Source organism: Bacillus sp. SIMBA_154, from assembly GCF_046536015.1.
GTDB classification, from domain to species: domain Bacteria; phylum Bacillota; class Bacilli; order Bacillales; family Bacillaceae; genus Bacillus; species Bacillus pumilus_P.
In genome coordinates this window covers 346029-403699 of record NZ_JAWJBV010000002.1, presented here as the reverse complement: position 1 = coordinate 403699, position 57671 = coordinate 346029, and the positions used below count along the sequence as shown (strand labels likewise).

The window sequence follows — 57671 nt, the reverse complement described above, 5'->3', positions numbered from 1 at the left end:
TTTATATGTCCATCATGCGGGATATTACAGAAAAAAGGTTAATGGAAGAGAAGCTGTTAAAAAGTGAAGAACGCTTTAGAGAAATATTCGAAAATGCGATGGATGCTATCATCATATGGGCGGACGATGGAGAGATTGTGAGAGCCAATGAATCGGCCTGCCGTATTTTTGAATTACCAATGCATCAGCTGATTGGCAAGAAACTCACAGACTTTCTCGTCAAATCTGATAAGAGATATAGACCGACAAGAAGACGTTATATCAGGAATGATGAAATAAGGGAAGAACTCCTGTTCAGAATGGCAAATGGTCAATTTAAAGAGCTTGAGTTCACCTCGAAGCATGCGGTATTAGAAGGACAGCACTTAACCATTTTACGTAATGTCAGTGATAGAAAGCGAATGGAGCAGGAGCTTCGTGAAAGTGAGCTCAAATTCCGTAAAGTATTTAACGGGTCAATGGATGGCATTGTTCTTTTCGATAATCAATACCGGATTATTGATGTCAATCCTTCTGCAAGCGAACTGCTAGAACTGAAGGACGATCATTTAACTGAAATGAATCTCTTTCATATACTTGCCCCATATCAAATTGAAAATTTAGCACAGCCCGCTCAGGCGATGTCATTAGATGAGATGGACAATGAGGTTCCGTTTGTGCTGAGCCACCCAGATCAGCGCATACTGGAATTCTCCTTTAAACGCAATATTATTCATAACATGAATCTAGCGATCTTTAGAGATGTGACAGAGCGGAAGGAACTAGAAGAGCGGGTGAGAAAATCAGATACACTTCATGTGGTCGGAGAGCTTGCCGCTGGAATTGCACATGAAATTAGAAATCCGATGACGGCATTAAAAGGCTTCATTCAGCTGCTGAAAGGAAATATTGAAGGGGAGTATTCACTCTATTTCAATGTCATCACATCAGAGCTAAAAAGAATTGAATCCATTATTACAGAATTTTTGATTTTAGCGAAACCGCAAGCCATTGTGTATGAAGAAAAAAATGTGGTGCAAATTGTAAAAGACACGATGGATCTTCTGCACGCACAGGCGAATCTTGGCAATGTCCAAATGCACCTCAATGTCATGGATGAGATTCCGCTGATCTACTGTGAACAAAATCAATTAAAGCAAGTCTTCATTAACATTTTAAAAAATGCGATTGAAGTGATGCCGCGGAAAGGAAATGTATACGTGAGCATTCAGCGGAAGGGCGAGGAGCATATTGTCATTTCATTGCGTGATGAAGGCTGCGGAATGACAGAGGATAAGCTAAAGCGTCTTGGTGAACCATTTTATACAACGAAAGAACGAGGAACTGGACTTGGTTTAATGGTTAGTTATAAAATTATTGAAGAGCATCAAGGAACCATTGAGGTAGAGAGTGAGGAAGGAGTAGGGACAGTTTTCCACCTTACGCTGCCACTTAGGCAACAGAAACAAGAAGGAGAGCTTTAATATGTATTATACAGTCTATAGCGCACCAATCGGGGCATTATACATACTAGAAAAAGACGGTGTCATTATCGAAGTGGTGTTTGATGATGAACCGTTTTTGGCAAAAAAGCAGACAGCCGATCTTAAAAAAGCAGATACGCCGGTCTTGCGAGAAGCGAAAAAACAGCTTGATGAGTATTTCAAGGGAGATCGTAAAGTATTCGATCTTCCACTCAAGCAAGCTGGCTCTCCATTTCAAGAGCAAGTGTGGGAGGCACTTTCGGCTATTCCATACGGTGAATCAAAAAGCTATGCAGACATTGCAGAAGCGATTGGCAATCCAAAGGCCGTCAGAGCCATTGGACAAGCCAACCGGCGCAATGCCTTGCCTATTTTTATCCCGTGTCACCGGGTCATTGGAAAAGACCGGTCTCTCACGGGTTATGCAGGAACGAAGACAGATATGAAAGCGGTTCTGCTTGAATTAGAAGGCATCCCATTTGTTCAAAAATAAATCGATTGACCTGTTCCAAATGTTTAGCAAACGACATATCCTTTTATTAAGCTAAAAAAGTTGGTTGAGGGAAAAAGGAGGGCGCTAGGATGTTTTGGGGCAAAAAAGATAAAATGTATGCCGTCACGTCACTATGTGTCAAAATGAACGTTTTGACAGAGGAACAAAAAAAAGAAATTTTAGCCAAAACGATCGAAACAAAAAAGCGCGGTGCTCTTAAATGACAAGAACACGGCGCTTTTTTGTGATCAGAGTGAGATGCTTTCAGTGAAAAGTGCATCAATCTCCTCTGTGTAATTGGAAGTGATAATTCCTTTCTCTGTAATGATACCTGAAATGAGATGGTGGGGAGTGACATCAAAGGCGGGATTAAATACCTGAACATCGGGCGGTGCAATTTGTATGCCGTTTAATTCCTTAACTTCCAGCGGGTCGCGCTCTTCAATCGGAATATCTGCCCCATCGCGGGTCGATACATCAAAGGTCGAAAGTGGTGCTGTCACAAAAAACGGAATTTGAAAGTGTTTGGCCAGAATGGCAAGACCTAACGTTCCAATCTTATTCGCTGTATCTCCATTTCGAGCGATTCGATCAGCTCCAACAATGACAGCAGAAATTTGCTTTTCTTTCATCGTATGGGCTGCCATGTTATCTGTGATGAGCGTCACATCCACACCGCCCTGCATCAGCTCCCATGTCGTCAGTCGAGCGCCTTGAAGAACAGGGCGTGTTTCACAAGCATAAATGTGAAGATCAAGATTTTTCTTTTTGGCTAAATAAAAAGGAGCAAGCGCTGTTCCGTAACGGCTCGTTGCGATGGAGCCTGCATTACAAATGGTCATAATACGGTCACCTGATTTAAAGAGCTGGAGAGCATTTTGACCAATTTGCCTGCATGTTTCTTCATCTTCGATTTGAATTTGAATGGCTTCATGGACAAGATCTGTTTTGGCTGCATTCACCGAAGCAGCACGCTCAATGCGCTGAATCAGTCGGTCTAATGCCCAGGCAAGGTTCACAGCTGTTGGACGAGCACTGTTTAAATATTCTTTTAGTCGAGCGACTTCTTGTTGAAAGACATCAATTTCTTCTGTATCAATTCCTTGAGCACTCAGCGCCAGCCCAAAAGCTGCTGTAATGCCAATAGCAGGTGCTCCGCGCACTTTTAACGTCACAATCGCATCATACACATCTTCTTTAGTAAATAAATGCTCAAATACGGTTTCGGCCGGTAATTTTTGCTGATTCAAAATGTTAATATGGTTTTCTTCCCATTCGACGGAACGGGGAACTTCAAATTCTTTAGACAAAACCCGTCACTCCTTTACAGACTGCTGGAATAATGCGACGAGGTCAGACGCTGTTTCCACTGCATGATATTGTTTAATGAATGTTTTTCCGAGCGTAAGTGCTGCTTTTTTCTGCTGAATCCGTTTAGTTGATGATGGAATCGCATCCAGATCAGCCGCATGAGCAAGCCCAATTGTTCGGCGAACAAGCTCACAGCCGGCAAAGCCTGTCGCTTCTTTTAAAATACGGTCAAAGGTTGTTTCTAAAAAGCTGTCCGATACACTAAACGCTTCAATGCTGTCTTCTTTCCAAGCCTTTGTGAACACTTCTTTGAATGTGGCCCATACATTGACAACATGAGCAAAAAGGTGCTGCTGATCCTGTTCATTCTCATGAGATAAAGCATTCAAGAACAGATTGGCAATAAAGTGTCCGATATCAAATCCAAAGGGACCGTAAAAAGCGAATTCTGGATCAATGATCTTTGTTTCAGTCTCGCTTGCAAAAATACTTCCTGTATGAAGATCTCCATGAACCAGTGTTTCAGCTGAGGTTAAGAAAATGCGCTTTAGCTCTGCTGCTTTTGCTTGCACGGCAAGATCCGCCCACAGCGCTTCGGCATCTTCTCTTAATTCCTCTTCGAAGTCATTTGTTTCACTATTAAAGAAAGGGTCTGTGAAGACGAGCTTTTCTGTGATGTCACAAAGATCAGGGTTCGTAAACTGCTTCACGAATTGTTTTTTGATTTTAGGATTTGTGGCAAAGTCAGATGTGTAAAATAGTGTTTTGCCTAAAAATTCACCGACATGATCTGATAAGTGCGGATATTGTTTTCCGGCAATTAGCCCTTTTCTGACGATTTCTAAGTGTGATAGATCCTCCATTGCTGTCACAGCAAGAGCTGTATCAGAATAATAGACTGCTGGTACGAGGTGCGGCGCATATTCTGACTGCTTAATCAGTACAGCACTTTCAATTCTTGCACGGTCTAATGTAAGCGGCCAGCTCTCCCCAACCACCTTTGCATAAGGCAGTGCCTGCTTGATGATCAATCCTTTTTCACGTTTGTGATCAAAAATATGAAAGACGTAATTTAAATTCCCGTCACCGATTTCAGTACATGTCAAATGACTGCTTTCTTTGATCAAACCAAGTCTAATCGCCAGTGCAACTGCCGAGCTCTCTGTTAATTCTTCATATGATGCCGTAAGTGTAACCAATTGCTTCCCCTCCAAATCATATAAAAAAGCCTCTTTCTCCTGAGAGAAAGAGGCTTGATAGCGTGTATGCTCTAAGCCTCTCTTATCTCTCAGCACATACGTCTGATGGAATTAGCACCGTGCCCTATAAGACAATTGTCTTGGCGCTTTACTTGCTGCGCCCCACTTCACAGTGGTATTAACGGTCGGTTGCTGTTGGGGTCAAAAGGCCAAATCCCTCGCCCAACTCTCGATAAGAGAAATCAATATGTCATTGTTTTGTCTGCATGCATTTCTTAATTCAAGATATTATCAGAGCTGCTCTTCACATGTCAATCTTTTTTCAAAATTGCTTTACAATTCATAAAACAATCCATTACAGTGAGTGTATTGTCACGTAACTTGAATAGAAGGTGAAAAAAATGGAATTCCAGCAATCAGATGTGTTGAAACATTTACCGAAACAGTTTTTTGCGTCGCTTGTCCAAAAAGTGCAGAAAAAAGTGCAGGAAGGAGCTGATATCATAAATTTAGGCCAGGGAAATCCTGATCAGCCAACTCCTCCGCATATTGTAAAAGCCATGCAGGAAGCGGTAGCAAAGCCCGAAAATCATCAATACTCCTCTTTTCGCGGAACAGCAAAACTAAAAAAGGCCGCCGCAGCCTTTTATGAAAGAGAATATGGTGTCACGCTTGATCCGAAGACAGAAATCGCCATTTTATTTGGCGGGAAAGCGGGACTTGTTGAGCTGCCGCAATGCTTACTGAATCCGGGTGATACGCTGCTTGTCCCAGACCCTGGTTATCCTGATTACTGGTCAGGCGCTGTGCTTGCTGGAGCTCATATGGTCACCATGCCTCTTCTTGAACAAAATGATTTTTTACCTGACTACCATCTATTGCCTGAGGCTGATAAGAAACAGGCAAAATTGATGTACTTAAATTACCCAAACAATCCGACTGGTGCCACTGCAAGTCGTGCATTTTTTGAAGAAACCGTTACTTTTGCGAAAGATCACAAATTGTGTGTTGTCCATGATTTCGCATATGGCGGCATTGGATTCGATGGAGAAAAGCCGGTCAGCTTCCTGCAAATAGATGGAGCGAAAGAGACGGGTATTGAAATTTACACATTGTCCAAAACATATAATATGGCCGGCTGGAGAGTTGGTTTTGCAGCAGGAAATCCCTCTGTCATTGAAGCGATCGAGCTTTATCAGGATCATCTGTTTGTGTCACTGTTTAAAGCTACTCAAGATGCAGCAGCAGAAGCTCTTTTAAGCGATCAAACGTGCGTACAGGTGCAAAATGATCGTTATGAAAAAAGACGAAATACATGGATCGCTGCCTGCAAGGAGATTGGCTGGGACGTAAGTGCTCCAAAGGGATCATTTTTTGCTTGGTTAAAGGTGCCAGAAGGATTTACATCTGAATCCTTTTCTAACTTATTATTAGAGAAAGCGCATGTTGTCGTGGCGCCGGGGAATGGCTTTGGTGCTGGCGGTGAAGGCTACGTCAGAGTAGGGCTTTTAACAAGTGAGAAGCGGTTAAAAGAAGCCGCAGAGCGCATCGCTGCCTTGCAGCTATTTGAAAAAAGCCATTGACAACGTAAAAAAATGGTGGGATAATTCAGGCAATATTGAAGAAAATTGAATATTCTTATCAAGAGTAGGCAGAGGGACTAGCCCAATGAAGCCCGGCAACCGACTTCCATGAAGCACGGTGCTAATTCTTGCAGCAGGCGCTGAGAGATAAGATTCGGATGAATGAGACGAAACCTCTTTAAGGCGCTGCCCAAGCACTTAAAGAGGTTTTTTTATTGAACATATAGAGGACGCAATCGAAAGGGGATTCCTAGTGAGTGAATTACTGGCAACATACGTATTAACACACCGAGAGGATGAACAAATTGACCGTAAAGCGGAGCAGATCGCACTTGGTTTAACAGTTGGATCATGGACGGATTTGCCGCAGCTCAAAAAGGAGCAGCTTAAAAAACATAAAGGCCGAGTAGAGAAAGTGACAGAAAAGGTTGCATCAGCTGAAAATCGCCTGTATCAATCAGAGGTAACAATTGCTTATCCTGAGGCTAACTTTTCAGCAGACTTACCAGCCGTTTTAACAACGATATTTGGAAAGCTTTCACTAGATGGGAAAGTAAAGCTTGTCGATATAGAATTTTCGAATAGGTTTAAAAGAAAGCTGCCTGGACCGGTATTTGGAATAGAGGGGATACGAAAGAAATTAGATGTGTTTGATCGGCCGTTATTGATGAGTATTTTTAAAGGCGTGATCGGCCGTGATATGGCGGAATTAAAAGAGCAGCTCCGTTTACAGGCATTAGGCGGTGTTGACTTCATCAAAGATGATGAAATTTTATTTGAAAGTCCATTAGCCCCTTTTGAAGAACGAATCAAAGAAGGAAAAAAGATATTAAAAGAAACATATGAAGAGACAGGGCACCGAACGCTGTACGCCGTTAATTTAACTGGCAGAACCTTTGATCTTAAAGGTCGAGCAAGGAAGGCCGCTGAACTTGGAGCAGATGCGCTTCTATTCAACGTCTTTGCCTACGGACTTGATGTCATGCAAAGCTTAGCTGAGGACCCAGACATTCAATTGCCTATTATGGCACATCCAGCAGTGAGTGGCGCGTTTACATCATCTCCTGAATATGGGTTCTCACATTCGCTTCTTTTAGGTACATTAAATCGATATGCTGGCGCTGATTTGAGCCTTTTTCCATCTCCTTATGGATCGGTCGCACTTCCGAAAACAGATGCCCTTGGTATCTATGAAGCTTGCGTAAAAGAGGATACGGTTCAAAAAACGTTCCCTGTCCCATCAGCAGGCATTCACCCTGGTATGGTTCCAGTATTGATCAAAGATTTTGGATTCGATCATGTGATTAACGCAGGTGGAGGAATTCACGGACATCCGCGGGGAGCCATCGGCGGAGGGAAAGCATTTCGATCCATTATTGATGCGGTGATAAATGAAGAGCCCATCCAAGAAAAGGCATCATCTTGCCAAGACTTAAAAGCAGCACTTGATCTTTGGGGAAGGGTAGCAGAATAAATGAAAAAACCAATTGTATGTTGTGATTTTGATGGAACGATTACGAAAAATGATAATATTATTCGCATCATGAAGCAGTTTGCACCAAGTGAATGGACGAAGCTGAAGGATGGTGTCCTGTCAAAAGAGATCACGATTCAAGAAGGCGTCGGACAGATGTTTCAATTACTAACGAGTGATCAGAAGGAAGCCATTCAGTCGTTTATTTTAGAAGATACAGAGATTCGAGATGGATTCGAACAATTTGTTGATGATGTAAAAAAAGCAGACATTCCTTTCTATGTGTTAAGCGGCGGTATGGACTTTTTTGTCTATCCCATACTCGAAGGCATTGTAGATCCAGCCGATATTTATTGCAATCATGCGTCATTTAAAGAAGATCATATTCAGATTGAATGGCCGCATGACTGCGATTCAGAATGTCAAAATGGCTGTGGCTGCTGCAAGCCCTCGATCATTCGAGAGCTGACTCATGAAAATGACTTCATTATCATGATCGGAGATTCAGTGACCGATATTGAGGCAGCAAAACATGCGGATCTCACGTTTGCGCGTGACTATTTGCTGAATGAGTGTAAAGAGCTCGGGCTCGTACATAAGGAGTATGAAACATTTATCGATTTAAAAGCGCAATTTGTTCAAATAAAGGAAGTGAAGGAATGGCTGACGCAAAGAGTAAACGATGGCAGGAGCTAGCAGACGTCAAACGTGAATTGGCACAAAGAGACTGGTTTTACGGAACAAGCGGCAATTTATCTATTAAGGTGTCGGATGATCCAATCACATTTTTGGTGACGGCAAGCGGCAAAGATAAACGAAAAGAAACGGACGAAGATTTTGTTTTAGTGGATGCAGCAGGTCAGCCTGATGATCCAAATCAACCGCTCAGACCATCGGCCGAAACACTGCTTCACACATATGTGTATGAGCGGACGAAAGCAGGCTGCTGTCTCCATGTCCACACAATCGATAATAATGTCATTTCAGAGCTGTATGGGGATAAAGGAGAGGTTCGTTTTAAAGGCAACGAAATCATAAAAGCCCTTGGTTATTGGGAAGAGGATGCAGAAGCCATTCTTCCTATTATTGAAAACCCAGCCCATATTCCGCATCTTGCAGAACAATTTGCAGCGCACCTTACAGAAGAGACGGAATCAGGTGCTGTGCTCATTCGCAATCATGGCATCACTGTCTGGGGAAAAACAGCATTTGAAGCAAAACGAGTGTTAGAGGCTTATGAATTTTTATTTAGCTATCATTTAAAATTAACGCTTTATCAAAAGCAGCTTGTTAGATAAAAAGGAGGAAAAACACATGGCGACGATTTTTATTCATAATGAAGAGAACACATTACTTGAAAACGAACAAGAGGTAGCGGCATATTTAGAAAAACAAGGGGTCATTTATGAACATTGGGATATTGAAAAGCTGCCAAACCGGTTATCAGAAAAGTATGATTTAACAGATGAGGAAAAAGAAGAAATTTTGACCGTTTTCCAAAAGGAAATACAGAATATATCTGAACGAAGAGGGTACAAAGCGCAGGACGTGATTTCATTATCTGATGCGACACCAAATCTTGATGAGCTGCTCCAAAACTTTAAGCGTGAGCATCATCATACAGATGACGAAGTACGGTTTATTGTGAGTGGGCACGGAATCTTTGCCATTCAAGGCAAGGATGGCGTCTTTTTTGATGTGAGACTGAATCCAGGAGATTTAATTTCTGTGCCTCCGAATATCCGTCACTACTTTACACTGCAAGAGGATCGCCAAGTGGTCGCAGTTCGCATATTTGTCACAACTGAGGGCTGGGTGCCAATTTACGAAGAAGAAACGGTTTAATGAAAGGAGCTGATCCTTCCGCATAAGGCGGAAGATCAGCTTTTTTTTAGGAAAATAGACATGAAATGAGAAAGAAAATGGTTGATTTTGATCTTCTGCATAGGATAAAATTCTGTTTAATCAATGTGTCAGTCCTGCCCAAATTTGAAGTTTACCCCCAGATATGATTGAGTAAGAGGTCTTTAGGCTGTAAAAAATTAAATAAAATAAGCATATTTAATTTAATTTACAAATAAAGTATAATTTTGGTGTCGGATCATTTAGAACATAGACAGACGAATTCATTGCGGGAGCTGAGATCATGAATATTTATGTAAAGAAAGAACAATTGCTGATGTCCATTGATGAAAAGAGAAAACAAATGGTAGAAGTAGCTCAAGTGGAAGGGTACACAGGTGAGACGACAATTAAATATAGTCAAGAACTGGACAACCTGATGAATGAGTATCAGCATCTTCTTTTTCATGAAAAACAATCTGTTGCATCCCTTCATGATCTTGTGTCCCAAATGAGTCTCCTATCTGTGAACCGGCCCTCTTACTGACATGAAAAAACCGGTCTTGCATAAGCAAAACCGGCTGAACTCTTCAGCTATGCTGAGTGAGCGGAAGGAAGCATGATCATAACGGTTGTTCCTTTATTCACTTCGCTGTGAATATCAATTGTCCCGCCATACATCGAAATGATTCGTTTACACACGACAAGCCCAAGACCTGTGCCTTTTTCCTTCGACGTAATAAAGGGGAGGAAGATATGCTTTAGCATCTCTTCTGGTATGCCTTCACCCGTATCCTTCACTTTAATGATGACATGTTCTTTTTCAGCCTCAATCACAATCTTCAAATGACCGCCATTTGGCATCGCTTCTAAAGAGTTTTTCGCTACGTTTAATACGACTTGTTTAATGTGATCCTTCGTGCAATACACACCAACATCTTGAATCGTATTGATTTGCAAATCAACCTCGACATTATACAGGTTCGCCTCAGAGAAAACGATCGGCATGATCTCACTCACAATTTCTTTTACAGAATTATTCTGCCATTTTTCTGCAGTAGGTTTTCCTAACACAAGAAACTCACTGACTATTTGGTTAATCCGTTTAATTTCTTCCTCTATGACAGAAAAATAGAGCTGATCTTCTTCTGAATGATACTTCTTTTGCAAAAGCTGTATAAACCCGCTAATCCCTGTTAATGGATTGCGAATTTCGTGTGCTGTACTTGCCGCGAGTGTTCCAATTAATTCAATCTTTTGCGCCTCATTTTGATGACGCTCCTGCTGGGTTTGACGCCTTAAAATGATATATTGGACAAGTGTGAATAAAATATTTAATAAAATAAACGCACTGGATAGAGGAACCAGCGTAACGGACAGCACTTCACTAGTTGAAGCACGCTGCGGAAAAACCTCTAGCTTCCAGCTGTTTTCATCTAAATATGTAGATACGGTGCTGCCATTTTCTGATGCTGGCTGCGGCCCACTTGTAAACACAACATGTCCATTTTGATTCAGCATCTTAAAATGAAGATCTGGGTTCAATACATTCATGATATTTCTTAAATAGTCAATTTGAATGGCGGCGACTAAAACATTGGTGACTTCTTCGTTTTCATTCAAAACAGGGACACAAATGGAGAGAATCCGCTGTTTTGTAATTCTACTCACATAGTTATCTGTGATCACGGTCTGCTTGGTCACTTGAATGCGCTTAAAATAATCTCTGAATGAAAGGTTGATTTTTTCCTTTAACGGTGTGGTACTTGCTGTTACATTTCCTTTTTTGTCTAAAAGATACAGGCCTGAAAAACGAGGTTCTTGTTTATAGATTTTCTCTAGGATGTTTTGTACTTTTTTCGCCTCAAGCGGCTGGTCAAATCCCATGGCAAGGGAAGTTAATCTCGCTTCTGTTTCACTAATTAAATAATTCATTTGGTTTTTGTGAATATTTAACATAAGTGTAGCCGTTTGTTTGTTTTTTAAATCGATTTTTTCAGTTTCTTTTTCGTAGATAAAATAACTAATGATTAGGGTTGGAATCATCACCAAAATAAGGTACAGCCTGATCTTCTTCCAAAACCCTTTCAGTATACTCATCATTCATCGCTCCAACGTATTACCTAATAAACTTATTATAGCATTGAACCTATCTTTATTACGATGACTTGTATGATTTTTAAAAAATTAGGTGATTCGTTCTGGTCTCATTTTCATGCTAAAGATGGGTCAACATGTTGACATTTTACTTATTGTTTATTAATGTCACATTAGTGGGTTGCATTTCATAAAGGATGATAAAAAATGGAAAATCATAATGTTGAGAAATCTTTGAAATTATTTATTGTATTATCACGTGCTTATCGCTCAATCAATCATCACATGAACAAACATATTGTCAAGCACGGTCTGAATCCGACTGAATTTGCTGTACTAGAATTGCTGTATCATAAAGGTGATCAGCCGCTTCAGCAAATCGGTGATAAGATTTTACTCGCAAGCGGAAGCATCACGTATGTGGTCGATAAATTGGAGAAAAAAGAACTCCTCAGTCGTAAGGCTTGTGCAGAAGACCGCAGGGTGACATTTGCGCATATTACGGAACAAGGACGAGCTTTGCTTGATGACATCTTCCCAGATCATGCGAAAGAAATTCATGAGATGATCAGTGTGCTGAGTGAAGAAGAGAAGGATGCCTGCATCGATATGCTCAAACATGTGGGGCTGCGTGCAAAGCATTTATATGATCATAAAGAATAAACAAATAAAAAAGGAAGCCGCTGGTGGCTTCCTTTTTTATTTCGCTTTTCTCTCAATCGGTAAAATAAGTACTTCTACGCGTCTGTTTTTACTTCTGCCTTCCGCTGTATCGTTTGAGGCAATCGGTTTGAATTCACCGAAGCCTTTTGTGCTAAAGTTCTCTTGGTCTAGGTTGCTGTTCTCAAGTAGAATACTTAAAAAGTTTACAGCACGAATCGCGCTTAAATACCAGTTTGATTCAAATTCTGAATTTCTAATGGGGACATTATCTGTATGTCCGCTAATGACAATGTCACGAGCAGGGTTAATGACAAGCAGTTTTGAAATTTCTCTTGCTAACGGGACATCCTGCGGGCGGATAACCGCTCGGCCAGAATCAAAGAAGATGCTGTCTTCAATCGTAATGAGCAGACCTTCATCCGTAAGCTTTGTTTCGAGCTTGGAGCCAAGTTTTTTATTTGCAATGAATGAATCTACTTGTTTTTTGACCTTTGTCAGAACCGCTTGGTCTCGCGCTTTTGCTTTGGCTTCTTCATCATCATCTTCTGCTGATTTCTTAGTTTGATTGCTGTTTTCGGTTTCCTCAGTGCTTTGCATGCTGGATTGATCCATGACACCAGTGCCGCCAGTAAAAACAACATTAAAAGACTTGGCCATCTGTTCATATTTCGCAGCATCAATGGAACTAGATGCAAAGAGCACTATGAAGAGGGCGAGAAGAAGCGTAAGAAGATCGGCATAAGGGATGAGCCAAGATTCATCTACATGTTCATCGTCATCATGTTTTTTACGTTTCCTAGCCATTCTGTTTTTCTCCTTCTTCAATGACAAGATTTGCGCGTTCTTTCGCTGGTAAGTACATGAGCAGTTTTTGTTCAATGACTTTTGGAGATTGACCTTCAAGGACAGAAAGAATGCCTTCGATCATAATGAGACGAAGCTTTACTTCTTCCTTAGATTTACGCTTCAGCTTGTTCGCAAATGGATGCCATAACACATACCCGGTAAAAATCCCAAGCAGCGTGGCAACGAAGGCCGCACTGATTGCATGTCCAAGTGCTTCAATATCTCCCATGTTTGCAAGTGCGGCAATGAGTCCGACAACGGCGCCAAGTACACCAAGCGTCGGAGCGTATGTACCTGCTTGTGTAAAGATTAATGCGCCTGACTGATGTCTTTCAGACATGGCGTCAACTTCTTCTGTTAAGACGTCGCGAATAAATTCAGCACTTTGACCGTCAACCGCCATGCTTAAGCCGTTCTTTAGAAAATCATCATCGACTTCCTCAAGGCTAGCTTCTAATGCCAAAAGACCTTCACGACGAGCAATTTGAGCCCAGTTTGAAAAAAGAGGGATCATTTCTTGAATCGTTGGAAGCTTGTTATCTTTGAAAATTTTCCCGAACAATTTTGGTGTTTTCTTAATTTCACTAGATGGGAATGCGATGACAACAGCTGAAATCGTTCCAACAACAATAATCAATATAGCCGCCGGGTTGATAAGAGCGGTTAGACTCACACCTTTCAAAACCATACCGACACTCAGTGCAATAAATGCTAAAATAATACCAATTAACGATGTTTTGTCCATTATCTCACCAAATCCTTTAACTATCTTTTTCTATAGTTAATATCGGTGTGTTCTAGAAGGGTTTTAGTCAGAATATAAAATTAAGACAGTTTCTGTGAAGAAATTTTGAAGAAAGCGCTTTCCATTTGCCGTAAAAAAGAAACTCCCTTATAGATGTAGGGAGTTTCTTTTTTCATTTTGTGGTGTTTCATGTATAAGCAGCTCTTTTAATTTTTCTTCATATATGATTTTGATCAGATCGTAGTTCCAATTTATCATGTGATCCATGTGCTCCACCTCTTTTTCTTTTATCATAAAGGAAAAGAGGCGGGGGAGCGTCAGCGTTCAGTTGGAACTTAGCCACCAGCACATGATGGAGCTGCTCCTCCTTCTTAGGATGTACTTATCTTTTTTTCACAACGATTTCGTCGTGTTCAACATCGACTGTAAATCCAAAAAGGTGTTCTTCTTCAAGCAAAATCTCCGTCATTTGATCCTCGACGTGCTCTTGAATGGTTCTTCGTATTGGACGCGCACCAAATGCAGGATGATATCCGAGCTCCGCGATTTTTTCTTTCGCTTCGTTTGTGACGTGGACCGTTAAATTTTGCTCTTTTAACTGCTCTGACAGTTCATTGATCAGAAGATCAACAATTTTCACTAGATCGTCTTTGTCTAATGAGTCAAATTGAATGATGCTGTCAAAACGGTTCAAGAATTCTGGTTTGAAATAGATGCTGAGTGAATCAATCAGTGATTGTTCCTCAATTGCTTCTTCCTGATCAGACTGAAAGCCGACTTTAACCGTTTTATCTGTGCTGCCTGCGTTACTTGTCATAATGATGACCGTGTCTTTAAAGCTGACGGTTCTGCCTTGGCTGTCTGTTAACCGGCCATCTTCCATGATTTGAAGGAACATGTGCTGGACATCAGGATGTGCTTTTTCGATTTCATCCAGCAAAATGATGCTATATGGTTTTCTGCGAACCTTTTCAGTAAGCTGGCCAGCTTCATCATGTCCAACGTAACCAGGAGGAGAACCGATGATTTTGGACACGGAGTGTTTCTCCATATACTCACTCATATCTAAACGAATGATCGCATCTTTTGAGCCAAATAATTCTTCGGCTAACGTTTTAGACAATTCGGTTTTCCCCACACCTGTTGGCCCAACAAAAAGGAAGGAGCCAGTCGGTCTATGTTTCGATTTTAAGCCAGCTCTGCTTCTTTTCACGGCCTTCGCTACTTTTTCCACGGCATGTTCTTGACCGATCACTCGTGCTTTTAAGCGAACGTCAATTTCTTTCATTTTTGTTTGTTCGTCTGCTTGCAGTTTGCCAACAGGGATGCCTGTTTTTTGTTCCACAATGCCCTGAATATCCTCTGCTGTGACGACATGTTCTTTGTGATCTGTTTGGTTTTGGAGTCTTGCTTCAATCGCTTCTTCTTCATCTCGAAGCTTCGCTGCTTTTTCATATTGTTCTTCTTTTAAAGCAGCTTGTTTTTCAGCGGCGATTTGCGCAAGACGGTTTGTCAGTTCATCTTCACTTGCTACATCAAGAGAGAGGTTCGCTTTTGAACCAGCTTCGTCCATTAAATCAATGGCTTTATCCGGCAATTGACGCTCTTGAATATACCGTGAAGATAATTGAACGCACGCTTTAATGGCTTCATCAGAATAGGTGACACCATGATAGGCTTCATACTTATCTTGAATGCCTTTTAAGATGTCGATCGCTTCATTCTGTGTTGGCTCATCCACGATGACGGGCTGGAAGCGACGTTCAAGTGCGGCGTCTTTTTCAATTTGGCGATACTCTTTTAATGTGGTCGCACCTACTAGCTGCAGCTCGCCTCTTGCAAGGGCTGGTTTTAAGATGTTCCCAGCATCCATTGATCCTTCGGCAGACCCTGCGCCTACAAGAAGATGGATTTCATCTACAAATAAGATGATATTTTTACGACTTTGCAATTCTTTGATTAACTGCTTCATTCGTTCCTCAAATTGACCACGTACCCCTGTGTTCGCCACAAGTGAGGAAACATCTAATAAATAGATTTGTTTGTTCTTTAATTTATTTGGTACATCGCCACTCGCAATTTTTAATGCAAGTCCTTCGGCGATCGCTGTTTTACCAACACCTGGTTCACCAATCAGAACAGGGTTGTTTTTATTTCTTCTATTTAAAATCTCAATGACTCTTGCGACTTCTTCATCACGGCCAATGACTGGATCAATCAAACCAGCATTTGCGCCATCAGTTAAGTTCCGGCCAAGTTCATCGAGTAAGCCCTTTTGTTTAGGCTGCTCTCCGCTTGGGGCATGTCCTGTTGGCTCGGAGAAGAATGAACTTCCTCCGAACGATTGAGGTCCCATTTTCATTTTTGACTGCTCCATCAAAGAGCTGTAGCAGTCTTCACATAAAACCATTTGGCTGCGGGACGAATTCACTTGCATATTCAGGCGAATAGTTGCTTCATTTACTTGACAATGTTGACAACGCATTTGCCATGACCTCCTCAAATAAAGTTTGACTTTATTTGACCAATGAATGTTAAATAAAATGGTCTATTGTTTGACCATCTTTGACTATAGTATACTCTGACCTATTTTGACTTTCAACTGTTTTGCTCAAAGCCGGATGAAAAATCCTTTTTTGCATTTAATCATGGTTTGTCCTTCTTTTCAAGGAACTTGTCTCATAGGATAAAAAAGAGACAATCGAAAGTGATGGGTGCGGAGGGGTCACATGAAACGTTCAAATGAATCCGCTTTTCAGCTTGCCTTTGTATATGTAGGAACTGTAGTTGGAGCTGGGTTTGCGACAGGAAAAGAAATCGTAGAATTTTTTGTTCGTTTTGGCTGGATTGGGTTGCTGGGAATTCTGATTAGCGGAGCTATTTTCACTCTACTTGGCGCAAAATTGATGCTTATTTCTAAACGAATTGAAGCAGAGTCTTATCAAGATATGAATCGTTTTTTATTTGGAGCAGCTGCGAGTCGATATATTAATGTCGTCATGTTTTTTATTTTACTTGGTGTCACCTCAGTGATGCTTTCTGGCGCAGGGGCTATTTTTGAGGAGCAGCTTGGTATATCGAAGGAATATGGGATTTTTATGACGATCATTCTGAGCGTCATTGTGCTTTTTAAAGGATCAAAAGGATTATTTGGTGTCAACGTACTCGTTGTTCCGATGCTTATTTTCTTTTCATTGATCGTGTTTCTTGATTCATTTGTTTTTAGCAGCAGTGAAAGTTATGTTCTTGCGCTGCAAATGGGAGAGGGCGAATGGATGTTGTCTGCCGTTTCATATGGTGCCTTTAATTTAGCGCTGTCTCAAGCTGTGTTAGTGCCGGTCGCAAATGAAATGACATCAGAAGCTGTGATTAAAAAGGGAGCGGTCTTTGGGGGCATCATGCTCACACTTATTCTGCTTGCTTGCTTTTTATCTCTTTCTTCATTAGACATGCTGGAGGCGTATGATATTCCAATGGCCCAAGTGGTGTATCAAGTAGCAAACTCTATTCATCTCATTTATTTATTCGTGATCTTCGGTGAAGTCTTTACATCCGTCATAGGCAATTTATATGGGCTGGAAAGACAAGTGAGGGCATATATCCGAATGAAAAGCATCTATACGATATCTCTTATCCTCCTATGCTGTTATGTGATCAGTAAAATTGGATACGGTACACTGATTTCAACGGTTTACCCTATTTTCGGTTATGTCAGTATCTTTTTTATCCTCTTTCTTTGTCTGAAAAAAGTGCCTAAATCGTTTAATAGGTAAAGAAGGGATAGCCTGCATGAATAATATGTGGTACACTATCCTCTGTGAAAATTGAACAAAAATCCGTGAAAACGGGAGAGGTTCTAGCAAAACCCTCTATAAAAAACTAAGGACTTGCCGTATCCTTGGATGTGGCACTTTTTATTTTTTATGGCTAGGACACCTCATATACATGTGAAGGTGTCTTTTCTTTTGAGAAAATAGGGGGTTTCATGAGCCTTTCAGATGCAGCTAGTACGGTTGTACTCATCTGCAAAAGGAGGAGAACAGGAATTGAAAAATGAAAAAGCAGTCGTTGTTTTTAGCGGGGGACAGGACAGTACGACATGTTTATTATGGGCACTTCAACAATTTGAAGAGGTAGAAACCGTAACCTTTCATTATAATCAGCGCCATCAAGAAGAAATTGATGTAGCCAAAAGAATCGCTGACAAGTTAGGCGTGAAGAATCATCTATTAGATATGTCTCTTTTGAATCAGCTGGCACCAAATGCTTTAACAAGAGATGACATAGACATTGTGGAAAAAGAAGGAGAGCTGCCTTCCACGTTTGTTCCAGGGAGAAACTTAGTCTTCTTATCCTTTGCCTCTATTCTTGCGTATCAAATCGGAGCAAGACATATTATCACAGGTGTTTGTGAGACAGACTTTAGCGGCTACCCAGATTGCCGAGATGAGTTTGTGAAATCTTGCAACGTCACAGTGAATTTGGCGATGGAAAAACCATTTGTCATCCATACACCACTAATGTGGCTCAATAAAGCAGAAACATGGAAGCTTGCCGATGAGCTGGATGCGCTAGACTTTGTGAAAAATGAAACGCTCACTTGCTACAATGGCATCATTTCTGATGGCTGCGGGGAATGTCCCGCTTGTAAGCTTCGGAAAAACGGCTATGACACTTATATGAAAATGAAGGAGGCGAAATAAATGCTTTCTCAAATCTATCCACAAACGAATCACCCATTTTCATTTGAATTGAACAAAGATATGCATCTATCTGCAGCACATTTCATCCCAAGAGAAGATGCCGGTGCATGCAGCCGCATACATGGTCATACGTATACGATTAATATCACGATTGCAGGAGACAATCTGGATGAATCAGGTTTTCTTGTCAATTTCAGTACGCTGAAAAAGCTCATTCATGGGCAGTACGACCACACGCTGCTTAACGACCATGAAGAATTTTCATCAAACGATCCATACGCCATGCCAACCACTGAGGTTGTCGCAAAGACCGTACATGACAAAGTAGCGGCATACTTATCGACTTTAGCGAACAGACCGACATGTGTTCAGGTCTTTGTCAGGGAGACACCAACAAGCTATTGCATTTACCGGCCGAAACGAGTTGAGCTCAATGGCTAAAGCGATTCCTGTATTAGAAATCTTTGGTCCAACCATCCAAGGAGAAGGAATGGTCATTGGACAAAAAACAATGTTTGTCAGAACGGCTGGCTGTGACTACTCTTGCAGCTGGTGTGATTCATCATTTACATGGGATGGGTCAGCTAAGCAGGATATTCAGTGGCTTCAAGCAGAAGATATTGTGAAAGAGCTGAAAAGAATAGGTGGACAGGCTTTCTCTCATGTCACCATTTCAGGAGGGAATCCTGCGTTATTAAAACAAATGGAATCACTCATTGATTTGCTGCATGAAGAAGGGATCGATACAGCGCTTGAAACACAAGGAACGATGTATCAGGATTGGTTTTTAAAAATTGATGATTTAACCATTTCTCCAAAGCCGCCAAGCTCGAATATGAAAACAGATTTTACGAAACTGACACGTATTATAGATGAATTGAAAAATGGAAACAGATTGCAGCATGCAAGCCTAAAGGTCGTGATTTTTGATGATCGTGATTTAGCCTATGCGAAGGATGTTCATGCGAAATACCCAGAGCTTCCTTTTTACTTGCAGGTAGGAAATGATGACACGACGACAGCTGACGACGCTTCCTTATTGACGCATTTATTAAAGAAATATGAAGCGCTTATAGATCAAGTGGCGCAAGATCCAGACTTGAATCGAGTGAGAGTCTTGCCGCAGCTGCACACGTTATTGTGGGGAAATAAACGAGGCGTATAGAAAGGAAGAGACAAGATGACGACAAGAAAACCAGAAGAATTAGAAGGTGTCACTTTATTAGGAAACCAAGGGACCAATTATTTGTTTGAATATGCACCACAAGTGCTTGAAACGTTCCCAAATAAACATCCAAATAGAGACTATTTCGTAAAATTCAATTGCCCAGAGTTTACATCACTTTGTCCGCAAACAGGGCAGCCGGATTTTGCGACGATTTATATCAGCTATATTCCAAATGAAATCATGGTTGAGAGTAAATCGTTAAAATTATATTTGTTCAGCTTCCGTAACCATGGTGACTTCCATGAGGATTGTATGAATATCATCATGAACGATCTGATTGAATTGATGGACCCAAGGTATATTGAAGTATGGGGCAAATTCACACCAAGAGGCGGTATTTCGATTGACCCGTATACAAACTACGGAAAACCTGGAACTAAGTATGAAGAAATGGCATCGTATCGTATGATGAATCATGATATGTATCCAGAAACGATTGATAATCGCTAATAAATAGGAAAAGACATGCCGGATGACATGTCTTTTTTTATGGCGGAAATATAAGGCTCAAACCATAAAAAAAGAGAAGAGTCATGTCACTCTTCTCATACCAATAGGAATAGAACTTGCTAGGACGGCTGGGGGCTACCAGCTCGTAAAATCATTATACATGACAGAACGTATGTTTGTAAAGGCGAATCGTGCTTTTTTGCTTATCACGTTTGCTTTGAGATAAAATAGGGGCAATGAGTGGAAAACGGAGGCGTTTGTGTTGGAAAACAAAGAAGAGCAAACAGAGAAGCTGCTGATGGAGCTAAGAGAAGAGCTTCAGATGCTTGAACATCAAAACAAAGAACGATATAAATGGAGTGCGTCCACATTGCTTGGGGTGATTGCACTTTTAATTGATAAAGGCGTTATGACACCTGAGGAAGTAGAGATGTACAAAACCAAGGCAGAAATGCAAACCTTTCATACGCAAAAAGACTGACCTCCCTTCAAAAGGTGTCAGTCTTTTTCATATGTGATTGTCAAAAGAGAGCAAAGCTGTCTGACAGCTTTGCTTCGTATATATTTATGTAATGATAGTCTGAATTGAGGATTGCAAATTAATGTACGGAGTCTTTGATGATTTTATAGTTTTTATGATTAACGACTGTTAGTGAATCCAGTTCTAAATCTCTATAGTTGTCCATGATGGTGACATCCACAATGACAGAGTTTTCATTCACTTTTTCAACTACACCTGTTAAACCATTTCTAAATTCGATCACATTTCCAATTTTTGCAATCTTCAACCGATCCCTCTCCTTTAAAAACAGATTTCATTCCCTATTAAAAAGTATTTTGCAATATTTTCATACCAATGTAAAGGATAAAGACGTTTTTGTTTCGTTTTCGTTGTACGCTTTTCAAACGAATGGTATATTTAATATTTGATCATGGCAGAAAAGGAGCGGTTTTTTTGACTGAAGAACAAATCCTCACAATACTTGAATCATTACGGAATGGGACGGAGAAGCAAGTGACCATTCAAAAAGATGATTTTTTAACTTTTCGTTCTATTTTGGTAAAGCAAGATGATTTTAAATATTTTCGCGGAATGGCCAAACATCGTGGAGATGTTATTTTTGAATATCTTAAAGAAGCAAGAAGCTAAAGCTTTTTCTCACTAATGAGAGAAAGCTTTTTTATTTTGGCTCTTTTGTCATACTTCAAATCAGCCTGATACATATGAAAAGAAAATGTAATAACCCATAATCAGGAGCATAAGGATGATTATAGGCTAAAAAGGGGCTTTTTTAAGCGCTAACATTTCCAGTTCATGCGCATTTCAACTAGGACATGCCATTTAATGACGGAATTTGGACAGGCATGCAAATCTTTGTGCGTGAAAATAGAAGAAGCTCTTGTTAGAGTGGACAAGTATCTTACGGCCTACTTTGATTAAAGGAGGAATGAGGCGAATGATTAAAATTCATACAGCTCTTTTTGCCATCCTTATGCTGGTAGCAGCAATGAAGATGGACAATATACAAGAGCAGCAAGGCACATTAAGTCACGAACTTTCACAAGCACCTGTTAAGCATCAGCTTTCATATATAGATCAAGATGATCATCATAAGGTAATCCCAGCATTTTCAGAGGGGAAGCGTCAGCCGAAAGTCAAAATGCTAAGCACGTCAACAGAAGAAAAGGCTTCAAAACCGAAGCAAAAAAAACAAGTGAAGTCTGAAACGACGAAAGAGGCAAACTCCAAAAAACAAACGCGTTATTCTAATGAAGAAATGGACTTGCTTTCTCGATTGGTACATGCTGAAGCGAAAGGTGAATCTTACGCAGGGAAAAAAGCTGTAGCAAGCGTCGTCTTAAACAGGGTAGAGCATAGCTCTTTTCCTGACAGCGTCAGAGCGGTTATTTATCAGCGAAATGCCTTCCAGCCAGTATCGAATGGAAGCATCAATGATAAGGCAGATCAAGATTCCGTTAAGGCTGTGAAGCAGGTTGTGAAAGAACATGACAGAACGACAAAGGCCATTTATTTTTATAATCCAAAAACGGCGACAGATAACTGGATTCGTTCCCGTAAAATTGTAGAACGAATCGGCCGTCACGTATTTGCCGTCTAAAGAAAAGCAGCGATCAACAGGTCGCTTTTTTTTTGTCTTCAATTTTAAAAATATTTTCAGGACTTGTCTCATAGAATGTGAAAAGAATTTGCTTTTAGACAAGGGGAGGCTACATGAATCGATTTGTAAAAGGGGTCATTCTGCTATCTGTCGCAGCTTTCATTGCGGAGTGTATAGAGTTCTTAGTCAATATGATTTTAGCGAGAGAGCTTGGAGAACATGGGATGGGTCTCTACATGAGTATCCTTCCAATCATCATGCTTGTACTTGTGATCGCTAGCCTAGAGCTTCCAGTCTCCATTTCTAAATTCATTGCAGAGTCGCATGAGCGGCTTCACAAAAGTATGCTCCGCCATGCCTTTAAAATGACGCTTGTGGTGACATGTACAACCACGGGAGCAGCAGCGATTGTACTGCCTTTCATTCCTGTGTTTCAGTCGTATCATCCGCTCATGAAAGGCTTAGTGCTGTCTCTTATTCCGATTATTGCGTTTACCTCTATTGCACGCGGTTATTTTATGGGAAAGCAGCAAATGGGCAGAATCGCCCTAGCAAATATGCTGAAAAAAACGATCCAGCTCATCTGCTTGTTTTTATTTTTCCATTGGTATTCCTTTGATATTGAAACAGCGGTGCTCATCGCCATTGGGGTCATTGTTGCGAGTGATCTTGTCGTCTTTATTTATTTATACTCCCAATACGTCATGGCGAAAAATGCTGTGAATGTGAGGTCTGTTGAACTAAGAGGGAGTGACGTGAGAAAGCGCCTGTTGGCTGTTTCGATTCCAACAACTGGGATGCGCATCTTTCATGCCATCGCCAATGCCGTTGAACCTTTTTTAATCAAAGGAGCCCTCGTTGCAGCAGGTATCTCTGGAACACTAGCTGTTGATCATTATGGAATGCTTGCTGGTGTAGCCATGTCGATCGGTTTCTTCCCAGCGTTTATCGCCCATTCGATCATGATTGTGATGATTCCGAATGTATCTGAAGCCTATGCTTTAGGGCAGTATGATCTCGTGAAAAAACGTGTCAGGCAAGCGATTCTCATTACGTTTGGGTATGGGGTGCCGGCAGTGATGGTGATGTATTATTTCGCTTATCCGCTCACGCAGCTCTTTTTTGATTCACCACAAGCTGCCGTCTATCTGCAGCTGCTCTGGCCGTACTTTTTATGCCACCTGTTTGTGATGCCATTTCAAGCGTGTTTAATCGGTATGGGGCTGATTAAAGACGTGTTCCTACATAATATATGGGTGCATGTCGTCTCATTTTCTATGGTATATTTCCTCGGGTCAATTGAAAGCCTGAACATGATGGGCGTTATATTAGGAATGAACACGGGTATGCTGCTGCTGACTGCGCTGCATTATGCCACCATTTGTAAGGAGCTTGGCGTTTCGATGTTTCTTAGAATGAAAAAAGCTTGAATGTCATCTTTATCGAGAGGGCAAGCTATAAGAAAACTGGGAAGGAAGATCTTGATGAAACGTAAATATCTACCCGCCAGTCTTCTGATGATGACCCTTCTTCTATTTCTGATGAATACAGAGGCAGAAGCGAAAGAACCTGTTATGGCGCCGAGGATAGAGGTTCCTACATTAACTGGTGAAACGCAAATCGTTCCGCCGAAAGGAAAACGAACAATCCTGCATTTTTGGACAACATGGTGCCCTTCCTGCAAAATAGAGCTGCCAGCCTTTGAACAGATCGTGAAAGAAAATCAAAGTGATGTCGACATTCTGACCGTTAATTTACTAGGTGCTGAACAAAGTAAAAACGCTGTCGCCCAATTTGTGAAAGACAGAAAGTTTACATTCCCGATCGTTCTTGATGAGCACGGAGAAATGATGAAGAAATATCAAATCATCACGATCCCGACCACCTTTTTTATTAATGAAAAAGGAGAAGTGGTGAAAAATCATGTAGGTCCACTGACGAAAAAACAAATCAAAGAGTGGACGAATTCGTAAAACAAATGTTTTCTGTGAAGAACCAAAGGTCATTCCGTTGGTTCTTTTTTAGTGTTCAATTGCTTTTCATCTGAATAAACTGTGCTCAGAAGAGGAAGGAATGATCTGCATCAATAATGATAATTATTATCAAGAAGAAATTATAATAATTATTAATTGAAAATTGATCAGAACCTGTTATAATGAGTTACAGACCTATAAAAAGCTTGAAATACCAGAAATTATAGATGAAAAACGGAACGGGCAACGATTGGTGATGTGAAAATCATTATCAATTAGAGAGGAGAAAACAATCATGAATGAGAATACAGCACTTTATCAAACGACAAAACAAAAGGAATCGAAATGGTCCTTTCACAAATGGACACAGCACGGAGAATTAATGGCAGCAGGGATCTCGGGAATTCTCATCTTGATTGGGTGGGTTCTAAAGGATGAAAGCATGTGGAGTATCCCTCTTTTCATCCTTGCTTTTGTTATTGGAGGTTTTGCAAAGGCGAAAGAAGGGATCGAAGAAACCATTTCGTCTAAGACACTGAATGTAGAACTTTTAATGATTTTCGCAGCGATAGGCTCAGCTATTATTGGATATTGGGCAGAGGGTGCCATCTTAATTTTTATTTTTTCATTGAGCGGTGCGCTTGAAACGTATACGTCAAATAAAAGCAAGAAAGATTTAACAGCTTTAATGAGTATCGCACCAGATGAAGCGACTTTAATTGAAGACGATGGCACAACCATTCAAATCGCTGCTTCATCATTAACACCGGGCGACCGTATTATGATCAAAGCTGGCGAGCGTATTGCAGCAGATGGTGTGATCCTGAGCGGGAGAACAAGTGTGGACGAATCTGCACTCACTGGTGAATCGGTTCCTCAGGAAAAAGGGCAAGGGGAAGACGTGTTTGCAGGAACTGTGAACTTAAATGGTTCTTTAACAGTAGAAGTAACGAAATATAATGAAGAGACGCTTTTTCATAAAATTATTAAGCTTGTTGAATCCGCTCAAGAAAGTGTTTCGCCAAGCCAAGCATTCATTGAAAAATTTGAAGGTGCATATGTAAAAGGTGTGTTAATCACCGTCGCTATTTTAATGTTTCTGCCTCATTTTGTACTCGGCTGGAGCATGAGTGAAACCTTTTACCGGGCGATGGTGTTTATGGTGGTTGCTTCACCTTGTGCGCTTGTTGCATCCATTATGCCAGCCGCTCTTTCACTTATCTCAAACGGCGCAAGAAACGGGATGCTTGTAAAAGGAAGCGTCTTTTTAGAAAAATTAGGCACAAGCACCATGATCGCTTTTGATAAAACGGGGACGATTACAAGCGGGAAGCCAGCTGTAGAAAAGGTTGTGCTGGCTGAAGGACAAGAGAAAGCTGCTTTTTATCAGGCGCTTTATCAAATTGAAAGTCAATCAAACCACCCATTAGCAAAAGCGATCTCTGATATGGCAAAAGAGCACCAAGTAGAAAGATCAGCACACGTCACCATTGAAGAAACCTCGGGCTTTGGTGTAAAAGCACAATGGAATGGAGCAACGTGGCGCATAGGGAAGAAAGATTTTGCCGGCAAGGCTCCTATGGACCGAGAGATTGAAGAGACGGGTGATCTTCTTTCTGAAAAAGGATATACAGTGGTGTATGTTCAAAAGGATGAAGAAGTCGTTGGCTGCCTTGGCCTTAAGGATCAAATTAGACCTGAAGCTAAAAAAATGATTCAAGAGCTGAATGATTTAGGCATTCAAACGGTCATGCTCACAGGAGATCAACCAAAAACGGCTGAAGCCATTGCGCAGGAAGCTGGCATCCAAACAGTTGTCGCTGAGTGTCTTCCAGATGAAAAGGTACATGAGGTCAATCAACTTAAAAAACAAGGTAACTCGATCATCATGGTAGGAGACGGAATAAATGATGCACCGGCACTCGCCACAGCAGATGTTGGCGTTGCGATGGGCGGGGGCACTGACGTTGCCTTAGAAACAGCGGATCTCATTTTAATGAAGAACAATTTAAATAACCTAACAAAGATGATCCGCCTTTCAAGAAAGATGAATAGAATCATTAAGCAAAACATCATTTTCTCATTAACGGTGATTTGTCTGTTAATTTGTGCGAATTTCTTACAAGTGCTTGATTTGCCTTTTGGCGTCATCGGGCATGAAGGAAGTACGATTTTGGTCATTTTAAATGGACTGCGACTGCTTCGTGCATCTTAAGCAAATGATCATAGCGCACTTGGCTTCATGCCAGTGCGCTTTTGTGCGAAATACAGCAAAAACTGATACAATAGATCAGTAGTAAAACGTGTGAGGAGGATCACGATGAACCGAATGAAGAGCTTGTCTTCTTGGCTAAAGAAAAAAGACATTCAAGGTGCATTTATACATACAAAGGAAAATGTGTTTTATCTATCTGGATACTTCACAGAGCCGCACGAAAGAGTGATGGGGCTGTTTGTGTTTCAAGAGGCAGATCCATTTTTTATTTTGCCTAAGATGGAAGTGGAGCAGGCGAAGAATGCTGGATGGTCAGGCGATATCATTGGTTATGAAGACCATGAGAACCCATTTGATTTCATTCAGTCAGCAGTAGAAAAACGAGGTGTACGAGCGGCTCGACTTGCGATTGAAAAAGAGTCGATTCCGCTTCAAAGAGCAGAGCAGCTCCAAGCTGCCACTGGGGCGGAAACTTTCGTCAGGGCAGAAGAAGAGCTCAATCAGTTAAGACTGATTAAAGATGAATCTGAAATTGCTACAATGAAAAAAGCCGCTCAATTGGCAGATGAAGGGGTAAAAATTGGGGTGAACGCCTTAAAAGAAGGAATCACCGAAACTGAAGTGCTCGCTGTCATTGAATATGAGTTAAAGAAAAAAGGCATTCAAGGCATGTCCTTTTCGACGATGGTTCTCTTTGGCGAAAAATCAGGCGAGCCCCACGGAAATCCAGGGCAGGCAGCCTTAAAAAAAGGCGATTTTGTGTTATTTGACCTTGGTGTGATTGTCGATGGGTATTGTTCAGACATTACAAGAACATTCATCTATCAAGAAGCTTCTGACAAGCAAAAAGACATCTACCAAACCGTCTTGAACGCAGAAATGGCAGCACTTGAAATGAGCCAGCCAGGCGTGAGAATTGGGGACTTGGACTTAAAAGCACGAGGGCTGATCACAGAAGCGGGATATGGGGAGTACTTCCCGCACCGTCTTGGGCATGGTCTAGGGGTGTCTGTTCATGAGTTTCCTTCTATGAGCCAGGCAAATGACGACCTTCTCCAAGAAGGCATGGTCTATACGATCGAGCCAGGTATTTATGTCCCAGGAGTCGGCGGCGTGAGAATTGAAGATGATGTACTGATCACAGCAGATGGTCCAGTCACCTTAACCAATTATCCAAAAGAGCTGACGATCATCAAGTAATGAAAAAAATCACGATGAACGTCCATGCGTTGGAAGTATCATCGTGATTTTTTGTCACTCTTTTCGATCCTTGTCAACAAAAAAATCATCAATTGATTGAAACGGTTTGATTTTATGTTCTTTTCCTAAAGGATGTAGTGCAAAGCGAGCAGAAAACAAAACAGCCATACATAATATAATCCATATGATAATACCCATCTTGAATTCCCCTTTCCATCCAGTGATTTGTTCAGCTCACATACATCTTAAAGTATGAAACGCTTACCATATCAAGAGAAAGTAGGAGAAAAAATGTCAAATATAAGGGAGATTGCGAAAAAAGCGGGCGTATCTGTGACAACCGTATCACGTGTGATGAATGATCATCCTTATGTCAAAGAAGAAAAACGAGAGCGTGTGCTGCATGCGATGAAAGAGCTCAAATATACGAGAAACATTCAGGCTGTGCATTTAGCAAAGGGCTACTCTAATATGTTCGGAATCGTTCTTCCAACGATTGATCACTCCTATTTCAGCGGACTTGTCACAGGCATTGCCGAGAAAGCACAGGCACGCGGCCTGCACTTTGCCTTGTTTCAAACGGGGTATGATCCAATAAAGGAAAAAGAAGCTTTGATGAGCTTAAAGGAGCGGCGTGTGGACGGTTTAATCTTTTGCTCAAATGCGCTAAGTGATCGAGACATCTTAAAGTGGCAGGAATCCGGCCCCATTATTTTTTGTCATCCTACACCACATGATGACTGTTCAGCGGTGTCGATTGCACATGATCAAGCATTGAAAGAAGGGCTTCATCATTTAGCGGCATGCGGGCACGAGCGAATTGCGATCGTTCTTGCCAGAACAGAAGGAGCGAATAGCCAAACGCGCCTTCAAGCTTATCAAGATATGATGCAATCGCTTGGGCAGGACATTGATGAGGAATGGATCATTGAAGGGAAGTTAACACTTTTTGATGGGAAGCAATTATTTACAGAATGGCAGGGGATGAAAAATCGTCCCACAGCATTACTGATCACAAATGACGACGTGTCAGCAGGCTTTTTATTAGAAGCGCAGCGTCACCATATAAAAGTAGGGGAATCACCCGCCATACTCGGCTTTCAAAACGAACAATTGAGTGAGGCTTTAGGGATTTCCAGCATTGAAATTCCACTCAAACAAATGGGGCAGGAAGCATTTGACTTGTACGACCGGGCGTTAAAGGGAGAAGCACCAGAAAAACGAGTGCTGTCATTTCGCCTCATAGAGCGAACAACCACCGTTTTGAAAAACAATCGTTGACGCACGTTTCATCTGTTTTGTACGATAAGAGGGATTGAATAAGAAGGAGGTGGGGATGTTCATGGAATCCTTCACCGTTGATAAAGCGTTAAATAATAATGTCATCATCGCAAGACACCCTTCTTTGGGCGAAGTGGTTCTGATTGGAAAAGGGATCGGCTTCGGAAAAAAATCGGGTGATGTTCTCGATCAAGCGGCATTTGAAAAGATGTTTGTGTTAAAAAACACGAAGGAACAAACAGAATATAAACAGCTGCTTCATCACATTGATGAGAACATGATCGAGCTTGCCAATGACGTCATTTATCATATACGAGAAAAAATGGGACATCGCTTGAATGAGCATATTCATATTGCACTGACCGATCATATAGCCTTTAGTTTTAAGCGGGTGCAGCAAGGTTATGATATTACCAATCCTTTTATGCTTGAGACACAATCGCTGTACCCGAAAGAATACGAGGTCGCAAAGGAAGTCGTTGAACTGATTAACGAGCGGCCAGATATTGAAACAAAGCTGCCAGAAGGAGAGATTGGTTTTATTGCGCTCCATATTCATTCGGCTTTAACGAACCGGCCCTTATCTGAGGTGAACCGTCATTCGCAGCTCATCACGCAGATGGTCCAAGTCATAGAAGATTCCTTTCATATGAAAGTAGACAGAGAAAGTATTCATTATTTACGCTTATTGCGCCATATTACGTTTTCGATTGAGCGTATTAAACGGGAAGAATCATTAGAGGAACCAGAAAAGTTGCTTCATCTATTGAAAAATGAATATCCTTTATGCTACAATACTGCTTGGAAAATGATCAAAATTTTGCAGCATGCATTGAAAAAGCCTGTACATGATGCAGAAGCTGTCTACCTGACGCTTCACCTGTACAGATTGACTAATAAAATTTCATAGTTTCCTTGAAACGTGTAACTGATTCGATCAGGCATGAGTGACTTAAGGTAAATACAGGATAAGATCCTGTTATTTGCGCAACCTTATATCACCATGCCTTTTTTTTGTGTTTGAAAGTGAAATGTAAACGGTTAATTATGAAATGTACGTCAGGGAGCAACCCAAATGTATGTTGTAAGCGAAAACAAAAGGAGGTTCAACCAGTGTTTAAATCACTTTTTGGTGTGTTGCAAAAAATTGGACGAGCACTTATGCTTCCAGTTGCGATCCTTCCTGCTGCTGGTATTTTACTAGCACTTGGAAATGCGATGCAAAATCCGCAGCTGATTGATGTAGCTCAATTTTTAAGCAATGATACAATTCAGCTTGTTGCAAGTGTCATGGAAAATGCAGGGAACATCGTCTTCTCTAATCTTCCGCTCTTATTTGCTGTAGGGGTTGCGATCGGTCTTGCCAATGGAGACGGAGTGGCAGGAATTGCCGCGATCATCGGTTATCTTGTCATGAACGTTACGATGAGTGCCGTCTTAATGGCTAACGGATCGATTCCGTCAGATTCTATCAAATTGGCCCAGTTCTTTAAGGAAAGCCATCCAGCGTATATTAATATGCTCGGCATTCCGACCTTGTCTACCGGCGTTTTTGGCGGGATCATTGTCGGGGTATTAGCAGCTTATATGTATAATAAATTTTACAAAATTGAGCTCCCGCAATATCTCGGTTTCTTTGCTGGTAAACGATTTGTTCCAATCGTCACATCCATTTCAGCACTTATTTTAGGGCTTTTGATGCTAGTCATTTGGCCGCCAATCCAAGGTGCACTGAACTCGTTTTCAACAGGACTGCTTGCAGCGAATGAGCCGCTTGCTGCCTTTGTATTCGGTGTGATTGAACGCTCACTTATCCCGTTTGGTCTGCACCACATTTTCTACTCACCATTCTGGTATGAGTTCTTTAGCTATAAGAGCTTATCAGGAGAGCTTGTCCGTGGTGACCAGCGTATCTTCATGGCACAAATCAAAGATGGTGTTCAGCTGACAGCCGGAACATTCATGACAGGGAAATATCCGTTCATGATGTTTGGACTTCCAGCAGCAGCACTTGCGATTTACCATGAAGCAAAACCTAAGAATAAAAAGCTTGTAGCTGGAATTATGGGTTCAGCAGCACTGACTTCTTTCTTAACAGGGATTACAGAACCGCTTGAATTCTCATTCTTGTTCGTTGCACCATTATTATTTGCAATCCACTGTGTATTTGCTGGATTATCCTTTATGATAATGGATATTCTAAACGTGAAAATCGGTATGACCTTCTCAGGAGGGTTAATCGACTTCTTCTTATTCGGTATTTTGCCAAACAGAACGGCTTGGTGGCTTGTGATTCCAGTAGGTCTCGTGCTTGCTGTCATTTATTACTTCGGATTTAGATTCGCAATTCGTAAATTTAATCTGAAAACGCCAGGCCGCGAGGATGAAGCAGCAGATGGTGCAAGCGGGGCTAAGGCTGGAAAAGCCGATGACTTGCCGTATGAAATCCTTGAAGCAATGGGTGACCAAGAAAACATTAAACACCTAGATGCTTGTATTACGCGTTTGCGTGTCACAGTAAATGATCAGAAGAAAGTGGACAAAGACCGCTTGAAAAAGCTTGGCGCTTCAGGTGTCCTCGAAGTAGGGAACAACATCCAGGCAATCTTTGGACCGCGCTCTGATAATTTAAAAACACAAATGCAAGACATCATTGCAGGCCGCACGCCGCGTCCAGCTAAAGACCCTTCTGCAAAAGAAGAAGTCAGCCAGCAGGTCGAAGAAGTCATTGCAAAACCGCTTCAAAACGAGCAAGGGGAAGAAATCTTTGCTTCACCAATTACAGGGGAGCTTCATCCGATTACAGATGTACCAGATCAAGTATTCTCAGGGAAAATGATGGGTGACGGTTTCGCCATCTTGCCAAAAGATGGAACGGTGGTTTCACCGGTGAAAGGGAGAATTCTAAATGTTTTCCCAACGAAACACGCAATCGGCCTGCAATCTGATGGTGGACTTGAAATTTTGATCCACTTCGGTATTGATACGGTCAGCCTCAAAGGAGAAGGATTTGAAGCATTTGTACAAGAGGGAGATCAAGTAGAAATCGGTCAAAAACTCTTAGAGGTTGATATTGATAAAATTAAGTCAGAAGTACCATCTTTGATGACACCAATTGTATTTACAAACTTAGGTGAAGGACAATTTATTGACCTTCAAGAATCCGACGAGATCAAAGCTGGTCAAGAAAACATCATGAAAATTTCAAAATAATTTTCATAACTGCCGTTCTTGTTAGATGACAAGCTCGGCAGTATGATATAATATTGTGGATGTATTAATTGTATAAAAAGGAGATTGATAAAAATGGCTCAACAAACATTCAAAGTAACTGCAGATTCTGGAATTCACGCACGTCCTGCAACAGTTCTTGTACAAACTGCTAGTAAATATGATGCTGATATCAACTTAGAATATAATGGTAAAACAGTGAACCTTAAATCTATTATGGGTGTAATGTCTCTAGGAATTGCGAAAGGTGCTACAATCACAATCTCTGCTTCTGGTTCTGATGAAAATGATGCACTTGCTGCACTAAAAGACACAATGAAAAGTGAAGGCCTAGGCGAGTAATGCAACAACTGAAAGGAATCGGTGCTTCAGCAGGCGTTGCGATTGCAAAAGCATACCGTCTGGAAGAACCAGATTTAACAGTTCACCAAAAAGACATTAACGATCCAGAGACAGAAGTAAAACGTTTTGAAGAAGCAATTCATGTTTCAAAACAAGAACTTGAAGCAATTAAAGAACATGCGCTAAAAGAGCTTGGCCAAGACAAAGCAGATATCTTTTCTGCGCACCTTCTTGTGTTAAGTGATCCAGAGCTGCTAAACCCAGTAAAGGACAAAATCAAATCGGATAAAGTAAATGCTGAATTTGCTTTAAAAGAAACAGCGACCATGTTTGTCACGATGTTCGAAGCAATGGACAATGAATACATGAAGGAACGTGCAGCGGATATTCGCGACGTTACAAAACGTGTTACTGGACATTTGCTAGGCGTTGACATTCCAAACCCAAGTATGATTTCTGAAGAAGTCATTATCATTGCAGAAGATTTAACACCTTCTGATACTGCTCAGCTAAACAGACAATTCGTCAAAGGTTTTGCGACAGATATCGGTGGTCGTACTTCTCACTCAGCGATCATGGCAAGATCAATGGAGATTCCAGCCGTTGTTGGAACAAAAGAAGCAACAAAAACGGTCAAAAACGATGATCTCATCATTGTTGATGGTATTACTGGAGACGTCATCATTCAGCCTTCTGAAGATGAAGTGAAAGCGTATCAAAAAAAGCATGAAGACTTCTTAGCTCAAAAAGCGGAATGGGCGAAACTTGTTGACCAGCCAACGGTCACAAAAGACGGCGTTCACGTAGAGTTAGCTGCAAATATCGGAACACCTGAAGATGTAAAAGGTGTACTTGAAAATGGCGGCGAAGCGGTCGGATTGTACCGTACAGAATTTTTATACATGGGCAGAGATCAGCTTCCAACAGAAGAAGAACAGTTCAATGCTTATAAAACAGTGTTAGAGAAGATGGAAGGTAAAGCAGTTGTTGTCCGCACACTTGATATTGGTGGCGATAAAGAACTCCCTTACTTGCAGCTTCCAAAAGAAATGAACCCGTTCCTTGGCTTTAGAGCGATCCGCCTTTGCCTCGAAGAACAGGAGATTTTCAGAACACAACTACGCGCCTTACTTCGTGCAAGTACATATGGAAACTTGAAAATCATGTTCCCTATGATCGCGACGTTATCAGAATTTAGAGAAGCAAAAGCCATTTTACTTGAAGAAAAAGAAGCATTGGTTGCCGCTGGTACAGACGTATCCGATTCCATTGAAATCGGTATTATGGTGGAAATTCCATCAACAGCTGTCATCGCAGACCAATTTGCAAAAGAAGTGGATTTCTTTAGTATTGGAACAAATGATTTGATTCAATACACAATGGCTGCTGATCGAATGAACGAACGAGTGTCATATCTTTATCAGCCATACAATCCAGCCATTTTACGTCTGATTACGCTTGTGATTGAAGCAGCGCATAAAGAAGGTAAGTGGGTTGGCATGTGCGGTGAGATGGCAGGAGATGAAATCGCAATCCCGCTTCTACTTGGATTAGGATTAGATGAATTCTCAATGAGTGCAACATCCATTCTTCCAGCAAGAACGCAGCTAAGCAAGCTTTCTAAGGAAGAAGCTGCATCATTTAAAGAGCATATTTTATCACTTAGCACAACAGAAGAAGTAGTTGATTTCGTCAAGAAAACGTTTCAACATAACTAAGTGAATCAAACCAGACAGGTTCAACTGTCTGGTTTTTTTGTCGAATTTTATCATAATGGGTCATATCGAGCAGCGAGAAGGGCAACCTATAATTAAAAAATGGAGGTGACCAGATTGCCTTTTTCTGACTATAAGCCGGGTGATCAAGTATATGTGATTTATCGAAATCCACATGCAGCAAACGTAGCACAAATTAAAGAAGCGGAAATCGTTTCACATCCATACAACGAAGAGGAGCTTGCACTATTTTTACTGGAAACGTATCATCCATTAGCACCTGATGATGCCGTATTTTCAACATACGAAGAAGCAGAAGCCCTTTATCAAGATTTGTTTGAATAAGGGAGATTTTAGAAAGGATAAAAGCCATCCTGAGCGGTTAAAGTAACGGTATGAAACCTTAAAGGTAAGGATGTGCTAAATATGATCAAACCTTTCGTCCCCCAGCTTGTTTATATTGAACCTCGAGCGCTAGAGTACCCGTTAGGACAAGAGCTGAAGGAAAAGTTCGAGGGTATGGGAATTGAAATAAGAGAAACGACTTCACATAACCAGGTGAGAAATATCCCAGGGAAAAATGACTTGCAAAAGTATCGCAATGCGAAATCAACGCTTGTCATTGGTGTGCGGAAAACATTGAAGTTCGACTCGTCTAAACCATCTGCAGAGTATGCGATCCCATTTGCGACGGGATGTATGGGGCATTGTCATTATTGCTACCTGCAAACGACAATGGGAAGTAAGCCGTACATTCGCACGTACGTTAATGTAGAAGAAATATTAGATCAGGCTGAGCAGTACATGAACGAGCGTGCGCCGGACATCACAAGATTTGAAGCCTCTTGTACCTCTGACATCGTAGGGATTGACCATTTGACACATACACTGAAGCGAGCGATTGAATATTTTGGGCAAACCGATCTTGGCAAGCTTCGCTTCGTCACTAAATTTCATCATGTCGATCATCTATTAGATGCAAAGCACAACGGTCGAACAAGATTCCGCTTTAGTATCAACGCTGATTATGTCATTAAATATTTCGAACCCGGAACATCACCGCTCGATCAACGAATTGAAGCGGCTGTCAAAGTGGCAAAAGCAGGCTATCCTCTTGGCTTTATTATTGCCCCGATTTACATTCACGAAGGCTGGCAGGAAGGGTATAAAGTTCTTTTTGAAAAACTCGATGCCGCCCTTTCAGAAGATGTGAGACACGATATCACCTTTGAAATGATTCAGCACCGCTTTACAAAACCAGCGAAGCGTGTGATCCAAAAAAACTACCCGAAATCAAAATTAGAATTAGATGAAGAAAAAAGAAGATACAAATGGGGTAGATATGGAATTGGAAAATATATCTATCAAAAAGATGAAGAACAAGAACTAAGACAGACGTTAGAATCATATATCGATCAGTACTTTCCGTCTGCAAAAATTGAATATTTTACTTAAAGCAAGCCTTTATGGCTTGTTTTTTTCTATTTAAATTTTCTTACAACTATTGAATGCGGTACCAATTTTGCCGATATACAAAATAAGATACGAAAGTAGGATGTAGGGGTGATGAGATGTTTAAGAAACTTCAAATAAGGATAGCTGTTTTTATCTCAGTTATTTTAATTTTAACCGTTGTGGCAGTTCAAGTGGGTTCCAACATAGTATTAAGACCACTCATTGAACGTGATGCAAAAACCACCACAGCAGCAACGGCAGAAAGCATGAGAGACATCATTGCATTAAGACTTAATGGTTACAGTGATACAATTAACAAACTGGCAACAAGTACACTGACTGAAGATTTTGCACAAAAACAAACAAAACAAACATTGGCATTTGAAAGCGATGAACTAAAAGGCTTACAGGAGCAGGATGAACTCATCTCGCTTGCCTATATTGGAACAAATGATGGCAAAATGTTCGCTTTCCCAGAGTCCGATTTTGGCGAAGGATATGATCCTTCTAAACGAGATTGGTTTATTCAAGCGGCTGAAAAGCCTGATGAGGTCCTGTGGACAGACCCATATATTGATAAAGCAACCAATGAAATGGTCGTCTCAGCCACTAAGGCGATTGTGCGAAATGGAAAAGTCGTTGGAGTTGCTGGACTTGATTTGAAGCTGTCCTCCATTCAATCCTATATAAAGGAACAAAAGATTCCTTATATGGGAACCGCTTTCTTAGTTGACGGCACAGGCACCATTTTGGCGCATCCAACAGAGCAAGGAAAAAACATATCAAAAGTCGCTTCTGTGAAAAAAGCGATCGACAATTCTGGTATTGATGATAACAAACAGCTGACAGTCATATCTAAAATTAAAGAAGCCGATTGGACGATAGGGGTCAGCTTCGAGAAAAAGAAACTGCTTTGGATCACAGAACAAATGAATCAAACAAGTTTCATCATATCTGTGATTGCGATTATTCTTGCTATGATCCTAAGCTACTTATTAGCAAGAAGCATTACAACGCCAATCAAGCGTCTGATAGAGCATGTTCGTAAAGTGTCTGAAGGCGATTTAACCAGCTCACTTGAAACAAAGTCCCAGGATGAAATAGGTTTCCTCACGAAAAGCTTTAATCAAATGACAGAGGGCATTAGGGAGTTAATTGAAAAAGTGAAAGGGGCTTCAGAACAGGTTGTGAAATCAACGGATGAAGTGACACAAATTTCAAATGAGACCTTACTATCAAGCGAACAGATTGCAACTGCCATTCAAGAGGTGGCAACAGGGGCGTCTAAACAAGCAATAGATGCTGAAACAATTAATGAGAAATCAGAGCATTTGTATGAAAAAGTACGTCATATGGGTGAGCTTGCCACGCAAATGCAAGCCAACTCAAAATCATCTGAAGATGCAGGCTATAGAGGGCTCGATGCTCTTGGCCAGCTCGTCCAAAAATCAACACAAGCGAATGAAGAATCGAAGAAGGTAGAGCAAATGCTGCTGGATCTTGAGCATAAAACGAAAAATATTGAAAACGTCGTGACGGCGATCTCTGAAATCTCTGATCAAACGAATTTACTTGCACTGAATGCAAGCATTGAAGCAGCGCGAGCAGGAGAAAGCGGACGAGGGTTTGCTGTCGTCGCAGAAGAAGTAAGAAAGCTTGCTGAACAATCTGCACAATCAACAAAACACATTAGTGAAACTGTGAAACTCATTCAAGATGAATCGAAGAAGGCGGCTGAAGCAATGACAGCAGCAAGTAAAATGAATGAGGAACAAGGTGATGCCATCAATGCAACAGGTGAGGCACTCAGCAGCATCACAATGGAAATGCAGGCACTTGTCGGCTCCATTGACAGCATTCATACACAGATCAATGAAATGACAGAAGAACAGCAGAAAATGAATGATTCCATTCAAAGCATTGCTGCAATTTCAGAAGAATCTGCGGCTTCAGCAGAGGAAGTGCATGCTTCTACCGATGAACAAGTACAAGCTTTAGAAAGAACGAAAACCTCGACCGAAATGCTGAACGAATCAAGCCAGGCATTACGTCAGGCGGTTGACCGGTTTAAGGTGTAATAGAATGGAAAGGAGCCTTGCGACGTGAGCAAGGTTCTTTTTGTATGATAAAATAAGTGCAGAGGGGGTGTTGACATGGATGTCAATCTATTTGGAAAAAAAGCATTGGTAGCTGCAAGCAGTCAAGGTATCGGAAAAGCAATAGTCTTTGCTCTAGCAAAAGAGGGCGCAGATGTAATGCTCTCAGGAAGACATGAGCAGACGCTGAAAGAAACGGTCAAAGAATTGTCCCCGCTTGTAAAAGGGCAGCTGACTTATCAAGTATGTGATGTATCTGACGCCGAGCAAATCAAGGCGCTTGCCCAAGCAGCAGCTGGTGATGAAAAGCGTCTCGACATTCTTGTGAACAATACAGGCGGTCCTCAAACAGGGACGCTCGAGACCTTAACGGATCAAGATTGGATGGACTCATTTCAGCTTCATTTACTCAGCTATATCCGGTTATTAAAAGAGGCCTTGCCTTATTTAAAAAAACGCGGCGCACGCGTGTTAAATATTGCGTCTATGTCGGTGAAAGAACCGATTCCAGGCTTGATGCTGTCGAATACATTTAGACCGGCGATTGCTGGATGGACAAAAACAGCTGCCCAGGAGCTTGCACAAGATGGCATTTTGATCAATACGTTAGCCCCGGGAAAAATTGAAACAGAGCGCGTCAAACAGCTGGACAAGCACCGCGCGCAAACAGAGCATCAATCAGTTGAAGAGATCAAAGCACAAGCAGAACGAGCGATCCCGCTTGGCCGGTACGGACAGCCAGAGGAATTTGCGGCATATGCGGCTTTCCTTTTATCTGAAGCGAATACATATATGACAGGTCAAACACTGATCATTGATGGTGGATTGACAAAGTCTCTTTAAGGAGGAACACGTGATGGCACAAATCAAAACAGTTGGTTTCATTGGAATCGGTGTAATGGGACATAGTATGGCAGGACATTTAATGGATGCAGGATATGAGGTTCTCGTGTATACAAGAACGAAAACGAAGGCAGACGCATTGATTCAAAAAGGCGCTTCATGGAAGTCAACAGTGAAGGAAATCGCAGCAAGTGCGGATGCTGTCATCACTATGGTCGGGTATCCATCAGATGTGGAAGAGATCTATTTAGGGGAAGAAGGGCTCGTGACACATGCTGCTCCTGGTACTTATATCATTGATATGACCACATCGAAGCCTCAGCTTGCAAAAGAAATTGAAATGAAAGCGAAGGAAAGAGGCCTATTTGCGTTAGATGCACCGGTATCAGGTGGTGACGTAGGGGCGAAGAATGGTACGCTGGCCATTATGATTGGCGGAGAAAGGTCAGCCTATGAAGCTTGTCTGCCTCTATTTGAGCACATGGGTGAGAACATTCAATATCAAGGACCGGCTGGAAGCGGCCAGCATACAAAAATGTGTAACCAAATTGCCATTGCAGCAGGCATGGTAGGTGTCGCAGAGGCAATGGCCTATGCCGAAAAATCAGGTCTTGATCCAGAGCAGGTGCTCAAAAGCATCACAACAGGAGCTGCAGGAAGCTGGTCCTTGTCAAACCTTGCGCCAAGAATGCTGAAAGGTGATTTCGAGCCAGGATTTTATGTGAAGCATTTTATCAAGGATATGGGCATTGCACTTGAAGAAGCAGAGCTGATGGAAGAAGAGATGCCAGGCCTCTCACTTGCGAAGTCACTTTATGAAAAGCTCAGCGAACAGGGCGAAGAAAACAGTGGAACGCAGAGTATTTATAAATTATGGGTAAAATAAAAGCCTGTCCCACGGTTGGACAGGCTCAGCGTGTAGACAAACCCTCGCATTCGTTGTCAGTCCTGCGTGCCGGTGCTCACGAAACTCAAATTCGCTCCAGTACTCGTCCTTCCTAGACTGCAAAGGTTTTCTATCACGCTGAAAAGAAGACAAAAGGCTAAAATAAAGTTCATTTTAGCCCTTTGTCAACAATCTAAAAGGCTGTCCCTCGGTGGGACAGCCTTTTTCATATTATTTTCCGATGAATTGCTGCGTCCAGTAGTTGCCATCTTTCACATAACCAACACCAATATGTGTATAGTTTTTGTTTAAAATGTTCGCTCTGTGACCTTCACTGTTCATCCAAGCCGTTACAACTTCTTGAGGTGATCTTTGACCTTGGGCAATGTTTTCACCTGCTGTTTTGTAAGTGATACCGAATTGCTTCATTTGATCAAATGGAGATCCGTAAGTTGGGCTTGTATGAGAGAAATAGTTTTTATCTTTCATATCTTGAGATTTTGCGCGCGCCGATTTGCTTAATTTTGAATCAACAGAAAGTGCCTTTAATCCTTGTTTTGCACGCTCTTTATTTGTCAGCTCAACTACTTCTTTTTCAAATGCATTTAAGCTGCTGTCTGCTTTTGCTGCAGTTGTGTCTTTTTGGTCAGCTTTTGTGCTGTTATTGTTGTTTGTGTTTTGTTTCGCTGGAGTGCTTGGTTTAGAAGCAGTTGGTTTTTTCACTGATTCTTGTTTTTGTTCATTTTTTGCTTTGTTTACTTCTTTCACCACTTTTGTACCAGTAACAGGTTGACCGCTTTTGATCAGCTTGTTTAATAGAGCTTCGATCTCTTTTTGGTTAGACTTGCTTAGCTTGTTCACATCTGAAGAGATATGTAATTTTGCAGCTAATGTATGAAGATCAATGGCTTGATGCTGTACGTGTATGACTTGTTTCAGGTTAAGCTCCTTTGCATCAGCTGAATGTTCTCCAGTGAACGTAATCAATGCAGCAGCTGTTAGCGCTGAAAAAAAGAATGATTTCTTCTTCATTTTGTAACTCCTCCTAAAATCTTTGTTTTGTTTTCTCACAGAAAATCATAACATAGACTTTTTGTTATAAATGTACCAGCATCCTCCATTGACAAAGCGTGTTTGTCATTTTTGTTAAAGTCATAGAAAGAGCCTCTTCATATCAAAGGATAGGGAATTCTTCCACTTAATGAAAACGACATAAACATACCAATATTTTAAAGTGTTAGTATATTTTTTTGCAGAATAGGGATTGACAGCTTTTTTTCACTTGTTTCGCTGTAACAACTATTACAAAAGTGTTACAATAATGAGTGGTAATTGTAAAAGATTGAAAGGATGAGAGGAGCTACATAAGTGGGAGAGAAACAGCATCAAGGTGCTGCCGAGCAGAAAAAAATCAAGCGCCGGAACGCCTGGAGGATTAATCTCTTTTTCTTCGCTGTATTTAGTTTATTTGCTGTACTTGTGATCAAGCTCGGTGTGCTGCAAATCGTCAATGGTGAGGATTATAAAAAGCAAGCAAACCGAACAGAGGTCAAAACAGCATCATACCCGTCTCCAAGAGGAAAAATGTATGACGCGAGAGGAAGAGTCGTCGTTGATAACGAAAGTGTACCTGCGATCGTTTATACATCAGAAAGCGGTGTGAAAGCGGAGGATAAGATTAAGGTAGCAAGAAAACTTGCGACTTATATAAAAATGGATACTGATTTTTTGAGAGAGCGAGACATTCGAGATTTCTGGCTGGCCAGCCACCCGGAAGAAGCCGATAAGCTTATTTCAAAAGCAGAGAAAAAGGATATCAATGCGAAAGATGTCTATCCGCTTCAAGTGAAGCGTGTGCCAAAGAAAGAAGTAAAGGCCATTGAAAACGATGCAAACGAAAAAGCAGTTGCAGCGATCTACCGAAGATTTACAGGCGGCTATGCCTTTGAGCCTCAAATTGTGAAAGCAATGGACCCAAACGAAGAGAAAAAAGGGGACGAAAAAGTTGCTTTACTCGATGAAACAAAAGAATCAAAACAGACATCATCAGAGAGTTTGACATACGAAGAAATTTCACTTGTATCAGAGCACCTTGATGAACTGCCTGGCGTGAATGTCATCAATGACTGGACAAGAAAATATCCGTATGAAAAGACCCTTTATAATGTACTTGGCGGTGTGACCACACCAGAGCAAGGAATCATGAAAGAGCGTGAAGATTACTATATGGCAAGAGGCTACTCGCGAAATGACCGGGTAGGGAAGAGTTATTTAGAATATCAATACGAGGATTTCTTAAATCCAGAAAAAGCAACCGTTCAATATACACAAGTCGGCGGGAAGATGCTTGATGAAATCAAGCGGACAGAGGGACGAAGAGGACTTGACCTTGCGCTGACATTTGATATGGAGCTGCAAAAGGAAGTCGACAAGATCGTCGAATCAGAGCTTAGATCCGCTAGTGCAAGAAACTATATGATGGACCGGGCATTTGTTGTCATGATGGATCCTAACACAGGCGACATTCTCGCCATGTCAGGAAAGAAAATGGACGGCAGAGATGTCACAGATTATGCCATTGGAAACTTTACAACGCAATATGAGATGGGCTCTGTCGTAAAAGGAGCCACTGTCCTCTCTGGTTATCAAGACGGGATGTCACACAATCAATCCTATATGGATACACCGCTCTACTTTGCAGGGAGTGGGGGGAAACCGAAAAGGTCTTACAAAGTTCTTGGGTGGGTTAATGACCTTCAGGCGCTTCAAAAAAGCTCAAACGTCTATATGTTCCAAGTAGCGATGAGGATGGCAGGCATCACCTATCAAAAGGATGGTCCTCTGCCAGCAAGACCTGAGCATTTACAAAAAATGAGAAATTATTATGCGCAATTCGGTCTTGGCGTGAAAACAGGGATCGACCTGCCGCAGGAATCAAGCGGAATGCAGACGCATCCTAAGACGGTCGGCGGGCTCTTACTTGATGAAGCAATTGGACAGTATGACACGTACACACCGCTTCAAGTCGCACAATACATGTCGACAATCGCCAATGGAGGCAACCGTGTTCAGCCAAGAGTGGTGAAAAGTGTTCACCTTCCAACGAATAAGGAAGAAGTAGGCCCGGTTGTGAAAAAATATGAGCCGAAGGTGCTGAATACCATTAACAACTCGAAAGCTGATATTGACCGCGTGAAAATGGGCCTGAAAATGGTCACATCAACAGGCGGGACTGCCGCTGGCCGGTTCGGTCAGCATGATGTAGCGGGGAAAACAGGCACAGCCCAAACCTTTTACTATGGCGCCAACCGCAGCTGGTGGGGAAATGCCACGTACAATTTAACCTTTGGCGGATATTATCCTTCTTCTAATCCAAAGGTGGCTTTTAGTGTCGTGACCCCTTATGTCACAGATAAAGATCCTGTCATTAAAACGATCCCGAGTAAAATTGTTGATAAGTACGTTGAATTACAAAAAAAATACGAAAAGCAATAAACAGCAGAGAGCACAGCAAGAGAATGTGCTCTTTTTTGCTGAAAATATGGACGTTTCACTCGATTATGGAAGGAAAATACGGGTTTTCTAGCGAATCTTTTTTATACATCAATCTAAGGACAACCCTAAAAAAATAAAAGGAGGGTCGGACGACGATGGAACAAAAAATGAAAGATTCGAATCAGTTGTATTCGAATATTGATTTACATGCCGTTCTTTCTTCTAATGGCCGCTTTCTCTACATTTCTTCCAACTGTAAACAGCTTTTGCTCTATGAACAAAAGGATGTACTAGGGTGTTTTTTGAAGGACTTTGTTCATAACGAAGATCAATTTCTCGTCGAAAGCTATTTCTACAATCAGCACATGCTAGAGATTTGCCACTTTAGACTGCTAAGAAGTGATCTTACAGCTGTTTGGATTGAAGCAAGCGTTGATTTTGTTGCTTGTGATGGTTTAGACAACGAATTAGGTAGAGAAATGATCCTGAAAATGAGGGTGCTGGACTCTGAGCCTCAAAAAGCAGCATTTCAAACAACATCAGACGTGTCAGAACAGTCGTTATGCAGTCTACCGGCTTTCCAAAATGTCAGTGAAGCTGAAAAGTTAATTGCTATGCTGCCAAATCCGTTATGTATTACGGCGCTTGGGAAAATTGTGTATGCGAACGATGCGATGCTGCAATTAATGGGGGTATGCACAAGAGATGACATGATCGGCAAGTCCACGTTTGATTTTATTGCCGAGGAATACCACGACATAGTGAGAAATCGAATTACAAGACTGCAGCAAGGCCTTCCAGTCGGAATGATTGAACAAGAATGGAAGAGGAAAGACGGGAGCAGCATTCACATTGAAGTAAAGTCATCGCCTACGATCTATCAAAATCAGCGGGCAGAGCTTTTGCTCTTAGTGGACATCTCATCTCGTAAAAAATTCCAAACCGTCCTTCAAAAAAGCCGAGAGCGGTATCAGCTGCTTATCCAAAATTCAATTGATACGATTGCGGTCATCCATGATCATAAATGGGTGTTTATGAATGAATCGGGCATTAAATTATTTGAAGCCGAACATTACGATAAATTAATAGGAAAGGATATCTTTCATCAAATCCATTCTTGTGATCAGCCAAAAGTCAAAAAAAGCTTGTCGCGTATTATTGAAAGAGCATCAGATTCTGAGATTGTCACGATGAGCTGCCATACGTTTAAGCATAAGCTGATTTATACAGAAATGGTTTGTATCCCAACAACATTCTTTGGAGAAACAGCCGTTCAAATTATTTTAAGAGATATATCCGAGCGAAAGCAGACAGAAGAACTGATGCTGCGCTCTGAAAAATTATCGATTGCAGGCCAATTGGCGGCGGGCATTGCACATGAAATAAGGAATCCATTGACGGCCATTAAAGGCTTTTTGCAGCTCATTAAACCGAAAACAAAAGATCGTGATCAATATTTCGACATTGTTTTCTCTGAGCTGAGCCGGATTGAGGTTATATTAAGTGAGTTGTTAATGCTCGCGAAGCCGCAGCAAACTGCATCGATGCAGACGCTTGATTTGAAGAAAATCATCAGCGAAGTCACGGCTTTGTTAGAAACACAGGCCAACTTAAATGGAATTTTAATGAACACAAGTGACATTGAGGAGGATCTCCTAATGAACGGGGATCAAAATCAGCTCAAGCAGGTGTTTATCAATTTAATCAAAAATGCTGTAGAATCCATGCCGGACGGAGGAAAGGTAGACATTACGGCCAAAGCAGAAAGAGATGGGATACTCGTCACCATTAGAGACGAAGGGGTCGGCATTCCTGAATCAGTCATGAAGCGAATAGGAGAGCCCTTTTTAACCACAAAAGAAAAGGGCACTGGACTCGGCCTCATGGTGACATTTAATATTTTAGAAAATCACAACGGGACGATCCGTGTCGATAGTCAGCCTGAGAAGGGCACCGTGTTTCACATCATGTTTCCTGCAAAATAAAAACAACGGCAAGAGAGCCGTTGTTTCATTCGTCTGTTGAATGTATGGAACGTTTTTCAAGTATAAATTGTTCTAGCCGGTCAAGTCCTTCTTTCAGCGTTTCAAGTGAGTATGCATAGGAAAGGCGCACATACCCCTCGCCTAATGGAGAGAAAGTAGAGCCAGGTACGACAGCAAGTCTTGTACTTTCTAACAGCTCCATGCAAAAATCAAATGAACTCATTCCAAACGATTCAATGGATGGAAAAATATAAAAAGCGCCAGAAGGTTTAATGACCGGAAGCCCCATAGAAATGAGCCGATCATATACATAATCGAGTCTCTTCTTATATTGCTCTCTCATGATGAGTGCATCATCTACACCATTTGTCACGGCTTCAAGTGCCGCCTTTTGTGAGACAGCCGAGGCACAAGACACGTTATATTGATGTACTTTTAATACATGTTTAGCAATTGGAGCTGAAGCAAATAAAAAGCCAATTCTCCATCCGGTCATGCTATGAGATTTTGACAGTCCGTTGACCACAATGGTCTGTTCCTTTAGGAAAGAGGCAATTGAATGATGGGGCCGATCAAATGTCAGCTCACTATAAATTTCGTCGGATAAAATAAAGATGTCCTTTACTTCAAGCAGCTGGGCAATTTCTTTCAATTCTTCTTCAGAAAGTGTGACACCTGTTGGGTTTGAAGGGTAAGGAAGGACAACACACTTTGTCTTTTCCGTTAATGCATCCTCAATCAGCTTGGCATTTAATTTAAAGCCAGCATTCGTTGTGTCGATATGTACGGGCGCCGCGCCGCACATTCGAATGATCGGTTCATAGCCAGGGTAAACAGGTCCAGGTAAAATGACCTCATCACCCTCAGTCAAAATGGTTCGAAACGCAGCATCAATTGCTTGACTTGCACCTGTTGTGACAATGATTTCTGACTCTGCATCATAATCAAGATTCACTTTCTTCTTGATGTAATGCTGGATCGCTTGTCTTAGCTCTAGGAAACCAGCATTATGAGTATATGAGGTGAAATTCTCGTCAATGGCTGCTTTAGCAGCTGTTTTAACATGATGCGGCGTATAAAAATCGGGCTGACCTATAGTCAATGAAACGACATCCTCATATGACGATACGAGATTTGAAAATGTTCGAATGCCTGAAATTTCAATATCCTTTACTCTTGGATTCAGCAAATGCTCCATTTCTCATCACCTTAAAATATTTATGTTTTTATCCTATTTTACCATTCACTGCATAAATGTCACCTGCGGAAGGGCATCGGATATCATTATATGTAGTCTATTCTCCTATCCATCACAGCATGAGTGATATATTGAAGAAAGAGCAACATTTATTATAGCGTAACCAGCTCGGAAAATACAGGCTGTGATGATGATTAGAAAACGGCAAAACTGCGTAAAATGAAAGAACGTGAGAATGAAGTCATGGGAATGGCTTTCATAGACATACGATCTCCTGAAGGAGGACGATAGATGGAACAATCAGCGAAGACATCGAAAATAGCATTTCTATCCGTGATGAGTAACACATTTGTTGTGATCTTAAAAATCATTGTGGGGCTGTTAACTGGATCTGTTGCTGTTTTATCAGAAGCCATTCATTCCTTTCTCGATTTAATGGCATCTTTTATTGCATTTATCTCTGTTCGTATTTCAAGAAAGCCAGCAGATTCAAAACATCCTTATGGACATGGAAAAGTCGAAAATATTTCTGGAACCATTGAGACCCTGTTGATCTTTGTTGCTGGCATTTGGATCATATACGAATGTGTTCACAAATTAATGCATCCAGAGCCCGTCAAGCTGCCTGTACTTGGCATTGTGGTCATGCTGTTAGGCGCGCTCATCAATTTTGTTGTATCGAGGGTTGTGAACAAAGAGGCAGAGAGAGTACATTCTGTCGCCATGAAATCGAATGCGCTGCATCTTTTAACAGATGTTTATACGTCATTAGGGGTGGCATTTAGTTTATTGCTTGTTGCATTAACAGATTGGTATTTCCTAGATCCGATCATTGGTATGATTCTGGCCCTTTTTATTATGCGTGAAGCGTTTAAACTCATGAAGGAAGCCTTCCCGCCGCTTGTAGACGCCCGGTTAACACCGGAGGAAGAACAATCGATAGAAGCTATCATTCAAGCATTCAGCCAAGAATTCATTGAATACCATGACTTTCGAACAAGACGGTCTGGTGCAGAAGAATATATTGATTTCCATTTGATTGTGGATGGAAAAACTACCATTGAAGATGTTCACCAATTATGTGATCGAATCGAAGAGAAGATTCAGCATGAATTTCCGCATGCACAAATCTTTATTCATGTGGAACCTGAAAGTGAAAGAAGTTCACAAACGTAAAAAGGCGATCAACCTGCCTACAGGTTGTATCGCCTTTTTTTACGCTTCATCTATGAAATGAAATCAATAGCCATAAGCAGTATCGTAATCTTCATACCAAGAGATATAAGCTGTGTCATCATTTGACAAACCATGCTTCATGTCTAAAAAATCAGCTTCGCAAATATCTTCAATCACAGTCATTTCGTTGTTCTTTAATAGTACGACAGTTCCCATCATGAACACCTTTCTTTAAAAAATCCTTGACTATTGTACCATGTGAAGCGCGATTGTCAACAGAAGAATCGAAACAAGACGAAAATATCACAAAATGTTAAAAGGACAGGAGATAAAAGAACTAGAAGTGCCATGATTTTCACAAATTTTCAGTATTTATTCACATAAATCATTCATGACACGCTGATCTAAAATATATGTAAAAGTGTAAAGCTCCATTGATCTTGCTATATCCATAAGATATAATAACGAATGATTATAAGAAATTTATAGAAAACATACATAATAAAGGAGAAATAGGATGGAAACAAACATAGCAGAACCACACATTCAAGAAAAGAAGCATCCTGAGCTAGCAGGCGTGGGCTATCGTTTTCTTGCTCACCTTTTGGACGGTGTCATTATCGGTGTTCCTTATGCCTTCATCATGTTTATTTTGGCGACACTCTTGTTTGTCTCAAGCCCAGAGGCAGCATTGATGCTAGAGGATGACAGCTATTACTACTCTACAACCGTCATAACGGATGAAGAATGGGCTGTCATTATGGGACTTATCTTTTTCTACGTAGGAGCGATTTTGATCGGTATCGTGGTGACATGGCTTTATTACGCCATCATGGAATCATCAAAACTGCAAGGAACTCTTGGCAAAATGGCTCTTGGGATCAAAGTCACAAAAGTAACGGGTGAAAAAGTGACATTCGGAAGAGCAACAGGCCGCTTTTTTGCAAAAGGCTTTTTGTCTCCAATCTTATGTATTGGCTACATCATTGCGTTTTTCACAGAGAAAAAACAAGCACTTCACGATTTGATTGCAAGTACCATTGTAGTAGTGAAGAAATAATGAAAAGAGGCACCTCTGCTAGTATAGTAAGGGGTGCTTTTTGCATAGATCGCTTGTATGGAAGAGGGCAATCTCACATAAAGTAGAATGATAGTGAAAATCCAGGCAGGGAAGGGAGACAATATATTGAGAACAGGAAAAAAGACCGTACAGAAAAAAGGGGCAGGCTTCGGGCTGTTTTTGACAGCACCTGTTTTGGCCTGGGCACTATATGATTTTGCAAATACGATATTTTCATCAAATATGATCACCATTTTCTTTCCATTCTACTTGCAGGAAACGATAGGGGACAGCGCTAGAATGGATCAGATCGCCAGTACCTTTATTTCTTATGCAAACGCACTAGCCAGCTTTTTCCTCGTGATTTTTACACCTTTATACGGTGTGCTAATCGATCGTACAGGAAAGAAGAAGCGCTACATCACGGTGTTTACCCTGATTTGTATTGCTTGTACATTTTTGATGGGGATCTTTGCTGGAATTGATTTCTCAAACGAATGGTTTGGGCTGCCTGTCTCCTTATTAGTGGTGGTCACCTTGTTTGTGATTGCAAAATTTTTCTATCATTCTAGTCTTGTTTTTTATGACACCATGTTGCCCGATCTTGGGACAAAGGATGAAATACCTCTTATTTCTGGATTTGGCATCGCCGTTGGCTATTTAGGAACACTTGTCGGCCTCTCTGTTTATTTACTTGTCGGCAATGACCAGTTTCATGAAGCGTTTATCCCAACAGCACTTTTATTCTTTCTCTTTTTTCTGCCCTTTCTCTTTTTTGTAAAAGATCCTTATCCGCTGCCACAGCAAGTGAAAAAAGCGTCTTTTTTCAGCGGGTATAAAGAGATTATTGGCACGTTCAAAGATATGAAGCAATACAAGCCAGCTTTTATGTTTATGATCGCTTTCTTTTTTATGAATGATGCTTTACAGACAGCAATTGCGATGATGGCCGTTTATGCCAAAATCATCATTGGCTTTACCGCTGGGCAATTTATTTTACTTTATCTTGTATCAACCATTTCAAGTATCATTGGATCCTTTCTATTTGGATATATCACAAAAGCCATCGGGGCAAAGCGCTCGATTACAGTCGTTTATGTCATTTTAATCGTTGCGCTGATTCTGGCTGTGACAGCTTCAACAGAATGGGTATTCTGGGTAGCGGGCAGTTTATTTGGGATCTCACTTGGCGCGAGCTGGGGGGCATCACGCATATTGATTATTGAGCTGACACCGAAAGAAAAACGCGGACAGTTTTTTGGTCTCTTTGCCTTCTCAGGGAAGGTGTCTTCAATTGTCGGACCGATCATTTATGGCTCAGTCACACTGCTATTTGCAGAGCACGGAAATCTCGCAAGCCGCCTTGCACTAGGGTCTTTACTCATCCTTGCAGCGATAGGACTTGTGATTCATCAATTCGTACGAGAGAAAGCGTAAAGAAACGTCAACTTTTTACCCATGCTGCCGATATAAAAAGTACAATCTTATATAGAAGAATAGAGGGATTTCCGTGGCTTTAAACAAACAAGAAATTTTACTTGACTCTGGTACAAATGAATTGGAAATTGTGAAGTTTGAAATTGGTTCAAATCAATTCGGCATTAACGTGATGAAAGTAAGAGAAATCATTCAGCCAGTTGAGGTGACAGTTGTACCGCACTCTCACCAAGACGTAGAAGGTATGATTAGTTTACGAGGCGAGATTTTACCAGTCATCAATCTATTTTCCTTTTTTAATGTCGAGTCAGATCGGTCCGAACAAGAGAAGTATATCGTGACTGAATTCAACCAACGGAAATTTGTGTTCCATACAGGAACGGTTTCACAAATTCACCGCGTCAGCTGGGAAGAGATTGAAAAGCCGACTGCACTCAATCAAGGCATGGACCGTCATTTAACAGGCATTATTAAGCTTGATGGGAAAATGATTTTCCTTCCAGATTACGAAAAAATCATTTATGATATTGAATCCGCTTCTGGAGTAGAAACGTATCATATGTTTGACGGTGAGAAAGACGAGAGAAGAACAGGGAAGAAGCTGTATGTTGTTGAAGATTCTCCGCTGCTCATGCGTCTATTAACGAATGAATTAACTGAAGCAGGCTATAAAAACATTGTGACCTTTGAAGATGGCAAACAAGCATATGATCATGTCATGGATCTTGTCAGCAAAGGAATCAGTGTGACAGAAGAAATTGATATGATGATTACAGATATCGAAATGCCCAAAATGGATGGTCATCGATTAACAAAACTGCTAAAGGAAAACCCTTTAACGAGCTCCATTCCGATTCTAATCTTCTCTTCGTTAATCACTGAAGATTTGCGGCATAAAGGGGAAACAATCGGAGCAGATGATCAAATTAGTAAACCAGAAATTCATCAGCTCATTGAAAAGGTCGATCACTTTATTATCTAAAGAAAAAACCACTCGGCCTGAGTGGTTTTTTCTGTTTAAAAATAACTTTCCCCGAGTCGTTTGAAGACGGGTTTCGTATAATGTGATTTTTGTTTTGTGGCGGCAGGTTTTTCTTTTAAACCAACATACGTTTGAAGGATTTGTTTTGCTCGGTTTAATGACATATTCGCCTTCGGATTGCGATATGATTGATTTAAATTTCCTAAGTGTGGCAAAAATTCGAAGTCTTCTTTAGTTGGTGGCAGATGAAAATAATAATCTCCAATTTCAATCAGCACGTCGGACTGTTGTTGACTATATTTGGGATTGTTAGAGAAATGTAGGCCCACTTTTCTTCCTTTACCTTCTTGTAATAGTTTTTGCAGCGCACGTTTTTTCAAAAGATAAAGAAACTTGGGATTTGGTGCGGTTTTAGCATGGCGGTTAACAGTATAAATGGCTTTTGCGATGTTTTCTGCTGTAGGTTCTATGTCTTTAGTATGAGCATAATCGTCCATTTTTTCTCTCCTTTGTCTTTCGTCTTCCTGTGCTTAGTATAAATTATACGTTTTTATTGGTAAATTGCAAATGGAGTTATTGTAAAAAGAAAACCTTTGGTATAAAGGGATTAGGGAGGATTAAAAATTTAATGTTTTAGAATCAACCCCCAATACTTCCCCAAAATTATAAATTCATAGCCTCTTCAAAAACTTCCACTGATTCTATTTCTAATTATTCGAAAGTATGGATATATATGTCATTGATCATTGGAGGGGTATTTCCAAGACGGTCAGCAATTACTTTGTCTGGTATTCTTTTGCTTATCAGTATAGTCGCATGAGTATGTCTTAAACCATAAACGGTAATTTTCTTTAGATTTTGATTATCGGCAACTATATTGACAGCATAATTAAGTGAGTTAGGTGATATAGGTTTTCCATTCGTCCGACTAATTAATATGAAATCTTCTTCTTTTAAAGGATGACCAAAGGAAATCTTTAACTCTTTACACCATTTTAGGTACAATTTTAATTGGTTTATTACTTTCCCCCGACTTTATAGTGAGGTAACTATTATTAGTTTTTGGGGGGCCAAGTATGAGAAGCGCAGTATAGTGCGAAATACTTTTTGAGCGCCTTCAAGAAAAATGCTTAATTGTTCAGCAGTAAAAAAATTATCGACAATCATTGTGCTTGGGTTGTCTTTTTTTATTTTAATCTTTTTAAAGCGGTTCTTCTTTATTATTTCGTTTTCGACAGCCGCATTAATACCAATTTTGAAGATTGTATGGTACGCATTAACTGTACATGGAGTCAATTTGTCTAATAATTAAATGGTGGAATGGTTTTAACAATTGTTTATCTTCAAAAGGAGTTAGTTGGGCGATGATTACATTAGCAGGAAGCATCTGTGGCGGAGCTTGTAGTGTAACAATGGGAACAGCTTGTGCGCCTTGCTTTTATGGCTTAACATTCTTATCAGGGTTTAACATAGGCGAATGCTTTGAAAAAAATATTAGTTAGGTGGTATATAAATGAATCTAGTTCGTGTATTGTGTATTCTGATTTTTATAATATCATTAACGGGATTTATACAAATCATTATAAATAAACAATTTATTTATAATGGGATTATATATATATTAATATTCCTATTATCCTTAGCTCTTTCAATCACTATCCCTATACAAAATAAGAATAATAATTCGTCTACACAAAAGTGAAAACACAATGTAAAAAATGCATCCCTGTTATTGACATATCATCATACAGTCAAAGGTGCAGTTTATCAGGAGCACACCATCTTCATAGCAAAAACAACCCCGTACATCCGTCTTCATGTCTCATCTAGCCGTGTCAGCTGGAAAGAATGCGACTCTTTTCATTGAAGGAGCAAAAGAGAGACTTTGAGGTAATAGGGAGTTCTTATAAGAACTAATGGAAATGAAATAGATATAAAGTGAACTATTAGATCTTGATAACCACCTATTTAAATAAATGGGTAGTTTCTCAATTTGTATTTCTTTCTTATGTTGAGTCATGATTCCGTCTGAAAGCTTATACCATATGCCAGACAACAGGGTCGAACATATGGCTTAAAAAATGGACTATTTTGTATGACTAGAATAAGCGCAATAAAAACAACCATTAAAATCAGTGTCATTCGTCATTTTTTTGGCTTCTTCAATGGCGCTTTCACCATTCATGTGTAGACCAATTAATGTACGGCTTGAAGCATCTCCTAGAAACGCACAATCTTCTGTATGTACAACATACTGTCCGTGATCATCTTTTGAATGAATAAAGTAATAACTTTTTAGCATACCCCTCACCTCCAACTTGACTATCCTACTATAAAACTTCCAATAATGTAAAGAATTTTTATTAAAATTGTTACATTTTTATACATATATCTGTTATTTAAAAAAACAAAAAAAGAAAGGATGATCATCTAAATGAACCTTTATAATGAATATGAGATTAAGTTCAATGGGTGTATATGATAAAAGAAAGGAATGTGTCTATTGAAAGACATTTTAGCTCCTTTATTCATCGCTTTGGTCGTTGGAGGGATTGTGTATGTGATAGACGATCAACCAATTCATCCTTTACTTCTCTTTCTCATTTTGTTTATTAGCATTTATGCAGTCGAAAGAATCATTGATTTTGCTTCAAATCGGTTCAATCAACAGAAAAAATAAACGTCCTAGGACATGAAGGACGTTGAAGCCATGAAAAAAAGACTTTCTCAAAAAGAAAGCCCCAGCGTGTAGACAAACCCTCGCATTCGGTGTCAGTCGGGTGCTCACGAATCTCAAATTCGCTCCGCTCCGGTACTCGTCCATCCTAGCCTTCTAAGGTTTTCTATCACGCTGAAAAGAAGACAAAGGGCTAAAATGAAGATCATTTTAGCCCTTTTAGATGTTCATTTATTGAACTCCCTGACCTTTTAATTCACGCTGTACATCTAACTCGGCAGCTTCTCTGCTGAACTTTGGCAGTGTAATGAAGTAAAAAAGGAAGACGAGTAAAATAATCATGCCCATTCCGTAATAAATATATGAAATATTCGTCACGAGCTTTGGAAATAGTACCGCAATCAAACCTAACGTCATTGATTGGGCAAACATAGTGAGCGGATCAACCCATCCTGACACACGTCCCATCAGACGAGGGTGGACGATTCTTGGCAACCAGCCGCCAATAACAATGTTGATTGGACCGATGCATGTTCCAATGACAAATGATGTGACATAAAATAACCACAATGTATGGGTAGAACCAAGTACAAAAATGAGAATGCCTGCAATAAGAATCGGAATCGACATGAGATATTGCATTTTCACCTTTTTAGCGAGAACAGAGCCCATTACGCTTCCAACAAGAAGCCCTGCACCGATCGCGATCGTAAAGAAAGATGTATGCAATTCAAAGTGTTCTGGTGAAAGACCATATTTCATTGTAAACATTGGAAGGACTGCAAATGCGCCATTGACAAGACCGAAAACGAAGAAGCCAAAAATTAAGGAAGCCAGTAATTTATTTTTTAAAATATAAATAATGCCTTCTTTAAAATCCTTAAGAGACGTTTTAATGGTCATACTTTTCCAGCCTGCTTGTCCATTTGGCTGACGCGCTTCCATTGGAATGTTACATGAACGAATCAGGATGCCGGAAATAATAAAACTGATCAAATCGATCGTAATGGCACCATGAAGCCCAATGGTTTTATACATAATAGCACCGATTCCAACACCAAACACCATAAATAAACTAAACAGCATTTGATTTAAGCCAGCGGCTTTTGCATATTGATCTTTATTTAAAATCGCCTGTACGAGAGATGCTTCAGCTGGATAGAAGAACTTCGTAATGGCACTTCGTATAAACAAGATCAAGAAAATAAGTGGAAGTGAATTAAAATAAATGACGACAAATAAAACAATCGTCAGCCCAGCTCGTATCCAATCACAATTCTCTGCGACTTTTTTACGATCAAAACGGTCTGCGACCACACCGACCATAAAAAAGACAAAGATGGTAGGGAGTGAATACATTAGCTCTGCCAATGTGGCGTAGGCGGGCTGATGACTAAAATGGTCAAGCAAATAAAAGGCAAACGCCATATTGCCTACTGTTGTCCCCATTTGCGAGGCAAGTGCTGCAAAAAAGAGACGAACAAAATTTCTGTTTTTAAAAATATCCATAAATACGCTCCTTAACCTGAAGATCCCACTTTATATCATATAAAATTTTAACCATTCATACAATTGATTTCTCTTACTGGCTAATGGTCACAGGTGTTCCGTTGGGAACGAGTGAAGCAAGTTCGATGACATCCTGATTATACATGCGAATGCATCCTCTAGAAACAGCTTTACCAATTGAAGACGGGTTATTCATACCGTGGATGCCGTAATGAATTTTCGAAAGGCTCAGCCAATAGGCGCCAAAGGGACCTCCTGGGTTGGGCTGTCTGTTGACAATATAATAAGAACCTGTCGGTGTCATATTTAATATCTTTCCTGTTGCAATCGGGTACGAACGAATGAGCTGTGATCCAGAAAACAAAACGAGACGTTTCGTTGAAATCGAAACAGAGATGCGGTAAGGGATCGTGCTAGGATCCGGCAACCCAGGAATGATGATGACCTCATTTTGTTCTGGCTCGCGAGCCTGAAGTGACGGATTTGCAGCCTTTAAGGCATCTGTCGTTGTTCGAAAATCAAGCGCTATAGAAGCAAGTGTTTCTCCACTTTTCACCGTGTATCGCAGCATCAAAGGACACTCCTTTTACTCAAATAAAAGAAGCCATAATGTCCGTCACCAGATATACTATATGGACGGAATCAGGCCCACTAAGGTTTCTCCTAACATTTGTCATGAGAAATATCTTTAATTATACATATGCAAGATAGGGTGGTTTGGCTTCTGTTTATACGCGAGATGTGAAAGTGAAAAAGGTTAATTCAGGTTTGGCTAAAAATCGAAGTGGCAGTCTTGTTGTCCCGAGCCCGCGGTTGACATAGATGCGGTGCTGATAGCTGCCGTATAAACCTTCTACATATGTATGGCCATAAGGTGCTGTGAGAATTGGTCCATAAAAAGGAAGCTGTATTTGACCGCCATGCGTATGCCCAGAGAGCTGTAAGTTAATGGGCGCTTGTTTCAGCTCCAGTGCAGCATCAGGCTCATGTACGAGCAGTAAAGTAAATAAATCAGAGGATACTTCCCGTTTGATGAGGTCGTAATCTGGCACGCTCATCATGAGGTCATCCAGTGTAGCGATCTGAATGTGCGCCCCTTCTTTTTCTAAAAGAAACACATCATTTTTACATAATGTAAATCCACAAGCTTCCATCGTTTTCTCATAAAGCTCCACGCCAAATGGTCCGTAGTCATGGTTTCCGCATATCGCCAGCTTACCAAACGGAGCATTCAGCTTAGTCAAATAAGCTTTTGCTTTTTCATGTTCTTCAATAGATGCCTGAAAATCAACTAGGTCACCTGTGAACACAATGAGGTCTGGAGATTCAGCATTGATTTTCTGGACGACGGCTTCTAGATCCTTAGCAGGAAATGTATCGCTTAAATGAACATCACTAAATTGGGCAATTTTAAACTGGTCAAATGAAGCTGGAAGCTGAGCATCTTGAATGGTCAGTGACACGGCATCGAGCATGTGCGGCTCGATGTATCTGGCATAGCCATATCCACATGTTGTAGCCAAAAAGCCGAGAATACTCGCACCAGCTGCTCCTTTTAAAAACTGTCTGCGGGTAAGTTGCTTCATATAAGACTCCTTTAAAAATAAAATTAAGTATAGCATGATATTTGTTAAATCTCCCATATGGTGCACGGAGGGGGAATCATGATATGATAGAAAAATAATGAATGAATAGTCATTCAAAGTGTACAAAGGGGGAGAACAAATGACGAAACAAACAGTGATTGTCACAGGAGGATCAAGCGGAATGGGGAAGGCGATGGCTACCCATTTGGCACTCGGAGGCTGGAATGTTGTGATTACTGGAAGAACAGAAGAAACGCTGGAAAAGACTGCAAGTGATATTAAGCAGGAAGGAGGATCGGTTGCTTACTTCCAAATGGATGTGCGAAAACCAGAGGATGCCGATCAGATGGTGAAGTTTGCGGTGGATACATTTGGCGATGTTGATGCACTCATCAACAACGCAGCAGGGAACTTTTTGGTCCCAGCAGAAAAACTGTCTCCAAACGGCTGGAAAGCGGTCATTGATATTGTGTTAAATGGCACATTTTTTTGCAGTCATGCAGTGGGTAATTACTGGATTCGTCAAAAGAAAAGGGGAAGTATGATCAACATGGTGGCCACTTATGCATGGGGTGCTGGTGTAGGTGTGGCGCATTCAGCAGCAGCAAAGGCAGGAGTTCTGTCTCTTACTCGAACGCTTGCAGTAGAATGGGGAAAGCAGTATCGAATTCGCGTCAATGCCATCGCACCAGGACCAATCGAGAGAACAGGCGGGGCTGATAAACTGTGGGAATCTGAAGAGGCAGCGCAAAAAACTTTAGATAGAGTCCCTCTTGGCAGACTGGGCACACCAGAGGAAATTGCAGAGCTTGCGGCCTTTTTACTATCTGAACATGCGTCTTATATTAATGGAGATTGTATCACGATGGATGGGGGTCAATGGCTCAACCAATCACCATTTTGAATGACCGTGTAAGACCTGCTTTTGATGTGGTATAATCACACAAAGAGAGAAGCAGGTGATGAAAATGGTCGATCCATTAGATATTTTAACGAATATTGAAGATGTTTTCCCGCACTATCAAGCGATCTTCAGTGCGGAAGAGCAAAAAGTGATAGGCTATGAAATTCTAGGAAGAATGAAGCTTGAGTCTGAAACGGTTAGCCTAGGC

59 protein-coding genes, 1 pseudogene and 3 riboswitches (2 of these 63 cut by a window edge) are annotated in these 57671 nt (G+C 40.9%); of the genes and pseudogenes, 43 read left to right on the top strand and 17 right to left on the bottom strand.

Annotated elements, in window-relative coordinates; all coding sequences use genetic code 11:
* From R0K30_RS05485 to R0K30_RS05475, 3 genes are all read left to right on the top strand, one after another.
* Positions 1-1463, top strand: the 3' portion of a protein-coding gene (locus R0K30_RS05485) for a PAS domain S-box protein (RefSeq protein ID WP_327925511.1). 748 nt of this gene lie to the left of the window's left edge; only the last 1463 of its 2211 coding nucleotides appear in the window; its start codon lies off the left edge, out of view; its stop codon occupies positions 1461-1463.
* A 1-nt stretch (position 1464) separates the two neighbouring features.
* Positions 1465-1956, top strand: coding sequence for a methylated-DNA--[protein]-cysteine S-methyltransferase (locus R0K30_RS05480; RefSeq protein WP_099727447.1), 492 nt, complete (start codon positions 1465-1467; stop codon positions 1954-1956).
* Between the two features lie 89 nt (positions 1957-2045).
* Positions 2046-2180 carry a hypothetical protein gene (locus R0K30_RS05475; protein WP_256499502.1) on the top strand — a complete coding sequence of 45 codons (135 nt, stop codon included), beginning with the start codon at positions 2046-2048 and terminating at the stop codon, positions 2178-2180.
* Positions 2181-2204: 24 nt separating this feature from the next.
* Here R0K30_RS05475 and mtnA read toward each other — a convergent pair whose 3' ends face one another.
* Together mtnA and mtnK are read right to left on the bottom strand one after the other, a co-directional pair.
* A complete protein-coding gene (mtnA, locus tag R0K30_RS05470) occupies positions 2205-3266 on the bottom strand; it encodes an S-methyl-5-thioribose-1-phosphate isomerase (protein ID WP_099727446.1) in 1062 nt (353 codons plus the stop codon).
* A gap of 6 nt (positions 3267-3272) precedes the next feature.
* Entirely contained in the window at positions 3273-4466 is a 1194-nt protein-coding gene (gene mtnK, locus R0K30_RS05465) for an S-methyl-5-thioribose kinase (protein WP_410609511.1), read from the bottom strand.
* Positions 4467-4546: 80 nt separating this feature from the next.
* Positions 4547-4704: riboswitch (SAM riboswitch) on the bottom strand.
* A gap of 163 nt (positions 4705-4867) precedes the next feature.
* On the opposite strand from mtnK, the gene R0K30_RS05460 reads away from it, so the two are divergent.
* The 6 genes from R0K30_RS05460 (at position 4868) to R0K30_RS05435 (ending at position 9912) form a co-directional block, all read left to right on the top strand.
* A complete protein-coding gene (locus tag R0K30_RS05460) occupies positions 4868-6049 on the top strand; it encodes a pyridoxal phosphate-dependent aminotransferase (protein WP_367307711.1) in 1182 nt (393 codons plus the stop codon).
* Positions 6050-6101: 52 nt separating this feature from the next.
* A riboswitch (SAM riboswitch) is annotated at positions 6102-6203 on the top strand.
* A gap of 99 nt (positions 6204-6302) precedes the next feature.
* On the top strand, positions 6303-7523 hold the full coding sequence (gene mtnW / locus R0K30_RS05455) for a 2,3-diketo-5-methylthiopentyl-1-phosphate enolase (protein ID WP_410609509.1): 1221 nt from the start codon (positions 6303-6305) through the stop codon (positions 7521-7523).
* Positions 7524-8219: a 2-hydroxy-3-keto-5-methylthiopentenyl-1-phosphate phosphatase gene (locus R0K30_RS05450; protein ID WP_099727442.1), complete on the top strand. Its 696-nt coding sequence runs from the start codon at positions 7524-7526 to the stop codon at positions 8217-8219.
* Positions 8183-8821: a methylthioribulose 1-phosphate dehydratase gene (locus R0K30_RS05445; RefSeq protein ID WP_099727441.1), complete on the top strand. Its 639-nt coding sequence runs from the start codon at positions 8183-8185 to the stop codon at positions 8819-8821. Before R0K30_RS05450 ends, R0K30_RS05445 begins: the two co-directional genes overlap by 37 nt.
* A 16-nt stretch (positions 8822-8837) precedes the next feature.
* The gene (locus tag R0K30_RS05440; protein ID WP_099727440.1) at positions 8838-9368 is read left to right on the top strand and encodes a 1,2-dihydroxy-3-keto-5-methylthiopentene dioxygenase; all 531 of its coding nucleotides are present in this window, start codon (positions 8838-8840) and stop codon (positions 9366-9368) included.
* A gap of 301 nt (positions 9369-9669) precedes the next feature.
* Entirely contained in the window at positions 9670-9912 is a 243-nt protein-coding gene (locus R0K30_RS05435) for a Spo0E family sporulation regulatory protein-aspartic acid phosphatase (protein WP_410609505.1), read from the top strand.
* Positions 9913-9959: 47 nt separating this feature from the next.
* Here R0K30_RS05435 and kinD read toward each other — a convergent pair whose 3' ends face one another.
* Positions 9960-11465 carry a sporulation kinase KinD gene (kinD, locus tag R0K30_RS05430; protein WP_230031149.1) on the bottom strand — a complete coding sequence of 502 codons (1506 nt, stop codon included), beginning with the start codon at positions 11463-11465 and terminating at the stop codon, positions 9960-9962.
* A 204-nt stretch (positions 11466-11669) separates the two neighbouring features.
* On the opposite strand from kinD, the gene mhqR reads away from it, so the two are divergent.
* Positions 11670-12125, top strand: coding sequence for a MarR family transcriptional regulator MhqR (gene mhqR, locus R0K30_RS05425; RefSeq protein ID WP_003211701.1), 456 nt, complete (start codon positions 11670-11672; stop codon positions 12123-12125).
* 36 nt (positions 12126-12161) lie between these two features.
* On the opposite strand, the gene motB is transcribed toward mhqR, so the two are convergent.
* From motB to R0K30_RS05410, 3 genes are all read right to left on the bottom strand, one after another.
* A complete protein-coding gene (gene motB, locus R0K30_RS05420; protein WP_099728697.1) occupies positions 12162-12929 on the bottom strand; it encodes a flagellar motor protein MotB in 768 nt (255 codons plus the stop codon).
* On the bottom strand, positions 12922-13716 hold the full coding sequence (gene motA / locus R0K30_RS05415) for a flagellar motor stator protein MotA (protein WP_099728696.1): 795 nt from the start codon (positions 13714-13716) through the stop codon (positions 12922-12924). The genes motB and motA overlap by 8 nt, the downstream gene beginning before the upstream one ends.
* 382 nt (positions 13717-14098) lie before the next feature.
* The gene (locus R0K30_RS05410) at positions 14099-16201 is read right to left on the bottom strand and encodes an ATP-dependent Clp protease ATP-binding subunit (RefSeq protein WP_410609502.1); all 2103 of its coding nucleotides are present in this window, start codon (positions 16199-16201) and stop codon (positions 14099-14101) included.
* Between the two features lie 244 nt (positions 16202-16445).
* On the opposite strand from R0K30_RS05410, the gene R0K30_RS05405 reads away from it, so the two are divergent.
* The 6 genes from R0K30_RS05405 to R0K30_RS05380 all read left to right on the top strand — a co-directional run bounded on the left by R0K30_RS05405 (position 16446) and on the right by R0K30_RS05380 (position 20578).
* Positions 16446-17489: a YkvI family membrane protein gene (locus R0K30_RS05405; RefSeq protein ID WP_230031152.1), complete on the top strand. Its 1044-nt coding sequence runs from the start codon at positions 16446-16448 to the stop codon at positions 17487-17489.
* A 71-nt stretch (positions 17490-17560) separates the two neighbouring features.
* Positions 17561-17605, top strand: a riboswitch (PreQ1 riboswitch).
* A 157-nt stretch (positions 17606-17762) separates the two neighbouring features.
* The gene (gene queC, locus R0K30_RS05400; protein WP_230031153.1) at positions 17763-18419 is read left to right on the top strand and encodes a 7-cyano-7-deazaguanine synthase QueC; all 657 of its coding nucleotides are present in this window, start codon (positions 17763-17765) and stop codon (positions 18417-18419) included.
* Positions 18420-18860: a 6-carboxytetrahydropterin synthase QueD gene (gene queD, locus R0K30_RS05395; protein WP_099728692.1), complete on the top strand. Its 441-nt coding sequence runs from the start codon at positions 18420-18422 to the stop codon at positions 18858-18860.
* Positions 18853-19584 carry a 7-carboxy-7-deazaguanine synthase QueE gene (gene queE, locus R0K30_RS05390; RefSeq protein ID WP_327925519.1) on the top strand — a complete coding sequence of 244 codons (732 nt, stop codon included), beginning with the start codon at positions 18853-18855 and terminating at the stop codon, positions 19582-19584. Before queD ends, queE begins: the two co-directional genes overlap by 8 nt.
* A gap of 15 nt (positions 19585-19599) precedes the next feature.
* Positions 19600-20097 carry a preQ(1) synthase gene (gene queF, locus R0K30_RS05385; protein WP_034324938.1) on the top strand — a complete coding sequence of 166 codons (498 nt, stop codon included), beginning with the start codon at positions 19600-19602 and terminating at the stop codon, positions 20095-20097.
* Between the two features lie 262 nt (positions 20098-20359).
* Complete coding sequence (locus R0K30_RS05380; protein WP_268254823.1) at positions 20360-20578, top strand: hypothetical protein; 219 nt, start codon at positions 20360-20362, stop codon at positions 20576-20578.
* Between the two features lie 118 nt (positions 20579-20696).
* Here R0K30_RS05380 and R0K30_RS05375 read toward each other — a convergent pair whose 3' ends face one another.
* The gene (locus R0K30_RS05375) at positions 20697-20885 is read right to left on the bottom strand and encodes a YkvS family protein (RefSeq protein ID WP_003211747.1); all 189 of its coding nucleotides are present in this window, start codon (positions 20883-20885) and stop codon (positions 20697-20699) included.
* A 167-nt stretch (positions 20886-21052) separates the two neighbouring features.
* Here R0K30_RS05375 and R0K30_RS05370 point away from each other — a divergent pair, with 167 nt between their 5' ends.
* From R0K30_RS05370 to R0K30_RS05345, 6 genes are all read left to right on the top strand, one after another.
* Positions 21053-21247 carry a hypothetical protein gene (locus R0K30_RS05370; protein WP_099728689.1) on the top strand — a complete coding sequence of 65 codons (195 nt, stop codon included), beginning with the start codon at positions 21053-21055 and terminating at the stop codon, positions 21245-21247.
* A 307-nt stretch (positions 21248-21554) separates the two neighbouring features.
* Positions 21555-22217 (top strand): cell wall hydrolase, encoded by a 663-nt coding sequence (locus R0K30_RS05365; protein WP_410609498.1) that lies wholly within the window; start codon positions 21555-21557, stop codon positions 22215-22217.
* Positions 22218-22330: 113 nt separating this feature from the next.
* The gene (locus tag R0K30_RS05360) at positions 22331-23647 is read left to right on the top strand and encodes a polysaccharide biosynthesis protein (RefSeq protein ID WP_099728687.1); all 1317 of its coding nucleotides are present in this window, start codon (positions 22331-22333) and stop codon (positions 23645-23647) included.
* Between the two features lie 54 nt (positions 23648-23701).
* On the top strand, positions 23702-24190 hold the full coding sequence (stoA, locus tag R0K30_RS05355) for an endospore biogenesis thiol-disulfide oxidoreductase StoA (protein WP_367307705.1): 489 nt from the start codon (positions 23702-23704) through the stop codon (positions 24188-24190).
* Between the two features lie 295 nt (positions 24191-24485).
* Positions 24486-26405 (top strand): heavy metal translocating P-type ATPase, encoded by a 1920-nt coding sequence (locus R0K30_RS05350; protein WP_410609495.1) that lies wholly within the window; start codon positions 24486-24488, stop codon positions 26403-26405.
* A gap of 105 nt (positions 26406-26510) precedes the next feature.
* Positions 26511-27605 carry a M24 family metallopeptidase gene (locus tag R0K30_RS05345; protein WP_410609493.1) on the top strand — a complete coding sequence of 365 codons (1095 nt, stop codon included), beginning with the start codon at positions 26511-26513 and terminating at the stop codon, positions 27603-27605.
* A gap of 54 nt (positions 27606-27659) precedes the next feature.
* On the opposite strand, the gene R0K30_RS05340 is transcribed toward R0K30_RS05345, so the two are convergent.
* The gene (locus tag R0K30_RS05340; RefSeq protein ID WP_180275569.1) at positions 27660-27803 is read right to left on the bottom strand and encodes a hypothetical protein; all 144 of its coding nucleotides are present in this window, start codon (positions 27801-27803) and stop codon (positions 27660-27662) included.
* Positions 27804-27896: 93 nt separating this feature from the next.
* On the opposite strand from R0K30_RS05340, the gene R0K30_RS05335 reads away from it, so the two are divergent.
* The 11 genes and pseudogenes from R0K30_RS05335 (at position 27897) to R0K30_RS05285 (ending at position 39454) form a co-directional block, all read left to right on the top strand.
* Entirely contained in the window at positions 27897-28886 is a 990-nt protein-coding gene (locus R0K30_RS05335) for a LacI family DNA-binding transcriptional regulator (RefSeq protein ID WP_230031160.1), read from the top strand.
* Positions 28887-28941: 55 nt separating this feature from the next.
* Entirely contained in the window at positions 28942-29796 is an 855-nt protein-coding gene (gene glcT / locus R0K30_RS05330) for a glucose PTS transporter transcription antiterminator GlcT (RefSeq protein ID WP_099728682.1), read from the top strand.
* Positions 29797-29999: 203 nt separating this feature from the next.
* Positions 30000-32099 (top strand): glucose-specific PTS transporter subunit IIBC, encoded by a 2100-nt coding sequence (gene ptsG, locus R0K30_RS05325; RefSeq protein ID WP_410609490.1) that lies wholly within the window; start codon positions 30000-30002, stop codon positions 32097-32099.
* Positions 32100-32192: 93 nt separating this feature from the next.
* Positions 32193-32459, top strand: coding sequence for a phosphocarrier protein HPr (locus R0K30_RS05320; RefSeq protein ID WP_003211078.1), 267 nt, complete (start codon positions 32193-32195; stop codon positions 32457-32459).
* On the top strand, positions 32459-34177 hold the full coding sequence (gene ptsP, locus R0K30_RS05315) for a phosphoenolpyruvate--protein phosphotransferase (RefSeq protein ID WP_099728680.1): 1719 nt from the start codon (positions 32459-32461) through the stop codon (positions 34175-34177). Before R0K30_RS05320 ends, ptsP begins: the two co-directional genes overlap by 1 nt.
* 114 nt (positions 34178-34291) lie before the next feature.
* Positions 34292-34519, top strand: a complete 228-nt coding sequence (locus R0K30_RS05310; protein ID WP_099728679.1) for a transcriptional regulator SplA domain-containing protein — start codon at positions 34292-34294, stop codon at positions 34517-34519.
* An 81-nt stretch (positions 34520-34600) separates the two neighbouring features.
* A complete protein-coding gene (gene splB, locus R0K30_RS05305; protein ID WP_099728678.1) occupies positions 34601-35629 on the top strand; it encodes a spore photoproduct lyase in 1029 nt (342 codons plus the stop codon).
* A gap of 116 nt (positions 35630-35745) precedes the next feature.
* Positions 35746-36768 (top strand): annotated as a pseudogene (locus tag R0K30_RS05300) (cache domain-containing protein); the annotation flags it as partial.
* Entirely contained in the window at positions 36760-37707 is a 948-nt protein-coding gene (locus R0K30_RS05295) for a methyl-accepting chemotaxis protein (RefSeq protein ID WP_370461128.1), read from the top strand. The pseudogene R0K30_RS05300 and the gene R0K30_RS05295, both read left to right, overlap by 9 nt.
* Before the next feature lie 75 nt (positions 37708-37782).
* Positions 37783-38568, top strand: a complete 786-nt coding sequence (locus tag R0K30_RS05290; protein WP_099728676.1) for an SDR family oxidoreductase — start codon at positions 37783-37785, stop codon at positions 38566-38568.
* A gap of 13 nt (positions 38569-38581) precedes the next feature.
* A complete protein-coding gene (locus R0K30_RS05285) occupies positions 38582-39454 on the top strand; it encodes an NAD(P)-dependent oxidoreductase (RefSeq protein WP_410609486.1) in 873 nt (290 codons plus the stop codon).
* 231 nt (positions 39455-39685) lie between these two features.
* Here the strand turns inward: R0K30_RS05285 and R0K30_RS05280 are convergent, their stop codons facing one another.
* Positions 39686-40486 (bottom strand): CAP domain-containing protein, encoded by an 801-nt coding sequence (locus tag R0K30_RS05280; RefSeq protein WP_410609484.1) that lies wholly within the window; start codon positions 40484-40486, stop codon positions 39686-39688.
* A gap of 336 nt (positions 40487-40822) precedes the next feature.
* On the opposite strand from R0K30_RS05280, the gene R0K30_RS05275 reads away from it, so the two are divergent.
* On the top strand, positions 40823-42949 hold the full coding sequence (locus R0K30_RS05275; RefSeq protein ID WP_410609482.1) for a peptidoglycan D,D-transpeptidase FtsI family protein: 2127 nt from the start codon (positions 40823-40825) through the stop codon (positions 42947-42949).
* 155 nt (positions 42950-43104) lie between these two features.
* Positions 43105-44934: a PAS domain-containing protein gene (locus R0K30_RS05270; RefSeq protein WP_410609480.1), complete on the top strand. Its 1830-nt coding sequence runs from the start codon at positions 43105-43107 to the stop codon at positions 44932-44934.
* A gap of 25 nt (positions 44935-44959) precedes the next feature.
* Here the strand turns inward: R0K30_RS05270 and R0K30_RS05265 are convergent, their stop codons facing one another.
* Entirely contained in the window at positions 44960-46132 is a 1173-nt protein-coding gene (locus R0K30_RS05265; protein WP_410609478.1) for an aminotransferase A, read from the bottom strand.
* 291 nt (positions 46133-46423) lie between these two features.
* Between R0K30_RS05265 and R0K30_RS05260 the strand changes: the two genes are divergently transcribed.
* A complete protein-coding gene (locus R0K30_RS05260; protein ID WP_099728669.1) occupies positions 46424-47308 on the top strand; it encodes a cation diffusion facilitator family transporter in 885 nt (294 codons plus the stop codon).
* A gap of 63 nt (positions 47309-47371) precedes the next feature.
* On the opposite strand, the gene R0K30_RS05255 is transcribed toward R0K30_RS05260, so the two are convergent.
* A complete protein-coding gene (locus tag R0K30_RS05255; RefSeq protein WP_162842519.1) occupies positions 47372-47524 on the bottom strand; it encodes a hypothetical protein in 153 nt (50 codons plus the stop codon).
* 301 nt (positions 47525-47825) lie between these two features.
* Between R0K30_RS05255 and R0K30_RS05250 the strand changes: the two genes are divergently transcribed.
* The 3 genes from R0K30_RS05250 (at position 47826) to R0K30_RS05240 (ending at position 50787) form a co-directional block, all read left to right on the top strand.
* Positions 47826-48368 (top strand): RDD family protein, encoded by a 543-nt coding sequence (locus R0K30_RS05250; protein ID WP_410609475.1) that lies wholly within the window; start codon positions 47826-47828, stop codon positions 48366-48368.
* A 126-nt stretch (positions 48369-48494) separates the two neighbouring features.
* Complete coding sequence (locus R0K30_RS05245; RefSeq protein WP_249704659.1) at positions 48495-49805, top strand: MFS transporter; 1311 nt, start codon at positions 48495-48497, stop codon at positions 49803-49805.
* Between the two features lie 73 nt (positions 49806-49878).
* Positions 49879-50787, top strand: a complete 909-nt coding sequence (locus R0K30_RS05240) for a chemotaxis protein (protein ID WP_099728666.1) — start codon at positions 49879-49881, stop codon at positions 50785-50787.
* Positions 50788-50822: 35 nt separating this feature from the next.
* Here the strand turns inward: R0K30_RS05240 and R0K30_RS05235 are convergent, their stop codons facing one another.
* Both R0K30_RS05235 and R0K30_RS05230 read right to left on the bottom strand, forming a co-directional pair.
* On the bottom strand, positions 50823-51284 hold the full coding sequence (locus R0K30_RS05235; protein ID WP_008356877.1) for a YkyB family protein: 462 nt from the start codon (positions 51282-51284) through the stop codon (positions 50823-50825).
* Positions 51285-51498: 214 nt separating this feature from the next.
* Positions 51499-51792 carry a tyrosine-type recombinase/integrase gene (locus R0K30_RS05230; RefSeq protein WP_410609472.1) on the bottom strand — a complete coding sequence of 98 codons (294 nt, stop codon included), beginning with the start codon at positions 51790-51792 and terminating at the stop codon, positions 51499-51501.
* A 359-nt stretch (positions 51793-52151) separates the two neighbouring features.
* On the opposite strand from R0K30_RS05230, the gene R0K30_RS05225 reads away from it, so the two are divergent.
* Positions 52152-52289 carry a hypothetical protein gene (locus tag R0K30_RS05225; protein ID WP_256499515.1) on the top strand — a complete coding sequence of 46 codons (138 nt, stop codon included), beginning with the start codon at positions 52152-52154 and terminating at the stop codon, positions 52287-52289.
* Positions 52290-52873: 584 nt separating this feature from the next.
* Here R0K30_RS05225 and R0K30_RS05220 read toward each other — a convergent pair.
* Entirely contained in the window at positions 52874-53089 is a 216-nt protein-coding gene (locus tag R0K30_RS05220) for a hypothetical protein (RefSeq protein WP_034324450.1), read from the bottom strand.
* Between the two features lie 201 nt (positions 53090-53290).
* Here R0K30_RS05220 and R0K30_RS05215 point away from each other — a divergent pair, with 201 nt between their 5' ends.
* Complete coding sequence (locus tag R0K30_RS05215; protein WP_180275563.1) at positions 53291-53467, top strand: hypothetical protein; 177 nt, start codon at positions 53291-53293, stop codon at positions 53465-53467.
* Positions 53468-53695: 228 nt separating this feature from the next.
* Here R0K30_RS05215 and R0K30_RS05210 read toward each other — a convergent pair whose 3' ends face one another.
* The 3 genes from R0K30_RS05210 to R0K30_RS05200 all read right to left on the bottom strand — a co-directional run bounded on the left by R0K30_RS05210 (position 53696) and on the right by R0K30_RS05200 (position 56559).
* On the bottom strand, positions 53696-54973 hold the full coding sequence (locus R0K30_RS05210) for an MFS transporter (protein WP_099728663.1): 1278 nt from the start codon (positions 54971-54973) through the stop codon (positions 53696-53698).
* 73 nt (positions 54974-55046) lie between these two features.
* Positions 55047-55544, bottom strand: coding sequence for a L,D-transpeptidase family protein (locus R0K30_RS05205; protein WP_410609468.1), 498 nt, complete (start codon positions 55542-55544; stop codon positions 55047-55049).
* A 157-nt stretch (positions 55545-55701) separates the two neighbouring features.
* Entirely contained in the window at positions 55702-56559 is an 858-nt protein-coding gene (locus R0K30_RS05200; RefSeq protein WP_230031166.1) for a metallophosphoesterase, read from the bottom strand.
* A gap of 139 nt (positions 56560-56698) precedes the next feature.
* Here R0K30_RS05200 and fadH point away from each other — a divergent pair, with 139 nt between their 5' ends.
* Together fadH and R0K30_RS05190 are read left to right on the top strand one after the other, a co-directional pair.
* On the top strand, positions 56699-57463 hold the full coding sequence (fadH, locus tag R0K30_RS05195; RefSeq protein WP_410609466.1) for a 2,4-dienoyl-CoA reductase: 765 nt from the start codon (positions 56699-56701) through the stop codon (positions 57461-57463).
* Between the two features lie 64 nt (positions 57464-57527).
* Positions 57528-57671: the 5' end (the start) of an EAL domain-containing protein gene (locus R0K30_RS05190; RefSeq protein WP_410609464.1), read on the top strand. The gene runs 1077 nt beyond the window's last position; the window shows 144 of its 1221 coding nt (coding positions 1-144); it begins with the start codon at positions 57528-57530; its stop codon lies off the right edge, out of view.

Bases quoted from the DNA above. Each gene is read 5' to 3' on its own strand.
- R0K30_RS05480 (WP_099727447.1), top strand. From the start codon at position 1,465: ATGTATTATACAGTCTATAGCGCACCAATCGGGGCATTATACATACTA.
- R0K30_RS05475 (WP_256499502.1), top strand. From the start codon at position 2,046: ATGTTTTGGGGCAAAAAAGATAAAATGTATGCCGTCACGTCACTATGT.
- R0K30_RS05460 (WP_367307711.1), top strand. From the start codon at position 4,868: ATGGAATTCCAGCAATCAGATGTGTTGAAACATTTACCGAAACAGTTT.
- R0K30_RS05450 (WP_099727442.1), top strand. From the start codon at position 7,524: ATGAAAAAACCAATTGTATGTTGTGATTTTGATGGAACGATTACGAAA.
- R0K30_RS05445 (WP_099727441.1), top strand. From the start codon at position 8,183: ATGGCTGACGCAAAGAGTAAACGATGGCAGGAGCTAGCAGACGTCAAA.
- R0K30_RS05440 (WP_099727440.1), top strand. From the start codon at position 8,838: ATGGCGACGATTTTTATTCATAATGAAGAGAACACATTACTTGAAAAC.
- R0K30_RS05435 (WP_410609505.1), top strand. From the start codon at position 9,670: ATGAATATTTATGTAAAGAAAGAACAATTGCTGATGTCCATTGATGAA.
- kinD (WP_230031149.1), bottom strand. From the start codon at position 11,465: ATGAGTATACTGAAAGGGTTTTGGAAGAAGATCAGGCTGTACCTTATT.
- mhqR (WP_003211701.1), top strand. From the start codon at position 11,670: ATGGAAAATCATAATGTTGAGAAATCTTTGAAATTATTTATTGTATTA.
- motB (WP_099728697.1), bottom strand. From the start codon at position 12,929: ATGGCTAGGAAACGTAAAAAACATGATGACGATGAACATGTAGATGAA.
- motA (WP_099728696.1), bottom strand. From the start codon at position 13,716: ATGGACAAAACATCGTTAATTGGTATTATTTTAGCATTTATTGCACTG.
- R0K30_RS05410 (WP_410609502.1), bottom strand. From the start codon at position 16,201: ATGCGTTGTCAACATTGTCAAGTAAATGAAGCAACTATTCGCCTGAAT.
- R0K30_RS05405 (WP_230031152.1), top strand. From the start codon at position 16,446: ATGAAACGTTCAAATGAATCCGCTTTTCAGCTTGCCTTTGTATATGTA.
- queD (WP_099728692.1), top strand. From the start codon at position 18,420: ATGCTTTCTCAAATCTATCCACAAACGAATCACCCATTTTCATTTGAA.
- queE (WP_327925519.1), top strand. From the start codon at position 18,853: ATGGCTAAAGCGATTCCTGTATTAGAAATCTTTGGTCCAACCATCCAA.
- queF (WP_034324938.1), top strand. From the start codon at position 19,600: ATGACGACAAGAAAACCAGAAGAATTAGAAGGTGTCACTTTATTAGGA.
- R0K30_RS05365 (WP_410609498.1), top strand. From the start codon at position 21,555: ATGATTAAAATTCATACAGCTCTTTTTGCCATCCTTATGCTGGTAGCA.
- R0K30_RS05360 (WP_099728687.1), top strand. From the start codon at position 22,331: ATGAATCGATTTGTAAAAGGGGTCATTCTGCTATCTGTCGCAGCTTTC.
- stoA (WP_367307705.1), top strand. From the start codon at position 23,702: ATGAAACGTAAATATCTACCCGCCAGTCTTCTGATGATGACCCTTCTT.
- R0K30_RS05350 (WP_410609495.1), top strand. From the start codon at position 24,486: ATGAATGAGAATACAGCACTTTATCAAACGACAAAACAAAAGGAATCG.
- R0K30_RS05345 (WP_410609493.1), top strand. From the start codon at position 26,511: ATGAACCGAATGAAGAGCTTGTCTTCTTGGCTAAAGAAAAAAGACATT.
- R0K30_RS05340 (WP_180275569.1), bottom strand. From the start codon at position 27,803: ATGGGTATTATCATATGGATTATATTATGTATGGCTGTTTTGTTTTCT.
- R0K30_RS05335 (WP_230031160.1), top strand. From the start codon at position 27,897: ATGTCAAATATAAGGGAGATTGCGAAAAAAGCGGGCGTATCTGTGACA.
- glcT (WP_099728682.1), top strand. From the start codon at position 28,942: ATGTTCATGGAATCCTTCACCGTTGATAAAGCGTTAAATAATAATGTC.
- R0K30_RS05320 (WP_003211078.1), top strand. From the start codon at position 32,193: ATGGCTCAACAAACATTCAAAGTAACTGCAGATTCTGGAATTCACGCA.
- ptsP (WP_099728680.1), top strand. From the start codon at position 32,459: ATGCAACAACTGAAAGGAATCGGTGCTTCAGCAGGCGTTGCGATTGCA.
- splB (WP_099728678.1), top strand. From the start codon at position 34,601: ATGATCAAACCTTTCGTCCCCCAGCTTGTTTATATTGAACCTCGAGCG.
- R0K30_RS05295 (WP_370461128.1), top strand. From the start codon at position 36,760: ATGACAGAGGGCATTAGGGAGTTAATTGAAAAAGTGAAAGGGGCTTCA.
- R0K30_RS05290 (WP_099728676.1), top strand. From the start codon at position 37,783: ATGGATGTCAATCTATTTGGAAAAAAAGCATTGGTAGCTGCAAGCAGT.
- R0K30_RS05285 (WP_410609486.1), top strand. From the start codon at position 38,582: ATGGCACAAATCAAAACAGTTGGTTTCATTGGAATCGGTGTAATGGGA.
- R0K30_RS05280 (WP_410609484.1), bottom strand. From the start codon at position 40,486: ATGAAGAAGAAATCATTCTTTTTTTCAGCGCTAACAGCTGCTGCATTG.
- R0K30_RS05270 (WP_410609480.1), top strand. From the start codon at position 43,105: ATGGAACAAAAAATGAAAGATTCGAATCAGTTGTATTCGAATATTGAT.
- R0K30_RS05265 (WP_410609478.1), bottom strand. From the start codon at position 46,132: ATGGAGCATTTGCTGAATCCAAGAGTAAAGGATATTGAAATTTCAGGC.
- R0K30_RS05260 (WP_099728669.1), top strand. From the start codon at position 46,424: ATGGAACAATCAGCGAAGACATCGAAAATAGCATTTCTATCCGTGATG.
- R0K30_RS05255 (WP_162842519.1), bottom strand. From the start codon at position 47,524: ATGGGAACTGTCGTACTATTAAAGAACAACGAAATGACTGTGATTGAA.
- R0K30_RS05250 (WP_410609475.1), top strand. From the start codon at position 47,826: ATGGAAACAAACATAGCAGAACCACACATTCAAGAAAAGAAGCATCCT.
- R0K30_RS05235 (WP_008356877.1), bottom strand. From the start codon at position 51,284: ATGGACGATTATGCTCATACTAAAGACATAGAACCTACAGCAGAAAAC.
- R0K30_RS05225 (WP_256499515.1), top strand. From the start codon at position 52,152: ATGATTACATTAGCAGGAAGCATCTGTGGCGGAGCTTGTAGTGTAACA.
- R0K30_RS05220 (WP_034324450.1), bottom strand. From the start codon at position 53,089: ATGCTAAAAAGTTATTACTTTATTCATTCAAAAGATGATCACGGACAG.
- R0K30_RS05210 (WP_099728663.1), bottom strand. From the start codon at position 54,973: ATGGATATTTTTAAAAACAGAAATTTTGTTCGTCTCTTTTTTGCAGCA.
- R0K30_RS05205 (WP_410609468.1), bottom strand. From the start codon at position 55,544: ATGCTGCGATACACGGTGAAAAGTGGAGAAACACTTGCTTCTATAGCG.
- R0K30_RS05200 (WP_230031166.1), bottom strand. From the start codon at position 56,559: ATGAAGCAACTTACCCGCAGACAGTTTTTAAAAGGAGCAGCTGGTGCG.
- fadH (WP_410609466.1), top strand. From the start codon at position 56,699: ATGACGAAACAAACAGTGATTGTCACAGGAGGATCAAGCGGAATGGGG.